Below are 56,883 nucleotides of genomic sequence, written 5' to 3'. Positions count from 1 at the left end.
CCGACCGCGAGACCGAGATCCTGCGGCTGATGGCCAGCGGTTTCTCCAACAAGGAGATCGCCAATTCACTGGGCGTGGCCGAGGGCACGATCAAGAACCACGTGTCCAACATCCTGTCCAAGCTGGGCGTCCGCGACCGCACCCGCGCGGTATTGAAGGCCTTCGAGCTGCAACTGGTCTGAGACCGCGCCAGGGCCACCGGCGAGCCGTTGCCGGTGGTCTTTGTGCAATATCCTGAATATGCGCCGGATCCCTTGTGCCACAAGGGCTGCGCGCCGAGAAACGGCCCATTCGGCCGAATCCGGCAAAGAAATATTCCCGAACCGCTACGTGCTGACACGCGCGATACGTTATCGTTCCGCTCCTTGTCTATGCAAAACCGCTGCCGGCATGGAAACCGGTGCGCCAATCCTGATCTACAACACCCGCGAAGCCTGCTAGGATTGGCGCTTCGCTTCAATCAACCCGGCCGTGGGATCGGCCCCGGAGACTTCTGAATGACCCGTATTATCGAGTTCCTGATCGCCTTGGGGATCGTGGCTGGCCTGTTCGTCATCATTGGCGTATGTCTGCCGGGCGAGCGCCATATTTCCGAAAGCATCGAGACCAACCGCAAGATGACGATCGTGTTCGACACGGTCAACAGCCTGCGCCGCTTCAAGGACTGGAACCCGCTCGTACTGCGCGATCCCGCCGTTGAACTGAAGCTCTCCGGCCCTGCTGCCGGCGTTGGCGCACGTCTGGATTATTCTTCCAAGGAAAGCTCGTTGGGCCAGGGCAGCTGGGAGATCACCGAGTCGGAGAAGAACAAGCTGGTGTCCATCGCCATCGAGGACCCGACCAAGGGCCACGACAAGAAGACCAGCTTCACCCTGGAGCCGACCGGCAAGGGTGGCCGCAACGTCAAGATCACCCAGGACTACAGCATCAAGTACGGCTTCAACCTGTTTGGCCGTTACGCGGGTCTGTATGTCAGCCGTCACGTCGGTGACGACCTGAAGCTGGGTCTGTCGCGCATGGCCAACATGCTGGCCACCGTGCCCAACATCGACTACCGCACCGCCGAAGCCCCGCTGACCGATCTGGCCATCGTGGACGTCCCGGTTGAAGACCTGCTGGTGGTCACCGCCGGCAACGTCGATCGCGGCCAAGAGACCATCACCAAGTCCATCAAGGACAACCAGGAGTGGATCAAGCGCGTGATGGAGGCCAATGACCTCGAAGCCGCCGGTCCGTTCCGCATCATCACCACCGATTTCGGCGCCGAGAAGTACGCCTTCGACGTGGCCCAGCCGGTCAAGAAGAAGGGCACCCAGGGTGCTGCTGCTGATGCCCTGACCGTCAAGATCGACGCCGGTGCCCCGGTGAAGTACGTGCACGTCGCTCCGCACCGTTCGGCCCACGCGGCCTACACCGGCCACATGGCTGGCCTGGACATCGCCCGCAACGCCCTGCGTGCGTGGTCAGTGACCAACGGCAACGAAGTGATCGACCGTCCGTACGAGTCCTGGAAGGACGGCGTGGACAAGTCGTTCACGCCGGAAGGCACGTACGACATCTACTGGGCCGTCAAGTAATCCGACGGTCACCGGTGATGTAACGCACGACGAAAAACGCGCCGCTCCTTGCGGCGCGTTTTTTTTTGCTCCGCCCGCGGAGCATTCATCGAAGGATGCCCGCATGCTCAACCTGGAACGACGCGCACGCAAACCCTCCCTGCTGGCCTGCTTCGGCGGCCTGCTGGCCGCCACCGCCGTGGGCCTGTCGGCCTACGCCTCACATGGCATCGCCGACCCGTTGGCACAGTCGCACGTGACCACCGCCGCGCTGTACGCGTTCGGCCACGGGGTGGCCCTGGCGGTGCTCGGGCCCACCCAGCAGAACAGCCTCGGCAAGCTGGCGCTGTATGTGCTGCTGATCGGCACGCTGCTGTTCTCCGGCAGTCTGGTGGCCGGGGCGTTGTGGAAGCTCAGTACGCAGTTGGCGCCGGTCGGCGGCACCGCACTGATGCTGGGCTGGCTGGCGTACGGCCTGAACGCGCTGCGCCGCTGACATGCCACGCTTCGCTCGCGGCTTCGACGTAGCGGAGGCACACGCCTGGCTGAGCCGGCGCGACCGCCGCCTGGGCACGTGGATGAAACGGCTGGGTCCGATTGATGCCCAGCCCGGCTGGGCCAAGCGCTTCGACCCGGTCGATGCGCTGGCGCGCGCGATCCTGTTCCAGCAGCTCAGCGGCAAGGCGGCCTCGACCATCGTAGGGCGGGTAGAGGTGGCCATTGGCAGCCAGCGCCTGCATGCCGATACGCTGGGCCGCATCGACGACGCCGCGTTGCGCATCTGCGGGGTGTCGGGCAACAAGGCACTGGCGCTGCGCGACCTGGCCCGGCGCGAAGCCGACGGCCAGATTCCCGACCTGCGCCGGATGTCGGTGATGGGGCACGACGCGATCATCGACGCGCTGGTGCCGATCCGCGGCATCGGCCGCTGGACCGTGGAGATGATGCTGATGTTCCGCCTGGGCCGCCCGGACATCCTGCCCATCGACGACCTGGGCATCCGCAAGGGCGCCCAGCGCGTGGACAAGGCCGAGACCATGCCCACCCCGAAGGAACTGCAGGCGCGCGGCGAGAAGTGGGGCCCGTACCGCACCTACGCCAGCCTGTACCTGTGGCGCATCGCCGATTTCAGCGCGGACGCCAAAGAAGCAACCAACCGCTCGCAGGACTAGACCAACCGGTAGTGCCGGGCTCTGCCCGGCAACGCAACCTCGTAGCGCCGGGCGCTGCCCGGCAACGCAACCCCGTAGCGCCGGGCGCTGCCCGGCAACGCAACCTCGTAGTGCCGGGCGCTGCCCGGCAACGCAACCTCGTAGTGCCGGGCGCTGCCCGGCAACGCCACGCCAGCAAAAAAGCAGCCGGGCAGAGCCCGGCTCTACGCGGCAACGCCATGCCAGGCCAAGAGCAGCCGGGCAGAGCCCGGCTCTACGCGGCCATGCCAGCCCAGCGCAGCCGGGCATACGACTCAGCCCACCGGGCTTCAAGCACGCCAGCACCAATGCCAAGGCTCGTAAACGATGCCGTGCGGGTTGTCGCGCGGGTAGCTCAGCTGGAAGCCGAACCGCCCCGCGTTGTCCTGCAGCCACGCAAACGCGGCGGTGTGTTCGAAACTCTCTTCGGCCGGCGGTTCGTCGGGGGTGCCGATATCCAGCGCGAAACCGCTGTGGTGTTCGCTGTAGCCGGGGGCGGCATTGACCTGCAGGATGTCGGCCACGGCCAGCCCGCGCGCGCGCTTGCGCTCGAAAATGCCCAGCTGATAGGCATGGCTGCGGTAACCGGAGATCGCATCCAGCGCGACGCCCTCGGCGGCGGCCGCCAACCGCAGCCGCTGCCAGCCGCGTGCGGCAGATCGGCGCAACCACAGCGGCCGCCGGTAGCGATCAAACCCGGCCAGGTGCAGTTGCGCCGGCTCGGCCTCCAGCGCCAGCCCGGTAGCGGCTTCATAGCCGTCTGCATCAATGTCCAGCTGCGCCAGCCGTTGCTGCAGGCCGCTCAGTGGCAGCAGCGTGCTGTCGGCCACCGCGCGGCGGCCAGAGGCCAGCGCCTGCTGGTCCAGCGCGTCGAGCGCGGCTTCAATGCCGTCCTCGCGCATCAGGCGCGGCACCAGGGGCAGCACGCCGTGCGCGGTGGCAACGGCCAGGTAGCGGCCATCGCGCTTGCGCCGCAATACCCAGCGCGCCTGGGCCAGCGCGCGCGCGTCGGCGTTGCTGCGTGCACGCAGCAGGCCGCCGGGCCACAGTTCGATGTCGGCGGTGTTGATCAGCAGGGCAGGGGGGCGGCGCATGCGACCAGCTTAGTGCGTGCGCCCAGGCGCGGCCAGCGCCTGCAGGGCCGCCAGCAGCTCGCGGGGCTTTTCCGGGCTGAGCACCAGCACGCTGCCATCGCGCAGCGGCAGATACAGCACGCGGCTGGCATCGGTGAGCAGGCAGAACGCCTTGCGCCGGTCACGCATGCGGTAGTGCCCGGACAGGAAGCCAGGCATGCCGTAGCCGTTGGTCTTCACCATCGGCTTGAGGCTGCCATGCTCGGCCAGGTCCACCACCCGGGCCTGGTCCAGCTGCAGGGCGTCCACCGCCACCCGCTTGCGATAGAACGTGGACACCACCTCCAGTTCGCGACCCTGCAGGTGGATGCGGCGGCGGAAGAACGCCGCGCTCAGCACCGCCGTGAGCACCGCCAGGAACGGCAGCGTCAGGCCCAGTTCGTGCGGGGTGCGTTGGGCCGACTGCAGCGTGGTGGCCACGATCACCGCCGCCACGGCCAGCATCGGCACCCACAGCCACAGCAGGCGCCAGACAGGCGCCGGGGCCACGGCAAAGGCGGCGTCGGTCGCGCGCGCCACACTCATGGCTGCGCCGCTATCCACGCGGCGACATCGTCGATCAGCGCCGGCAGCACGTGGCCCGGCCGGCTGTACTCCTGCAGCGACCCCGGTCCTTCGCCGGCGATGCCGAGGTGGTTCAACGGCGGGTAGTGCTTGAAGCTGACCTGGCGCTGGCGGGCCAGGCCGCGCTGCCACAGCTGCCAATCGGTCTCCACCACCTGGAAGTCACGGCCGCCCTGCAGCAACAGCATCGGCAGCGTCGACGCCCGGGCATCGGCGACCGGATCGATCGCCTCGAATGTGCGCCAGTAGTGGGCCGGCATGCGCAGCGGCAGGTCGGCCGGGGCCACGTCGGCATCACTGCGGGCCGCGGCGATCTGGCGGTCCAGCGTGTCCAGGAACACGTGTTCGTCGGCGCTGATCTGGCCGTCCAGCCCGAGCAGATAGCGGTTCTGTTCGGGCAGCAGGGTCAGCAGCGACCGGGCCGGTGCCGCCCACAGGATCAGCCCGGCCACCTTGCCCGATTGCGCGGCGATGCGCGGCGCCAGCATCCCGCCCTGGCTGTGCCCCATGACGTAGACATGGCGCGGATCGATCCCGCGCTGGGCGGCCAGCGTCGCTACGGCGGCGACGGCGTCGTGGGTGGTCTCATCGTCCACGGTGTAGCGGTTGCCGCTGAAATCCTGCGGCCGCACGCGGCTGCGCTTTTCGTAGCGCAGTACCGCGATGCCCTGGGCGGCCAGGCCGCGCGCCACGTCCAGGAACGGGCGGTTGGCACCGATGGTTTCATCCCGGTCCTGTGGTCCGGAGCCGTGTACCAGCACCACCGCGCGCACCGGGTCGTCGCCCTGCGGCCGGGCCAGCGTGCCGGGCAGGGTGCCCGTGGCGGTCACCACGTCCAGCGGCACTTCGGTGTAGGGGGCATCGGCCGGTACCGGTGGCGCGGCGGCAGGCTCGGCGGGCTTGAAAAACAGCCCGGCGATACGGCCCTGGTCGTCTACCACCACGGTGGCCGCAATGGTGCCGGCGGCAAACTGCAGCGGTTGCGTCACCACGTCGGGGCGGTGACTTGTGGAGATGACCTCCGCTGCGCCGCGGCCACGGGGTTCGCCGAACGATTGCCACAGGGCCAGCAAGCCGGGCGCGGGGGCGGCTTTGGCCATTTCCGGGGTGAACATCGCCACGGCGGCGGCACCGTCACCGGCTTGCAGATGGTCGAGCAGCCGGGTAGCCACCTCCTGGGGTGGCGTGGCGGCCGAGGCGGCAAAGGCCAGCGTGGACAACAGCAGTGCAGCACCGCGCCAAAGCAGGGCGACCACCTCAGGCCTCCTTCTTGAACATCAGCACCGCCACGCCCATCGGCTGGGTCTGCAGCACGTTCACCAGCTCCCAGCCGAGTTGGCCGTGGCGGTTGAGTTCGGTCTGCAGCTCATCGGACTTCACCCCGGTCCACGACGGCTTTACTTCGACAGTCAGGTAGCTCCAGCGCTTGCTCATTCCTTGCTCTCCTTGCTCGACTCGGGTTTGGGAAGGCGTCCAGCCTTGCGCAGTGCATCGCGCAGGACGTACTCGATCTGCGCGTTGGCGCTGCGCAGTTCGTCATCGGCCCAGCGCTGCAACGCCGCCAGGATGTCGGCGTTGATCCGCAGCGGGTAGGCTTTCTTCTCGCTCATGGCTCAGTACAACGAGCCGGCGTTGACCACGGGCTGGGTGCCGCGGTCCGAGCACAGCACCACCAGCAGGTTGCTGACCATGTGCGCCTTGCGCTCTTCATCCAGCTGCACCACGCCGTTCTTCTGCAGCTCGGCCAGCGCCATTTCCACCATGCCCACTGCGCCGGCGACGATCCGCGTGCGCGCGGCGATCACCGCGTTGGCCTGCTGGCGCTGCAACATCGCCTGCGCGATTTCCGGTGCGTAGGCCAGGTGGCTGATGCGCGCATCGATGACCTGCACACCGGCATCGGCCAGGCGCTCGGCCAGTTCGTCCTTGAGGTGCTGGGAGATCTCGGCGGCGTGGCTGCGCAGCGACAGCTGGCCTTCCTCGTGCTGGTCATAGGGATAGCTGGTGGCCATCGCCCGCAGCGCCGATTCGGACTGGATGTGCACGAAGCTCTCGTAGTCATCCACGTTGTAGACCGCCTCGGAGGCGTCCACTACCTGCCAGACGATCACCGCGGCGATTTCGATCGGGCTGCCGTCCAGTTCGTTGACCTTGAGCTTGCCGCTTTCGAAGTTGCGCACGCGCTGGCTGACCTTCTTCTTGCTGAAGAACGGGTTGTTCCAGCGCAGGCCGTTGTCCTTGACCGTGCCCACGTACTTGCCGAACAGGCTCAGCACCACCGCCTGGTTGGGCTGCACCGTGTACAGGCCGGTCAGGCTGAGCATGGCCACGATCGCCAGCGCGACGCCGCCCAACATCAGGCCGGGCGACACCGGAAGCGTGCGCGCGCCTGCGATGAACAGCCACGCGGACAGCCCCAGCAGGACCAGTACCCCGAGCAGGAACGGCAGGCCGGACAGGGAACGGGTGGGCATCTCTTTCATGGCGGGGCGTCCTTGGGTGGTTGACTGAAACGATATCAAATTGATATCAGGTTGCAAGTGCCCGGTTTCGCCCGCGAGGAAGCCTTAAAATGCGCTCCCACCCTGTTGCCCGGAATACCGCCATGTCCACGCTCGGCACGCCGTTGTCTCCCTCCGCCACCCGCGTCCTGCTGCTGGGCTCCGGTGAACTGGGCAAGGAGGTCGCCATCGAGCTGCAGCGCCTGGGCGTGGAGGTGATTGCCGCCGACCGCTATGCCGATGCGCCGGCCATGCAGGTGGCGCACCGCTCGCACGTGATCGACATGCTGGACGCGATGGCGCTGCGCGCGCTGATCGCCCTGGAGCAGCCCCACCTGGTGGTGCCGGAGATCGAAGCCATCCACACCGAAACCCTGGTCCAGCTGGAGCAGGAAAGTGGCCTGCGGGTGATTCCGACCGCGCGCGCCGCCCGCCTCACGATGGACCGCGAAGGCATCCGCCGGCTGGCCGCTGAAACCCTGGGCCTGCCCACCTCGCCGTATCGGTTCGTGGATACCGAAGCGGAGTACCGCGCCGCGGTGGCCGCGATCGGCCTGCCGTGCGTGGTCAAGCCGGTGATGTCGTCCTCGGGCAAGGGCCAGAGCACGCTGCGCAGCGAGGCCGACATCGCCCCGGCCTGGGAGTACGCGCAGACCGGCGGCCGTGCCGGTGCCGGGCGCTGCATCGTGGAAGGCTTCATCGACTTCGAGTACGAAATCACCCTGCTGACCGTGCGGCATGCGGGCGGGACGTCGTTCTGCGCACCGATCGGGCACTGGCAGAAGGACGGCGACTACCGCGAAAGCTGGCAGCCGCAGCCGATGTCGCCGCGTGCGCTGGCGCGTGCCGAGGAAATCTCGCAGGCGATCACCGACGACCTCGGTGGCTGGGGCCTGTTCGGCGTGGAGCTGTTCGTGAAGGGCGACGAGGTGTGGTTCAGCGAAGTGTCGCCGCGCCCGCATGACACCGGGCTGGTGACGCTGGCATCGCAGGAGCTGAGCGAATTTGCCCTGCATGCACGCGCGATCCTGGGCCTGCCGATCCCGCTGATCCGCCAGAACGGTCCGTCGGCCTCGTGCGCGATGCTGGCCCACGGCGAAGGCGTGCCGTTCTTCAGCAACGTGGCCGAAGCGCTGGTGCAGCCGGATTCGGCGCTGCGCCTGTTCGGCAAGCCGAGCGTGCATGGGCACCGCCGCGTGGGCGTGACCCTGGCGCGTGGCGAAGACATCGATACCGCGCGGAAGATCGCGCGTGAGGCGGCCGAAGCGATCGGGATCGAATTGCGGTGATGGACCGGGGCGACGATCAACCGTCGCCGTCCACCAACCCCGGCGCGACGACCAACGGTCGTCGCCTACCGCGGGGGATTGATTACCGGTAGGTACCGACCGTTGGTCGGTACGCTTTCGTGGGTCGGTACGCTGCGATCAACGCACGTCCACCCACACCAGATGGTGGTCGCTGCCATCGGCGATCTTCGCTTCCGGGGTTTCGTTGGCCGGCCAGAAAACGCCGCTGCCGATGTAGTTGAAGCCGACCGAGGGCAGGACGTAGTCCAGCCGCATCGTGCCCGACTTCGGGCCGAAATCACCGGTGGCATGGAACGGCGCGCCCTTGCGGACGATGCCCTTCTCCGCATACGCCAGGCTGGTCTGCTCGGCGCCGACGCTGCGCGGGGTGGGGTAGCGCAGGACGCGGGGGTTTTCGATCAGTTCGACGATCGCGTCGTGGCGGCCATCGCCATCGACCGGGTCGTTGTTGAGGTCGCCGAGGATCACGAAGCGCGCGTCCTGCGGGAGGCCGCCGCAGTGGCCACGGTCATCGCACAGCCACGAGGTGTCGCGGTCCTTGAGGTAGTCCTGCCACAGCCGTAGTTCGTCGTGGTTGCGCGCCGCGTTGCGCTTCTCCGGGCCGTCGAACACCGGCGGGGTGGGGTGGGACACCAGCGCATGCACCACGCCGTTGGGCGTGGTCACCGGGACGTCCCAATGCGACTTGGACGACAGCCGCAGCTGCGACCAGACATGGTCGTTGTAGAAGGATTTGCCGGTGCGCGGGTCGATCGGGCGCAGCGCGCCGGGCATCGTGCTCCACTTCAGCAGCTGGAAGCTGCGCACCTTGGCCTCGTCGATCGGGTAGCGCGACAGCACCAGCATGCCGTACTGGCCCGGGTGCAGTCCGTAGCCCCAGGCGTCGTTGCCACGGGCGCGGCCATCGCCGCCGATCTGGCCGTTGTTGTCCAGGTCCAGCCCGCTCTGCACGCCGGTGTTGACCGGCGCCAAGTAGCGGTAGGCGTAGTGCAGCGGCTTGCCGCCGCCGGGCTGGGCGGTTTCCAGGTAGCGCTGCTGGAACAGGTCGGCGGCGCGGTGCGCGTCGTCGTAGTCGAACTCGTTGAGCAGCACCAGGTCCGGGCGGACCTGCTGCAGCACCGCGGCGATCTTGCGGGCGTGCTCGCTGTCGCCTTCCAGCTCGGCGATCAGCCCGCCGGTCTCGTCGCTGTACAGCGAGGTGTTGTAGGTGGCAATCCGCAGCGGTTCGGTGGCGGCTTCCTGCATGGCGGTCTTGGCGGGTGTCTGGGCGCAGGCGCTGCACAGCAGGGCCAGGGCAAGGATCAGGGGATGGGCTTTCATGCGCCTATTCTGCACCGGCGCGCATTGCATTGCTGGGTCAGTCAGCGCCCTTCCCGGGCGTCGTCGAATTCGTGCCAGCGGCGCCCGTCGTAGGCTTCCAGCGGACGGAAGCGGCGCTTGTAATCCATCTTGCGGTGGTCGCGGATCCAGTAGCCCAGGTACAGGTGGGGCAGCTGCTCGCGACGGGCCCAGGCAATCTGTTGCAGGATCGCGAACGTGCCCAAGCTGCGGTGCGCATGCTCGGGGTCGAAGAAGGTGTACACCGCCGACAGCCCCTGCGGGGTGACATCGGTGACCGCCACGCCCAGCAGATCGCCGCGCCTGCCGGGCTGGCCGGGCGCGCGCAGTTCCATGAAGCGGCCCTGTGCCCATTGCCCGATCAGGAACTGGTCGAACTCGTGCGGGCCGTGCCCGTCCATGCCGCCCTGCGCGTGGCGGTGGGTGAGGTAGCGGTGGTAGAGCGCGAACTGCTCTTCGGTCTGCTCGGCCGCCACGATCCGCACCTCCAGGTCCGCGTTGCGGGCCAGGCAGCGGCGCTGGCTGCGGTCCGGGGCGAAGCGGGCCACCGGAATGCGCACCGACACGCAGGCGTGGCAGTTGGCGCAGTGCGGCCGGTACACCAGGTCGCCGGAGCGCCGGAAACCCCAGCTCAGCGCCATCGGGTACAGCGTGCCCAGTCGCGCATCGTGCGGGTCCAGCACTAGGTCGCGCGCGGCCCGTTCCGGCCAGTATCCACAGGGGTGGTCACCGGTCTGGAACAGTCGCAGCTCGTCGTCGCGGTCGCCATGCATTGCCATGCCCACAGCATAGCGCCGGGGCGTCGCAGGCGGCGCGACTGTCCGCCAGATGAACATGACCGGCACGGCTGTCAACGGCGCCGGCGGCCACGCGTTGTTGTAGGCGTGGGTGCCGATGCACCGCACGCCGATTTCCCCTACCGGAGTGACCCATGCGCAATCGCAAACCCCTTCTGCTGCTGGCCCTGCTGCTGTCCACCGGCGCCGCCGGCCTGGCCATGGCTGCTGATGTTCCGCCCCCGGCCGGTGCGCCGCCGCGCGCCAAGCTGGACACCAATGGCGATGGCGTCATCGACCGTGCCGAAGCCGCCAAGGCGCCGCGTCTGGCCGCGCAGTTCGACACGCTGGACAAGAACAAGGACGGCAAGCTCTCGCGCGACGAACTGCCGCGTTGGCACGGCAAGCGGCATGGCCGCGGCCCGGGTGGCCGTGGCGAGATGATGGCCAAGCTGGACACCAACAAGGACGGCCGCATCAGCCGCGAGGAAGCCAAGGCCGATCCGCGCCTGGTCGCGCGCTTCGATCAGATGGACGTCAACAAGGACGGCTACCTGGACAAGGCCGACCGCGAGCTGGGCCGGAAGCAGCACCGCGATGCGTGGTTCGCTGCCGCCGACACCAACAAGGACGGGCAGCTGAGCAAGGCCGAGTTCGACGCGGCCAAGGGCCCGATGGGTGGCCCGCGTGGCGGCCACCGCGATGGCAAGCCGCCGATGCCGCCGAAGGCGCCGGCGGCCAAGTAAGCCCCCGCCGTACTACGCACGGGCGCCGGTCATCGACCGGCGCCCGTTTTTCGTTCAGAGCCGCCCGGTGCGCACCAGGCTGTACAGCACCAGTGCGGCCACGCCCAGGGTGACCAGCACGATCGCCCAGCGGCCATACATCAGCTGATAGGCCCAGCTTGGCCCGTTGCGGCCGTGGCGCGCCGCATCGCGCGCCAGCATGGGCGCCATCACCTTCTGCAGCGGGTACAGGCACTGGTAGTTGACCGCGGCCATGCCAAGCGCCATCGCCGACAACAGCATCCAGACCGGCGCTTCCAGCACGCTCAGCATCAACACCGACAGGCACATCACCATCGCGGTGACGCTGCTGAGCACCACGAACCGGCGGATCTGTTCGCGTTCGCCGGACGATTCGGCATACGACAGCAGGTAGCGCCCGCCGAGATAGCTGCCCAGCATGCCGCCGACCAGGCCGCCGATGGCCGCCCCCAGGCTCAGCATCTCGCCCGGTGCCGCATTCTGGCTGAACGCCGCGCTGAGCGAGCCCAGGGCCGTGCCGCCGGAGACCGTGGCCCCGCCCAGGCCGAGCTTGCCGGTGCCCAGCCCGGTGCCGAGCAGGATCGCGGCACTGGCGGTGCCGGGCGCGGCGATCATCAGCGCCGAGGCCAGGGTGGTGGCGAACGCGGCGCTGGGAGCGCTGCTGCGCGCGAAATCGCCGAAACGGCGCAGCATCTCTTCGCGCACGCTGGCACGGGCGCGCGACAGGCGCTTGCGCACGGCGGCATCGCTGAGCCCCAGCAGGTCGGCCACCTGCTGCGAACGCTGGCCCTCGCGGTAGTACAGCAGCAGGGTTTCGCGGGCGTCTTCGGGCAGCGCCGAAATGATCTCTTCGGCCGCCAGTTCCTCTTCCACCCGCTGCAGACGCTCCGGTGCGGTCGGGCCGGGGTCGGCGGCCATGCTGATCGCGATCTCGGCCGCTTCGCCGGACAGCGGGCGGCCGCGGTTGGCGCGCAGCCAGTCGCGGGCCAGGTTGCGGGTGATCTGGCGCAGCCACGGCAGGAAACTGGACGGATTGCTCAGCTGGTTGAGCTGCTGCCAGGCCTTGATGAAGGCCTCCTGCGCGATGTCCTCGCTGGCCTGCACGTCGCGGGTGATCGCCAGGGCGATCGCGGTGACGGTGTTCTGGCAGGCCAGCACGATGCGCCCGTACGACTGGGTGCAGCCGGAGGCGGCCGCGGGCAGTTCGCGTTCCAGGGTGGCGGTCAGCAGGGGCGTCATGGCGGAATTTCCGGAGGTGATCCGAGTATGACGATGGCCGCGAAAGAATGTGACGGGGTAGGGCCGGTTGCCTGTGACCGGTAGTGCCGGCCGCTGGCCGGCTCTGCATGGGGCCGGCCGTACGGGCAGCCGGGCAGAGCCCGGCTCTACGGGGATCGGGCTGTGCGGGAAGCCGGGCAGAGCCCGGCTCTACGTGGGCGGCCGGGCAGCGCCCGGCATTGCCGGTTACTTCGCCGGTTGGATCCGTACCCGCACTTCCTCTTCTTCCGGGGGCGCGGGCTGGGCCGGGGCTGCGGCCGGGGCCTGCTGTACGGCGGGGGTCGGGGCCACCGGTGGGGCGTTGCGGTGGCGCATCACCACCACCATCGCCACGGCGGCAATCACCAGCAGCAGGCCGATGCGGATGCGCCAGGCCCAGTTGCGGCGCGGGGCTACCTCGCCCACCTGGTCGCGGAAGGCGAACTCGGCGGTGGGGTGGTCGCGCCGCGTGGTTTCCAGCAGGCGCGCGTCGCGCAGGATCTCGCGCGCACGCGGCTGGTCATTGGCATGCACCACCCACAGCGTGGGATGGGTGGTGGCCTTGCTGGTATCCAGATAGCTGAACTGGCTGCCGCGCTTGCTGTGGTACGAACGGCCGTTGGTGATGCGCACCTCGATGCCGGCATCGCGCAGCAGCTGGGCCACGCCTTCCACGGTTTCCACGCGCTGGCTGTTGAAAATCTGTCTCATGTCAGTCCTTGGCCGGAACGGCGGCCGCCGCGGCGCTGTCGGGTACCACGCGGATCAGGCCTTCCTGCGCGGTGCTTGCGACCAGCAGACCATCGCGGGTGAAGAACTGGCCACGGGCCAGTCCGCGTGAATCCTGCGCGCTGGGGCTGTCCAGCGAGTACAGCAGCCAGTCGTCGGCGCGGAACGGGCGGTGGAACCAGATCGCGTGGTCCAGCGAGGCCATCTGTACGTGCGGCTGGTAGTAGCTGATGCCGTGCGGGAAGGTCGCCGTGCCCAGCAGGTGGAAGTCCGAGGCATAGGCCAGCAGCGCCTGGTGCAGCTCCGGCGCATCGCCCACTTTTTCATTCAGGCGCAGCCAGACCTGGTGGTAGGGCGGGCGCTTGGGCGGGTTGAGTTCGTCGCGCGGGTACACGTGGCGGAACTCGAACGGGCCGCCGCGCGACAGCCAGCGCTGCACCTTGATCGGCAGGCGTTCGAGCACCTCCGGCGGCAGCGGGCGGTTGGGTTCGATGTCTTCCGGCTGCGGCACTTCGGGCATCTTGTGCTGGTGCTCAGCGCCCTGTTCGGCCTGCTGGAAGGAGGCCGCGCAGAAGAAGATCACCTTGCCGTGCTGGATCGCGGTGACCCGGCGCACCGAAAAACTGCCGCCGTCGCGGGTGCGGTCCACGTCATAGACGATGGGGTGGTCGATGTTGCCCGCGCGCAGGAAGTAGGCATGCAGCGAATGCACGTGGCGACCGTTGTCCACGGTGGCCTGCGCGGCCGACAGCGCCTGGCCCAGCACCTGGCCGCCAAACACGTACTTGGTCCCGATGTCGCGGCTCTGGCCGCGGAACAGGTTGTCTTCCAGGCGCTCGAGCGTGAGCAGGTCGATCAGCTCGGAGACGACGGGTTCGTGCGTGTCGGACAAGGGAAGCAACCTGGGGTGGGCGAACGCAAATTATAGGGTAGTGCCGGCCGCTGGCCGCATGACGGCAACGCATTCGCGCTGCCGCCCCCACGGTTCGCCTTGCAAACCGCGGGCCCCTCTCATTGCCCTCCAAACCCCCGCCGCTTCGCGGCCGCCCCCTGACTCAGGGGGGGCACTCCAGCCATATCATGCAGTGCCGGACCGGGAGGTGCCTGGTTGCCGGCCAGCGGCCGGCACTACCGGCGTTTGCCGGGCTTCAGGCCTTGCCGAGTCTGGCCGCCAGCTGCTGCAGTGCCTGCTGGGCGTCCGGGGCGTACCAGGCCTCGACGAAGCGGTCGAGCTGGATCAGGTCGGCGTGCAGGGCTTCGTGCAGGTCGGCGCGGGCGATGGCGCGGGTCAGCAGCATCGGCTGGCGGGGCAGCTTGAGCAGGCGCTGCAGCCACGCCACCGCGCGCGGCACCACCTGGGCGGCGTCGGCCAGTTCGTCCACCAGCCCGATTTCCAGCGCACGCTCAGCCGGCACCATCTCCCCGCCCACCAGCAGCTGGGTGGCGCGGTGATGGCCGACCACGCGGCGCATCAGGCGCTGAATGCCTTCGGGGGCCACCAGCCCCACCTGGACCTCGTTCAGGCCGATTACGGTTGGCTGGGCCGGGTCCGGGCTGCGCGCCAGGATCCTGTAATCGCAGCACAGCGCCAGCACGCAGCCGCCGGCCGGCGCATGCCCGGTCAGCGCGGCCACCACCGGTACCCGGCATTCGGCCAGGGTGCGCACTGCGCCGAAGAAGGCCTGCCAGCTGTCGAGCAGCTTGTACCTGTCCTCGCCATGGCCGAGCAGGTGCGGCACGTCCATGCCGGCGCTGAAGATGCGCGCGCTGCCCGACAGCACGATGCCGTGCGCGTCATCGGCCATGGCCTGGTTGATCGCGTGGATCAGGTGGCGGCACAACTCGGTGTCCAGCGCGTTGACCGGCGGCCGCGCCAGCCGCAGTTCGCGGATGGGGCCATGGTTGATCACCTCGATGAGCGTCGTCATGCTGCAGTCTCGTTGCGGACAGGGAACGAAGCCGATGATAACCAAACCATTCGTGTGCGTATTGTTGGGACTGTGTGCGATCGCAGCATCGGCGCCGACAGTGGCCGCAGAACCTTCCTGTGTGTCACTGCGCGACGGCTGGCTGCGGTTGCCGCCGGCCGCGATGCCGATGGCCGCCGGTTACGGGCGGATCCGCAACGACTGCCGCGAGGCGGTCGTGGTGATCGCTGCCGGCAGCAAGGCGTTCGGCGATGTGTCCCTGCACGAAACCACGCTGGTCGACGGGGTCAGCCGGATGCGCGCGGTGGACCGATTGCCGATCGCGGCCGGTGCGACCGTCGAGCTGAAGCCGGGGAGCTTGCACCTGATGCTCATGCAGCCGGAGGTGCCGCTGAAGGAGGGGGCACAGCTGCCGCTGCGGCTGAGCCTGGAAGACGGGCGCAAGGTGGATGGACAGCTGCAGGTGCGCGGCGCGCGTTGAGCGCGTGTTGGCCGGCAGGCGCGCGCTCAGCTCCAGTCGTAGGAGAACAACACGGTGCGACTGTCCGGTTCGTACAGCATCACGATGGCATCGGCACCCGCGGCGCACCAGTTGTAACCGGCCACCTCGGCGACCGCGAAGAACGGTTTGCCATCACGGGTGATGCGCACGTTCTCGGCATCGTCAGGTCGGTCGCGGTCATACATCGCCGGATCCAGTGCGATCTCGAATGCCGGCGGGATCTCGGCGGTTTCGGTCCAGTTGCCGCCGGAAATCTGCCCGCCGAGCCTGTCCAGATACGCCTGTTCGCCCGGCTCGCCATCGCCATAGCGCATGTAGCTGGCCAGGGAGCCGTGGGTCTGGAAATAGGCGTGTGCCTTGGCATGACTGTCGCGCATCTCGGCGATGTGCTCGACCGCGTCGCTGTCCTGCTCCTGGTCGCCGACGAAGTAGCCCGCGTTGCCAAGGAAGCGCATGCGGTTGTCGGTGGTCAGTTCGAATGCGATCCAGTTGGTGCCGGTGAACGCGTTGTGGTGCTCTTCGGTGTCTTCGCCGATGCAGCCTTCATACGGCTCTATCGGGCACAGCATCGTGGCCACGGTGCCGGCCAGTTCCGGACGCAGGATGCCCAGGTCGATGCCGATCAGCGGCAGCAGGTGTTGGGCCAGCCACGGTTGTTCCTGGGAAAAAACGTCGGCGGGGAACGGCGTCATTCCGGGAAGAAGTGTGCGGATGTCGGTCTGGTGGAACATGGCATTCCTTTGAATGAATGGCGGTAGTGCCGGCCGCTGGCCGGCATCCATGCACATCCTTCCGGCGTCATGGGGGTGCCGGCCAGCGGCCGGCACTACCCTCAGGTGGACGCGGTGCGGATCGCGTCGGGCAGCGGCGCGCTCTTGCCGGTCTGCGTGTCCATCCACACCACCACCACGTTGCCGTCCGAGTACAGCCTGGCGTCGTCGTTCTGGTCCACGATGCGATGGCCGATCGTCACGCTGCTGTTGCCCAGCCGCTCCACGAACAGTTCCACCACGATGTCATTGGGCCACACGATCGGCAGGCGGTAGTTGACGTTGGTGGCCGCCACTACCGGGGCGATGCGGTCGGTCATCGACACCCCGTCCACGCCCAGCATCCAGCGCACGCGCGCCTCTTCCAGGTAGGAGATGTACTTGGCGTTGTTGACGTGGCCCATGCTGTCCATGTCGCGCCAGCGCACGCTGATCGGTACGCGGGCCAGGATCTTGTGTTCGCTGCTCATCAGGCGTCCTTCTTCTTGCTGGCGGTGCTGGTCTTGCTGGCCTTGCCGGTGCTCTTTGCCGCGGCCGCCTTCTTGGCCGGCTTCTCCGGCTTGACCTTGCGGGGCGGGCGCGCATCGGGCTTGTTGGCCATCGCGGCGGGCTGCTGCGGGCGGGCGCTGATCGAGGGCAGCATCTTGGCCAGGAACTGGCCGGTGTACGAGGTCGGGCAGGCCGCCACGTCTTCCGGCGTACCGGTGACCAGGATGGTGCCACCGCGGTGGCCGCCTTCCGGACCCAGATCGACGATCCAGTCGGCGGTCTTGATCACGTCCAGGTTGTGCTCGATCACCACCACCGTGTTGCCTTCGTCGCGCAGCTTGTGCAGCACGCCGAGCAGCGCTTCGATGTCGTGGAAATGCAGGCCGGTGGTCGGCTCATCCAGGATGTACAGCGTGCGGCCGGTATCGCGCCGCGACAGTTCCTTGGACAGCTTCACGCGCTGGGCTTCACCACCGGACAGCGTGGTCGCGCTCTGGCCCAGCTTGATGTAGCTCAGGCCCACGTCGACCAGCGTTTCCAGCTTGCGCGCGATGCTCGGCACCGGCTCGAACAGCTTCAGCGCATCTTCGACGGTCATCTGCAGCACGTCGTTGATGTTGAAGCCCTTGTACAGGATCTCCAGCGTTTCGCGGTTGTAGCGCTTGCCATGGCACACGTCGCAGGGCACGTACACGTCCGGCAGGAAGTGCATTTCCACCTTGATCAGGCCATCGCCCTGGCACGCTTCGCAGCGGCCACCGCGCACGTTGAAGCTGAAGCGCCCCGGCGAATAGCCGCGCGCACGCGCTTCGGGCACCTGTGCGTACAGCTCGCGCAGCGGCGTGAACAGACCGGTGTAGGTGGCCGGGTTCGAGCGCGGGGTGCGGCCGATCGGCGACTGGTCGATGTCCACCACCTTGTCGAACAGGTCCAGCCCGTCCACTTCCTTGTACGGCGCGATCGGGTGCGAGGCGCCGTTGATCTCGTTGGCGGCCAGCGAGAACAGGGTGTCGTTGATCAGGGTCGACTTGCCCGAGCCGGACACGCCGGTGATGCAGGTCAGCAGGCCCGACGGAATGTCCAGGTCCACGCCCTTGAGGTTGTTGCCGCTGGCACCGCGCAGGTGCAGCGTCATCTTCGGGTTCGGCTTGTGCCGGCGCGCCGGAATCTCGATGGCACGCTTGCCCGACAGGTACTGACCGGTCAGCGAACGCGGCGCATCCAGGATGTCCTGCAGGGTGCCCTGGCCGACGATCTCGCCGCCATGCACGCCCGCGCCCGGACCGATGTCCAGCACGTAATCAGCCAGCCGGATCGCGTCTTCGTCGTGCTCGACCACGATCACCGTGTTGCCCAGGTCGCGCAGGCGGGTGAGGGTGCCGAGCAGGCGTTCGTTGTCGCGCTGGTGCAGGCCGATGGACGGCTCATCGAGCACGTACATCACCCCGACCAGGCCGGCGCCGATCTGGCTGGCCAGGCGGATGCGCTGGGCTTCGCCACCGGACAGGGTGTCGGCCTTGCGCTCCAGGGTGAGGTAATCCAGGCCCACATCGACCAGGAATCCGAGGCGCTCGCCGATCTCCTTGACGATCTTGCCGGCAATCTCGCCGCGCCAGCCGGGCAGGGTCATGCCGCTGAAGAACTTCAGCGCTTCATCAATCGGCAGCACCACCAGTTCCGGCAGTGCACGGTCGGCCACGAACACGTTGCGCGCGGCCTTGTTCAAGCGCTGGCCCTGGCACTCGGGGCAGTTGCGCTCGCTGATGTACTTGGCCAGTTCTTCGCGCACCGCCGCCGATTCGGTTTCCTTGTAGCGGCGTTCCAGGTTCGGAATGATGCCCTCGAAGCGGTGCTTGCGCTGGGTGCGGCCACCGGCTTCAGTGAAGTAGGTGAAGGTGATGGTCTCTTCGCCGCTGCCGTACAGCACCGCCTGGCGCACGTCCTCGGGCAGGGTCTGCCAGGCCGCATCGACGTCGAACTTGTAGTGCTTGGCCAGCGAAGCGATCAGCTGGAAGTAGTACGCGTTGCGGCGGTCCCAGCCGCGCACGGCACCGGCCGACAGCGACAGCTCCGGGTGTACCACCACGCGCGAGGGGTCGAAGAACTCGGCCATGCCCAGCCCGTCGCAGCCCGGGCAGGCGCCGACCGGCGAGTTGAACGAGAACAGGCGCGGTTCAAGCTCCGGCAGCGAGTAGTCGCAGACCGGGCAGCTGTACTTGGACGAGAACAGGTGGGCCGGCGCGTCTTCGACGTCCAGCGACTGCACCGAGACCATGCCGTCGCCCAGCTTCAGCGCGGTTTCAAAGCTCTCGGCCAGGCGCTGCTTGATGTCTTCGCGCGGGCGGAAGCGGTCGATCACCGCCTCGATGGTGTGCTTCTGGCGTAGTGCCAGCGGCGGCACCGCGTCGATTTCATGCAGGATGCCGTCCACGCGCACGCGCACGAAGCCCTGCGCGCGCAGCTGGTCGAACACCTGGGCGTGCTCGCCCTTGCGCTCGCGGATCACCGGGGCCAGCAGCATGTAGCGCTGCTCGGCATCCAGGCTGAGCACGTGGTCGACCATCTGGCTGACCGTCTGCGCCTCCAGCGGGTAGCCGTGGTCGGGGCAGCGCGGGCTGCCGACGCGGGCGTACAGCAGGCGCAGGTAGTCGTAGATCTCGGTGATGGTGCCCACGGTGGAACGCGGGTTGTGCGAGGTCGACTTCTGCTCGATCGAGATCGCCGGGGACAGGCCCTCGATGTGGTCCAGGTCCGGCTTTTCCATCACGCTGAGGAACTGGCGGGCATAGGCCGACAGCGATTCCACGTAGCGGCGCTGGCCTTCCGCGTAGATGGTGTCGAACGCCAACGAGGACTTGCCCGAGCCGGACAGGCCGGTGATGACAATCAGCTTGTCGCGCGGCAGGTCGAGATCGATGTTCTTGAGATTGTGCGTCCGCGCGCCGCGGATGCGGATGAAATCCATCGCCATGGGGGATCCGTTGTGGGGCTCTGGCCCGGAGGGCCGGCAAGCGGGTGGGGCAAGCGGAGACGGCAATCGGTCAGCCTACCGAGCTTGGGATTTGGGGGCAATCGCGCACATTGCCAGCCCCGGGTCTCACCGCCTGAGACCTGCCGGGGCGTTACCTGAACAGGATTCAGCCCCAGACAGGGCAAGGCGGGGGGTGACTTGACCCGACCCACTACCAGTCATTAAAATCCCGCTTCTGTCTGCCCTCGATGGCAGCAGTCCATAGACCACAATAACTACAGAGGAAGTCTGGTCATGTACGCAGTACTGGTAACCGGCGGTAAGCAATACCGCGTGGCGCAGGGCGAAACGCTCCGCGTCGAAAAACTCGAAGTCGAAGTCGGCAACGAGATCACGTTCGACACCATCCTGATGCTGGGTGACAGCGATGGCATCAAGCTGGGCGACGCTCTGAGCGGCGCTTCGGTCACTGCCAAGGTCGTGTCCCAGGGTCGTGCTGACAAGGTCCGGATCATCAAGTTCCGTCGCCGTAAGCACCACATGAAGCGCCAGGGTCACCGTCAGTACTACACCGAAATCGAGATCACCGGCATTGCCGGTGGCAGCAAGTAATAAGGAGAACCAGTCATGGCACATAAAAAAGGCGTAGGCTCTTCGCGCAACGGTCGCGACTCCAACCCGAAGTACCTCGGCGTCAAGATCTTCGGTGGCCAGGCCATCGATGCCGGCAACATCATCGTGCGTCAGCGCGGCACCCAGTTCCACCCGGGTAGCGGCGTTGGCCTCGGCCGTGACCACACCCTGTTCGCGCTCGTCGACGGCAAGGTGGAGTTCTCGGTCAAGGGCCCGAAGAAGCGTCGTACCGTCAGCGTCGTCGCCGAAGCCTGATCTTCGCGATACGCAGGCGCCCACGCCTAGCGCGTGGGGCCGCTGACGAAAGCCCCGCTTCGGCGGGGTTTTTGTTTTTTGTTTTTGTTCGAACATGGGCGGGGATCCTTCCCGCCACCGTCCACGGATCGTACCGGGGACGTTAGACTCTGCGGTCGGGTGCATCCGCTGCCCGCCGCCTCCAGTTGGCATCCAGAATCATGAAACTTGTAGACGAAGCAGAAATCCAGGTCACCGCCGGCAATGGCGGCAACGGCTGCGTCGGTTTCCGTCGCGAGAAGTTCATTCCGCTGGGCGGCCCGGACGGTGGCGATGGTGGCAATGGCGGCAACGTCTGGATCCGCGCCGACGCCAACCTGAACACCCTGGTCGACTTCCGCCACGAGCGCATCTTCAAGGCGCAGCGCGGTGAGAACGGCATGGGCCGCCAGGCCTACGGCAAGGGCGGCGAAGACCTGGTCATCACCGTGCCGGTTGGCACCGTGGTCATGAACGTGGCCACCGATGAAATCATCGGCGACCTGACCCAGCACGACGACCGCCTGCTGGTAGCCAAGGGCGGCCGCGGCGGCCTGGGCAACATGCATTTCAAGAGCTCCACCAACCGTTCGCCGCGCCAGGCGCTGCCGGGCGAAGAGGGTGAAGAGCGCCTGCTCAAGCTGGAGCTGAAGCTGCTGGCCGACGTGGGCCTGCTGGGCTTCCCCAATGCCGGCAAGAGCACCCTGATCCGCGCGGTGTCTGCCGCCACCCCGAAGGTGGCCGATTACCCGTTCACCACGCTGTACCCGAACCTGGGTGTGGTGCGCGTTGAGAATTACCGCAGCTTCGTCATCGCCGACATTCCCGGCCTGATCGAAGGTGCCGCCGACGGTGCCGGCCTGGGCGCGCAGTTCCTGCGCCACCTGCAGCGCACCCGCCTGCTGCTGCACCTGGTGGACATCTCCCCGATGGAAGGTGGCGTGGAAGGTGTCTCGCCGATCGAGCAGGTCCGTGCGATCGAGCGCGAGCTGGAAAAGCACGATCCGGAGCTGCTGGACAAGCCGCGTTGGCTGGTGCTGAACAAGGCCGACCTGATGTTCGAGGACGAGGCCAAGGCCGCCGCCGAGAAGATCGTCGCCGAGCTGGGCTGGACCCAGCCGTGGTACCTGGTCTCGGCGCTGGGCCGTGAAGGCACCTGGCCGATCATGACCAACATCATGGCCTTCTTCGATCGCCAGAAGGAAGACGAGGCGCAAGCGCGCGATGCGTACTGAGCGCCTCCGCGCGCCCCTGAACAACCCGGCTGCGGCCGGGTTTTTCTGTGGTGCGCCCGCACCGCGTGTGCAGGGCCTCGTCTTGCGGACGCTGCGTTTGAATGGCCTCGTAGAGCCGGGCTCTGCCCGGCTGGCGTCCGACGTTCACGATATTGCCGCGCAGGGCAGCCGGGCAGAGCCCGGCTCTACGGTTCTGCGGGCAACAAAAAACCCGGCCGGGGCCGGGTCTTTTTCTGCGGTTGGGTCGAAGCCACGCGGGGCGTGGCTCTACGACACCCGCAGCGCCGTATCAGGCGGCCTTGATGGCCTTGATGCGCGCGGTCAGGCGGCTCTTGTGGCGAGCAGCCTTGTTCTTGTGGATCAGACCACGCGAGCTGAAACGGTCGAGGATCGGCTGGGCAACAGCAAAGGCTGCCTCGGCGCCGGCGGCGTCATTGGCATCCAGAGCCTTGATCACCTTCTTGACAGCGGTGCGCAGCATCGAACGCTGAGCCGTATTGCGCGCGTTGCGCACGACGGTCTGCTTGGCGCGCTTCTTGGCGGACTTGATATTGGCCACAGTGGTGGTTTCCTGAAAAATCGGTGTAATGGGAACAGCAAGCTGGAAAGTATGATGGCTCGAAAAATGTACGTCAAGTCAATTGTCAAGAGGGAACACGGGTGAGTTCACCAAGGATGTTGCGGGGTCTGCTGTCTTTCAGCAGCATGACCATGATTTCGCGGGTGTTGGGGCTGGTTCGCGACCAGGTCATCACCACCACGTTCGGCACCAATGCGGTGACCGATGCCTTCTGGGTGGCCTTCCGGGTGCCCAACTTCCTGCGCCGGCTGTTCGCGGAGGGCTCCTTCGCCACCGCCTTCGTGCCGGTGTTCACGGAAGTGAAGGAAACCCGCCCCCATGCCGAGCTGCGCGAGTTGATGTCGCGGGTGGCCGGCACCCTGGGCGGCGTGTTGATGCTGGTCACCGCGCTGGCGCTGATCTTCGCGCCGCAGCTGGCGACCCTGTTCTCCAGCGGGGTGGACACCGACCCGGCCAAGCACGGCCTGCTGGTCGACCTGTTCCGGCTGACCTTCCCGTTCCTGCTGTTCGTGTCGTTGACCGCGCTGGCGGGCGGCGCCCTGAACAGCTTCCAGCGCTTTGCGATGCCGGCGCTGACCCCGGTCATCCTCAACCTGTGCATGATCGCCGGCGCGGTGTGGCTGGCCCCGCGGCTGGGCGGCACCCCGGAGAAGCAGATCCTGGCCCTGGGCTGGGCGGTGCTGGCAGCGGGCCTGCTGCAGCTGCTGTTCCAGCTGCCCTCGCTGAAGGGCATCAACCTGCTGACCCTGCCGCGCTGGGGCTGGCGGCATCCGGGCGTGCGCAAGGTGCTCACCCTGATGGTGCCGACCCTGTTCGGCTCCTCGGTGGCCCAGATCAATCTGCTGCTGGATACGGTGATCGCGGCCAAGCTGACCGACGGCTCGCAGTCCTGGCTGTCGCTGGCCGACCGCTTCCTGGAGCTGCCGCTCGGTGTGTTCGGCGTCGCGCTGGGCACGGTGATCCTGCCGGCGCTGGCCCGCCATCACGTCAGCACCGACAAGGCCGGCTTCTCCAGCGCGCTGGACTGGGGCCTGCGCACGACCCTGCTGATCTCGGTGCCGGCCATGCTGGGCCTGGTGCTGCTGGCCGAGCCGCTGATCGCCACGCTGTTCCAGTACAAGGAATTCACCGCCTTCGACACCCGCATGACCGCGCTGTCGGTGTACGGCCTGAGCTTCGGGCTGCCGGCGTTCGCGCTGCTCAAGGTGGTACTGCCGGCGTTCTACGCGCGCCAGGACACCCGCACCCCGGTCCGGGCCGGTATCGCCGCGCTGGTGGCCAACATGGTCTTCAACTTCATCCTGCTGGCCGTGCTGTACCAGGTGATGGTGCCGGATGAACTGAAATCGCAGGGCGTGTGGGTCGCGCTGGGCAAGCAGCCGGGCCTGCATCTGGCGCTGGGCATCGCCAGCGCGCTGTCCAGTTACCTGAACCTTGGCCTGCTCTGGTACTGGCTCGGCAAGACCGATGTGTACCAGCGCAAGCCGGGCTGGGGCGGCTATGTGACCCGTTTGGCCCTGGCCTGCGTGGCCATGGTGGCGGTGCTGCTGGGCCTGCTGCACGGGATGTCCGGCTTCACCGAGATGGACAAGTGGCACCGGATGGGCAACCTCGCGCTGCTGGTCGGCGGCGGCGGCCTGACCTACCTGGTGGCCCTGGTGGCGATGGGGTTCCGCCCGCGGCACCTGCGCGAGCATTGATCCGTGGACACCCCGGCTATACTTCATGGCTATCCCTTGCACTCTATCGGCCCTGGTGGGCCGGATTCCCAGTTGATGAGCAGGTTGTTCAGAAGCATTGAAGGCGGGCAGTTGTTCCCGCACGGAAGCGTGGTCTGCATCGGCGCATTCGACGGCCTGCACCTCGGCCATCGTGCGTTGGTGCGGCATGCGGTGGCGCGTGCGCGCGCGTTGGGCGTGGCCGCCGTGGCGGTGGCGTTCGAACCGTTGCCGCGCGAGTACTTCGCCCAGGGCGAGCCGCCGCCGCGGCTGACCCTGGCCCGCGACAAAGTGGCCATGCTCAACGAACTGGGTGTGGATGCGGTGGGCCTGCTGCGCTTCGATGCGCGCATGGCCGCCATGCAGCCCGAAGACTTCGTCCAGCAGCTGCTGGTGCAGCGCCTGAGTGCGCGTGAAGTCTGGATCGGCCCGGAGTTCTGCTTCGGCAACCGCCGTCGCGGCGACCTGGCGCTGCTGCAGGCCATGGGCGCGGAGCAGGGCTTTACGGCGGGCGAAATCGACCCGGTGGACCTGCACGGCGAGCGCATTTCCAGCACCCGCATCCGCCAGCTGCTGCGCGAAGGCAACTTCACCCACGCCAACGATCTGCTGGGCCGCCCGTACTCGATCGGCGGCCGGGTGGTGCGTGGGCGCCAGCTGGGCCGTACGCTGGGCTTCCCGACGGCGAACCTGCGCTTCCCCAAGACCCCGGCGTTGTCGGGCATCTACGCTACGTGGGTGCACGGCGTGTTCGACCAGCCGTGGCCGTCGGTGTCCAGCTTCGGCACCCGTCCCACCGTGGACGGCGTGGAGCCGCTGCTGGAAGCCCACCTGTTCGATTTCCAAGGCGACCTGTACGGTCGTCATATTGAAGTGGAATTCGTCGCCAAGCTGCGCGATGAAGAGAAGTTCCAAGATCTGGCTGCGTTGACCGACCAGATGCACCGTGACGCCGAACAGGCGCGTCACATCCTTTCCGAACACAGATTGCGAGCCACTGCGTGAGCCAGGACTACAAAGCCACCCTTCATCTGCCGGCAACCGAATTCCCGATGCGCGGCGACCTGCCCAAGCGCGAGCCGGGCATTCTGTCGCGCTGGGAAGACGAGGGCCTGTACGCCCGCCTGCGCGAGAACGCGCAGGGTCGCCCGCTGTTCGTGCTGCACGACGGCCCGCCCTACGCCAACGGCCAGATCCACCTGGGCCATGCGGTCAACAAGATCCTCAAGGACATCATCGTCAAGTCGCGCTACCTGGCCGGCTTCGATGCGCCCTACGTGCCGGGCTGGGATTGCCACGGCCTGCCGATCGAGATCGCGGTCGAGAAGAAGTGGGGCAAGGTCGGGGTCAAGCTGGATGCCGCGCAGTTCCGCCAGAAGTGCCGCGAGTTCGCCGAAGAGCAGATCGAGCTGCAGCGCCGCGACTTCAAGCGCCTGGGCGTGATCGGCGATTGGGACAACCCGTACAAGACGCTGAGCTTCGATTTCGAGGCCAACGAAATCCGCGCGCTGTCCAAGGTGTTCGCCAACGGCCACATCGTGCGCGGCGCCAAGCCGGTGCATTGGTGCTTCGACTGCGGCTCGGCCCTGGCGGAAGCGGAAATCGAATACCAGGACAAGACCTCGCCGGCAATCGACGTGGCCTACGCCGCGCGTGATGGCGCGCAGCTGGCCGCGCGCTTCGGCGCGACCGTGCCGGCCGATGTCGAGGTGGCCGTGCCGATCTGGACGACCACCCCGTGGACGCTGCCGGCCTCGCTGGCGGTGTCCCTCGGTGCGGAGATCGAGTACGTGCTGGCCGAAGGCCCGGCCCACAACGGCAAGCGCCGTTGGCTGGTGCTGGCGGCCGCGCTGGCCGAGCGTTCGCTGCAGCGCTACGGCGTCGATGGGCTGGTCGTGCACGGCCACGCCACCGGTGCGGCGCTGGAAAACCTGCTGCTGGCCCACCCGTTCTATCCCACCCGCGACATCCCGCTGCTCAACGGCGAGCACGTCTCGGCCGAAGACGGTACCGGTGCGGTGCACACCGCTCCGGGCCATGGCCAGGAAGACTTCGTGGTCAGCCAGCAGTACGGGCTGATGGAGCAGTACAACGCAGGCCAGATCAACCCGGTCGACGGCCGCGGCGTGTACCTGCCCTCGACCCCGCCGGCCGGCGATGTCGAGCTGGCCGGTGTGCACCTGTGGAAGGCGCAGCCGCTGATCGTGGACGTGCTGCGCGCCTCTGGTGCGCTGCTGGCCGACGTCGAGATCGTGCACAGCTACCCGCACTGCTGGCGTCACAAGACCCCGGTGGTGTTCCGCGCCACCCCGCAGTGGTTCATCTCGATGGACAAGGCCAACCTGCGCAGCGATGCGATGGCCGCCATCGACAACGTCGGCTGGTTCCCGAGCTGGGGCAAGGCGCGCATCGGCGGCATGGTCGAAGGGCGCCCGGACTGGTGCATCAGCCGCCAGCGCACCTGGGGCGTGCCGATCGCGATGTTCACCCACCGCGAAACCGGCGAGCCGCACCCGCGCACCGTTGAACTGATGCAGCAGGTGGCCGACCGCGTGGAGCAGGGCGGCATCGACGTCTGGTATTCGCTGGACAGCGCCGAGCTGCTCGGTGACGACGCCGCGCAGTACGAGAAGGTCACCGACATCCTGGATGTGTGGTTCGATTCCGGCGTCACCCACGAAGGCGTGCTGCTGGCACGTGGCTTCGGCAAGCCGGCCGACCTGTACCTGGAAGGGTCGGACCAGCACCGCGGCTGGTTCCAGTCCTCGCTGCTGACCGGCGTGGCCATCGACAAGCATGCCCCGTACAAGCAGTGCCTCACCCATGGCTTCACCGTGGATGAGAAGGGCCGCAAGATGTCCAAGTCGCTGGGCAACGGCATCGAGCCGCAGGACATCATGAAGACGCTGGGTGCGGACATCCTGCGCCTGTGGATCGCCTCGGCCGACTACAGCAATGAAATGTCGCTGTCGCAGGAGATCCTCAAGCGCAATGCCGACGCCTACCGGCGCCTGCGCAACACCGCGCGCTTCCTGCTGGGCAACCTGGACGGCTTCGATCCGGCCCGGCACCTGGTGGCGCCGGCCGACATGGTCGCGCTGGACCGCTGGATCGTGCATCGCGCCTTCGAGGTGCAGGAGAAGATCAAGGCCGCCTACACCAGCTACACCATGGCCGAGATCGTCCAGCTGCTGCTGAACTTCTGCAGCGTCGACCTGGGTTCGCTGTACCTGGACGTCACCAAGGACCGGCTGTACACCATGCCGGTGGACTCGCGCGGCCGCCGCTCGGCGCAGAGCGCGATGTACCACATCGCCGAAGCGTTCACCCGCTGGATCGCCCCGATCCTGAGCTTCACCGCCGACGAGCTGTGGGGCTACCTGCCGGGCGAACGCAAGGACAACGTGCTGTTTGCCACCTGGTACGAAGGTTTGGCGCCGCTGCCGGCCGACGCGCCGCTCACCGCCGCCGATTTCGACCAGCTGCTGGCCCTGCGCGAGCAGGTGTCCAAGGTGCTCGAGCCGATGCGTGCCAACGGTGCCATCGGTGCGGCGCTGGAAGCGGAGATCACCGTGGCCGCCGACGCGGACACCGCCGCCCGCTGGCAGCCGCTGGCTGACGAACTGCGCTTCCTGCTGATCAGTGGCGATGTGCAGGTGCGCCCGGCGACCACCGATGAGGTGTTTGTCAGTGCGCAGCCGACCGAAAAAACCAAGTGCGTGCGCTGTTGGCATTACCGTGCCGATGTAGGCACGGTGGCGGGCCATCCGGAACTGTGCGGTCGCTGCGTGACCAACATCGACGGTGCCGGCGAAGATCGGCGGTGGTTCTGATGAGCGCCGTCCGTCCGCGTCCCAATGCGTTGGTGTGGTTGCTGCTGTCGGTGGCGATCATCGGTCTGGACCAGTGGAGCAAGGCCTGGGTGCTGTCCAGCCTGCCCGAGTACCAGCCGGTGGTGGTCATCGAGGGCTTCTGGAACTGGTTCCGCACCTATAACACCGGTGCGGCGTTCAGCTTCCTGAGCGATGCCGGTGGCTGGCAGTTGTGGTTCTTCACCGCGCTGGCGGTGGGCATCAGCGGCCTGATGGCGTTCTGGCTGTCGCGCACCGCCCGCGCCCATTGGCGCAGTGCGGTGCCTTATGCGCTGGTCATCGGCGGGGCGATCGGCAACGTCATCGACCGGCTGATGCACGGCCACGTGGTGGACTTCATCCAGTGGCATATCGGCGACCATTACTGGCCCTCGTTCAACATCGCCGACGCGGCGATCGTGGTCGGGGCGGTCGGGATCGCTGTGTTTGGCCTGTTCGACGGCAAGTCCGAGAAAAAAGCGGGATAATTCCCTCCTGTTTCCTGCAATCAACCGGCCGCGTGCCGGCCGGAGTATCTGACCGATGGACGTGTTGCTCGCCAATCCGCGTGGTTTCTGTGCCGGTGTCGATCGTGCGATCGAGATCGTCAAGCGCGCGATCGAGACCCTTGGGGCGCCGATCTACGTGCGCCACGAGGTCGTGCACAACCGTTTCGTGGTGGATGACCTGAAGGCGCGCGGCGCGATCTTCGTCGAGGAGCTCGACGAAGTGCCCGACGACAACACGGTCATCTTCAGCGCCCACGGCGTCTCCCAGGCCGTGCGCCAGGAAGCCGAGCGCCGTGGCCTGAAGGTGTTCGATGCGACCTGCCCGCTGGTCACCAAGGTGCACCTGGAAGTGGCGCGGCATTGCCGCGCCGGCCGCGACGTGGTGCTGATCGGCCACGCCGGCCACCCGGAAGTGGAAGGCACCATGGGCCAGTGGAACCGCGAGCGCGGCACCGGCCGCATCTACCTGGTGGAAGACGTCGAAGACGTGGCCACGCTGGAAATCGAGCAGCCGGAAAACTTCGCCTATACCACCCAGACCACGCTGTCGGTGGACGACACGCGCGGCATCATCGAGGCCATGCGTGCGCGCTTCCCGGCGATGCAGGGGCCGAAGAACGACGACATCTGCTACGCCACCCAGAACCGCCAGGACGCCGTGCGCGACCTGGCCCAGCGCTGCGACCTGGTGCTGGTGGTGGGCTCGCCCAACAGCTCCAACTCCAACCGCCTCAGTGAACTGGCGCGCCGTGAAGGCGTGGAGTCGTACCTGATCGACGGCGCCCACGAGATCGACCCGGCGTGGGTGGTGGGCAAGAAGCACATCGGCCTGACCGCCGGCGCATCGGCACCGCAGGTGCTCGTGGACGGCGTGATCGCACGCTTGAAGGAGCTCGGTGCCACCGGCATCGGCGAACTCGACGGCGAACCGGAATCGATGGTGTTTGCGCTGCCCAAGGAACTGCGGCTGCGGTTGATCAGCTGACGCGGCGCAGCCAAGCATGGCGTGGCGCTACCCACGCGCGACGCCCGTGCTTTGCATAGTCTGGCCGCTGCCCCACGCATGACCTTTGGCCATGGGGCAGGGCAGTGACGAGGGCTAGGATCGGCTCTATCACCGCCGGAGCATTGCCGATGAACATGCGTACCACCGTCCTGTCCGTGCTGCTGGCACTCACCGCCACCGGCGTACAGGCGCAGACGCCGCCCCCGCAGGATGTTGCCTGGCCGGGTGTGCTCCGCATCGAGGTGGACGCGCGCGACATCGGCCGGCGCATCTTCAAGGTCAAGGCGACCATTCCGGCCAAGCCCGGCCCGCTCACCCTGCTGTATCCGCAGTGGCTGCCCGGTGCGCATTCGCCCAGTGGCCCGATCGACAAGGTGGCCGGGCTGGTGGTCACCGCCAACGGCAAGCCGCTGCAATGGACGCGCGATCAGTACGACGTGTACGCCTTCAAGGTGAATGTGCCCGACGGTGCCAGCGAAGTGGTGGCCGAGTTCAAGTTCCTGTCCTCGCAGGGCGGCAGCCAGGGCCGGGTGGTGATGACCCCGGAAATGCTCAACCTGCAGTGGAACGCCAACTCGCTGTATCCGGCCGGCGTGATCACCCGCAACCTGCAGGCGCAGGCCAGCGTGACCCTGCCCAAGGGCTGGAACTACGCCACTGCGCTGGAAACCGAGCGCCGCGACGGCGATACCGTGGTGTTCAAGCCGATCAGCTACGATCACCTGGTCGATTCGCCGCTGTTTGCCGGCCGCTACTACCAGCAGTTCGACCTGGATCCGGGTGCCAAGGTGCCGGTGCGCCTGAACGTGTTTGCCGACGATGCCAAATCGCTGGTCGCCAAGCCCGAACAGCTGCAGGCGCACCGCGCGCTGGTGCAGCAGATCTACAAGCTGTACGGCGCACGCCACTTTGATCATTACGACTTCCTGCTGGCGCTGACCAGCAAGCTTGGCGGCATCGGCCTGGAGCACCAGCGCTCCAGCGAGAACAGCGCCGAACCGGGCTATTTCACCGAGTGGGACAAGAACTGGCTGGGCCGCGACCTGCTGCCGCACGAGTTCAACCACTCCTGGAATGGCAAGTACCGGCGCGGTGCGGATCTGTCCACGCCCAACTTCAACGTGCCGATGGGCGACAGCCTGCTGTGGCTGTATGAAGGCCAGACCCAGTTCTGGGGCCAGGTGCTGGCCGCGCGCTCGGGGTTGTGGAGCGTGCAGCAGACCCGCGAAACCCTGGCCAACGTGGCGGCCACCTACGATCGCGGCCGACCGGGCCTGGCGTGGCGCGCGCTGCAGGACACCACCAACGATCCCACCATCGCCCAGCGTCGCGCGCTGGCCTTCCGCAATTACCAGCTGAGCGAGGACTACTACTCCGGTGGCCAGATGGTGTGGCTGGAAGTGGAAGGCAAGCTGCGCGCGCTGACCGGCAACAAGCGCAGCCTCGACGATTTCGCCAAGGCGTTCTTCGGCGTGAACGATGGCGACTGGAACGTCCATCCCTACACCTTCGATGACGTGGTGCGCACCTTGAACGGGATCGCGCCGTTTGACTGGGCCAGCTTCCTGCGCGAGCGCTTGGACGGGCATGGATCGCTGACCGGCGGGTTGGAGGCGGCCGGCTGGAAACTGGTCTACACCGATACCCCGAGCGATGCGGTCAAGGCGCAGGAAACCCGCGCCGCCGGTATAAACCTGACCTACTCGCTCGGCGTCAGCGTGGCCAACAGCGGGGCGCTGACCGACGTGCTGTGGGACAGCCCGGCGTTCAACGCCGGCCTGGCGCCGGGCATGACGGTGTTGGCCGTCAACGGGCGCGTGTTCAAGGGCGATGTACTGAAAGACGCAGTGACGGCCGCCAAGACCGACAAGGCGCCGATCACCCTGCTGGTGCGCAGTTTCGACCGCATCGACACGGTGAGCCTGGACTACCACGGTGGCCTGCTGTACCCGTCGCTGCAGCGCATCGCCGGCAAGCCTGATCGCCTGGCCGAGCTGTGGAGAGCCCGATGACCTCGCGCGGCCGCGATCTACTCATCGTGGCCGTGGCCATCGCGGCCATTGTCGGCGCGGGCCTGGACGGCGATGGACGTTGGGTGCACTGGTTGGCCAAACCACTGGCGACCTTGTTGATCGCTTCGATCGCATGGCAGGCCGGTGGGGTCGGCCGCGTGTCGGCCACCTCTATAACGTTGCCCCCATCCGGCTACCGCCGTGCTGTGCTGGCCGGTATGGGCCTTTCCTGCCTCGGCGACATCGCGCTGATGCTGCCGATGGACGCCTTCGTGCCGGGCCTGGTGGCGTTCCTGCTGGCGCATGTCTGCTACATCGTCGCGTTCCGCGCCGGCATCCACGCCGGGCGCGGACTGGGCGTGGCGGTCGTGCTGCTGGGCGCGTTCGCCGCGGGCAACCTGATCGCGTTGTGGCCGCACCTGCCGGCCGACATGCGCGTGCCGGTCCTGGCCTACGTGGTGGTGCTGGCGGTCATGGCGATCCTCGCGCTGGCCCGGCATTGGCGCGCGCCGGCACCGCACGGCATCGATCGGCGCAGCACGGCGTGGGCGGCGGGCGGCGCGGTGTTGTTCGTGGCCAGCGATTGCCTGCTGGCCTGGGACCGTTTCGGCGGTGGGTTGCCGATGGCCAGCCTGCTGGTGTTGAGTACGTATTACGCCGCGCAATACGGCATTGCGCGGTCGGTTCCGGGCGCACACGGCACGCGCGGAAGTTGATCGCCGCTGCGCCGCAGCTCAGTCTGCGGCGCCCACATCCTGTGCACTGACGCACGTACGTCGCGGCGGACACAGCCGGTCCAGCAGCGCCAAGGTCACCCCGTTACTCCAGCCGAAGCCATCCTGCAGCGGGTACTCACCGCCACCGCCGCCGCCGGCCGAGCCGTCCACCACGTACTTCTCCACCAACTTGCCTTCGCTGTCGTACACGGCCTGCACGGTGTGCAGGAAGCGCGTGCCGATGCGACGCGCCAGTGTGTTCTCGCCATAGCGCTGCAGCCCATCCACGGCGATCCACTGCAGCGGCGCCCAGCCGTTGGGCGCGTCCCACTGCTGCCCGGTGCGCTCCGTGGTGGTGAGCAGGCCGCCCTGGCGCAGCAACTGCGCATCCACCGCCGCTGCCGTCTGCCGGGCCTGCGCGCGGGTGGCCACCTGCAGCCAGAGCGGAAACAGGGCCGCTGCCGTGAGGGCAGGGCGGGTTTGACCGCGCTCGATATCGCGATCCACATACCAGCCTTGGGTAGCGTCCCAGAGCAGCGTATTGATCGCCTTCTGGCGCGCCTGCGCCCGCTGCTCGTAATCGCGTGCAGCAGCGCGGTCACCGGCCGCCTTGCTCGCGCGGGCCACGGTTTTTTCCAGATGGAACAGCAGGCTGTTCAAGTCCACCGGCACGATGGCAGTGATGTGGATGCTGCCCAGCGCGGCCGGATCGGCCAGCCAGCGGGAGCTGAAATCCCAGCCCGACTCCGCCCCCGCGCGGAGATCACGATAGATCTGCGATGGCGCGCGCTGTGGCGCCTGCGCCGCAGTGGCCAGATCGTCGGTCCACGATTCTGTGCGCGGCACCGCACGTGCATCCCAGTAGCGGTTGAGCAGTTGGCCGTCGGCCAGACGCACCACGCGCTCGCTGGCTGCACCCGGTGGCAGGCCGTCGGCACCGCGCATCCAGAACGCATGCTCGGTACGCAGTTGTGGCAGGTAGCGGCGGTAGGCGTCATCGCCTTCGTGGGTGGCCAGTAGATCCACCATCACGCTGAAGAACGGCGGCTGCGAGCGGCTCAGGTAGTAGCTGCGGTTGCCGTTGGGGATGTGCCCGTACTGGTCCAGCTGCCAGGCGAAGTTGTCGACCATGTCGCGCACCTGCTGCCAGCGCCCGCTGGACGCCAGCCCGAGCATCGTGAAGTAGCTGTCCCAGTAGTAGACCTCGCGGAAACGCCCGCCCGGCACCACGTAGGGCTTGGGCAGCGGCAGCAGTGAGCCGTGCGGGTCGACAGTGCGGGTGGTGCGGGTCAGCACCGGCCACAGGCCATCGATGTGGGCCCGCAGGCTTTCGCCGGCCGGCGGCACGTAGGCGGCCGTATCGCCGGGTACCGTGAACTGGGCGGCGACGAAGGCGGGCAGGGTGTAGCCCGGCTGCGTCTGGGCCTGCTGCCAGTGATCGAGCAGCGCATGGGCGTCCTGGCGCGGGATGGCGTCGGCGAAGGTCTTCTGGTCCTTGAACAGGTGAGCACCCTGGACCTGCTGGAACAGCGGCTGCCATTGCTGGTCGGGTGGCTGGGGCGCTTGGCGGGCGGGTTCGGCGGCGGCGCTGCCGGTGCAGAGCAGGGCGGCCAGCATGAGGCCGGTCAGTCGGGAACGGGCGGGCATCGGGGGCTTCCAAGCGGGACAGGGCCACTGTAGGCGGCCTTGCGTCAACGCCTGGTGGGGTGGGGCGTGTGTGCGTGCCCCTTGATGGCGGGCCGGGGCGGTGCCAATTGACCGCTTGGGGGCCTCCACCGTAGAATTACCTGCTCAGCCGGAATAGCTCAGTTGGTAGAGCGGCGCATTCGTAATGCGTAGGTCGTAGGTTCGATTCCTATTTCCGGCACCAGATACAGCAGAAAGCCCCGGCCTTGGTCGGGGCTTTTTGTTTGGGGCGATACGGCCGTTGGTAGCGCCGGCCGCTGGCCGGCAACCCGGTAGTGCCAGCCCATGGCTGGCAGCCCAGAATTTCCGAGCCGCGCGACTCGCCCCAGCGGCTTCCCAGGCGCTTAGGTCCTGGCACCGTTCCTGACCTCGAAACCGCAACCGGCCATTGCTGTGCTATGAATACCCGGCCTTGCTTCAAGGCTCTTTCAGGGATTGGAAGGATGGGGAGTTTCGGGGGAACTGCAAGCGGTGTGTTGACCCGCTTCAGAGGATTTGAAGATCGAATTCGGAAGTTGGGGGCATTAGGTGCCTGGCTGAGCTGCGTGCTGTTGCTGGGTGTGGCTGCTGTGCCGACCGCAAGCGCACAAACGGTCACCTACATTCACACCGATGCACTGGGCTCCGTTGTGGCCGAGAGCGATGCCAACGGCAACGTGACCAAACGCTATGACTACGAACCTTACGGGGCAGTCGTAGGTGGTCAGGTCGCGGATGGGCCGGGATACACCGGGCACGTAAGCGACTCGGCCACTGGCCTGAGCTACATGCAGCAGCGCTACATGGATCCGAAGTTGGGGATGTTCCTGTCGGTGGATCCGGTGACTGCGTATGAGCAGCCTGTGGAGCAGTTCAATCGGTACCGGTATGCAAACGGGAATCCGTACAAGTTCACGGACCCGGATGGGCGGAATGCCACGATGGTGGCGCCGTTGGTTCTCGTACCCATCGTCGTTGGTGTTACTTACTACGCCACTACGACGCCAGCGCAGCGAGCTGAGACTGCGAAGGCGATCGATAGGGGCGTCAAACGCCTGTTCCAAAATGCAGAGGTCGGTGACCCAAGTGGTGGGGGCGCTGATGCAGGCAAACCAAAGGTGCCAGCGTTGCCTAACGGCTTGGTTGGAGACCAAAGTAGCCCGCTCGCCGGACCTAACAAGGCAGGTACAAGAAACACAAGTGGAAATTTGACACCTGAGAATGGTGGGACAGGCAACTACGACGATGACCTCAAGACACTTGCCGGAGATACGAGGCCTGCAGTGAAGGGAGACAGCGCTCCGCCAGGAGCTAAAATCGGAGAGAACGGCGTATTCGGTCGCGACACCAACAGTTCAGGTGGGAAGAGCATAGACATTCCCGCTAACGGAAATAAACCACATGAAACCCTTCACTACGATTGATTCTCTAGCTGATGGATCGCTCTACCTTCCAGCGCAGCTTAAGGGGCTGGATTCTTTCGATCAACTTGATTTGTTGCGTGGGGCGGAAGTAACGCGTTGCTGCATTCCTGCTGCTCAGCGCTCGGATCTTGCGTGGTGGGCCTGTCTGGAGTTCAGTTCTGGGTACTCACTTGAAATTACTTCATCCAGCACCCTGGTTCGTGGCTGGGATGAGTATGGGACGATCAATCTTGCTTTGGCACCAAGTGCCGTCAGCGATGGGGATCAGGTTGGCCTCTCAGAACCGGTGGGCTTTGTGGTAGGCCAGATCAGCATCCTCCGGTGGCAACGTGATGGCATCCTTGTCGATGCGGGAATAGAGTTCCGTTCAAAGGATGGCGGAGAGGTATTCAGTGCAGTAGCTGTCGACATTCCCGGTGCCTTTTCGATGTCGTTTCCTGGAGGAGCCCCCAAAAATTGGCAGTTCCCTGCGGACGAGTACGCGCGGGTAGATGTATGAATGCGTAGGTCGTGGGTTCGATTCCTATTTCCGGCACCAGATACGGCAGAAAGCCCCGGCCTTTGTCGGGGCTTTTTGTTTGTGGCGATACGGCCGTTGGTAGCGCCGGCCGCTGGCCGGCGCCCAGTAGTGCCAGCCCATGGCTGGCAGCCCAGAATTTCCGAGCCGCGCGACCCACTCGCCCCAGCGGCTTCCCAGGCGCTTAGGTCCTGGCACCGTTCCTGACCTGGAAATCGCAACCGGCCATTCCTGTGCTATGACTACCCGGCCTTGCTTGAAGGCTCTTTCAGGGATTGGAAGGATGCGCAAGTCAGGGGGAGCTGTACGCGGTGTGTCGACCCGCTTCAGGGAAATTGAAGGTCGAATTCGGAAGCTGGGAGCATTAGGCGCCTGGCTGTGCTGCGTGCTGCTGATCGGCCCTGGCCTGTCGCCAGCCGCAACTGCCCAGACGACGGTCACGTACATCCACACTGACGCACTGGGCTCCGTTGTGGCTGAGAGCTATGCCAGTGGCAACGTAATCAAGCGCTATGACTACGAGCCGTATGGAGCGGTGGTTGGTGGCCAAGTTGAAGATGGCCCGGGGTACACAGGGCATGTGAGCGATGCGGCAACTGGGCTGAGCTACATGCAGCAGCGGTACATGGATCCGCAGTTGGGGGTGTTCCTGTCTGTGGACCCGGTGACACCACACGACAATCCTGGATCGTCCTTCAACCGATACAAATACGCTGCAAACAATCCTTACCGGTTTAATGACCCTGACGGTCGTCAGGAGCGTGCAGCCGAGCGACACGCTGATTCGGTAGCAAGCGATCCTGCCGCGTACAACACATTTGGTCCCGCGGCCCTTGTGTTGACCTACGCGATAATTCGAGCAACTCCCGTCGTTGGTCCTGCTGACGCCTCGTTGATGACAGGCGCGATCGACATCCAATATGAGAACGCAGGTAAGCAAGGTGTTGATCCATATTCAGGAAAGACCCTGCCCAATTCAAAGTCGCATTTTCCAATCAAGTAGAGTGAGATACGTCACATGAACGAGCATCGATCAGACACTTTTCAACATCTCAAGGGCAAGTATGTAACGTTGACCGTCGAGGATGAGCAGCTTCAGGTTGGAACCGATGATGGATGGTCGCTTCATATTTATAACGGATACACGCTCTCCTGCGGCGAGCGGGTGGGCGCACTGACAGATGCGTCGCTCCGATTGAAGTTGGTCGATTGCCTGGTCGATGACGTCAAAATGATCATGGTGTTTTCGGGCGATAAATTTCTCACCGTCGACTTGACAGACGACGGATACTCCGGGCCGGAAGCCATGCAGCTGAACGGGCCCGACGGCAGCATCGTTATCTGGAGCTGAGCCTGTTTATTCATATAATGATTAATGGCGCATGTCTGAAGATAATGAAATGGCAAGGACTAACTCATCCCAGCCGCATGCGGTGTCAGTGCACTTGCCCGTGCGTGGCCTCGGATATCTCATTGACCGCGACCGTGAGCTGCTACATGTAGCAGCGGTACATGGATCCGAACTTGGGCGTGTTCCTGTCGGTGGATCCGGTCACGGCGTATGAGCAGCCTTTAAGGAAGTTCAATCGATACCTGTACGCGAACGGGAATCCTTACAGGCTCAAAGACCCTGACGGTCGCATCGTCGAGGCCGTATGGACTGTTGCCAACATCGCGATGGGTGCGACCAGCGCCTATTCGAACTTCAGTCAAGGCAATGTAGGTGCCAGCATCGTCGATTCTATTGGTGTAGCGATAGATGCAACTGCGGCGGCCCTGCCATTCGTTCCCGGCGGAGCTGGAATGGCGATCAAGGCAGCGAGAGGACTTGAGAAGGCTGTTGAAGATGCACGTACGGCAGAAGAAGCGGGAGACGGCTTCGACTCCGCGAGACGTGGTGTTTGAGAGCGCTGGGATGAATGATCCCAGCAAGGTTGCCTTCTCAAAGGCTGATGAGAAGACCGATACAGTTGTGGAATTCAAGGGGGAGGGTGGGGCGAAGATTGGATACGATGGACCACATGCCAGTCCGTGACCTCACCATGACACCCAGCATGTAAGCTGGCAGTCTGCGGGAAAGAGAGGCGACGGTGGTGCACAGCGGGGAAATATCCCATATTCCGGAGATCGCCATCCATCAAGGCCGGATAGGAAAGAGCAATGAGCACGAAAGATAGTGGTGCTGTGGCGGCATCTAAACAAGTTTGCTCTCTTGGGTATGGCAGTGTTTCAGTAGCATCTGATGCGGATGTGCTGCTTCGAAGGCTGGTCGAGATACATGGGATTGATTCAACCAGGCACTATTGGTGGGAGTCTTTGGAGACGTCCCGTTTCGTTCGCTACAGCACATCAGGCCATGGTTGGAGGGAGCAGATTGCGGTGTTTCTGGCTGACATGGAAGATCCCGTATTTCTTGCCATCACCGATGATGAGCCACCGCCGTGGCCGGTGTTGAGAATTGAGCATGGTTCGGAAGTTGCAACTTTGCTCAGCGAAATGCACTTTTTTGAGTATTTCGTATTCTCGCAAGACTGCGCGCGAGTCTTCTTTGATACACACCATAACGTTTTGATCTCCTCGCCATAAGGGTAGTGGTCGTAGGTTCGGTCCCTATTTCCGGCACCAGATACAGCAGAAAGCGCCGGCCTTGGTCGGGGCTTCATGTTTGGTATCGCTTGCGGGTGGTGCCGGCCGATGGCCGGCCACCTCAGGTCCGTTCGACGCACCCCGGACTGACATCGCCACCACGACCCGATCCGGCTTCGCTGGCGCATAGCGCCAAGAGCGCTGCTCCCGTCAGGATGGCGTGATTGGCCTCAATGGCACCGTTGGATTCCTGGCCGATCGTTCCTGTGCTATCAATACCAAGCCTTGCTTCAAGGCTCTTTCAGGGATCGGAAGGATGCGCAGGTTCGGGGGAGCTGCAGGCAGTGTGTCGACCCGCTCCAGGGGAGTTGAAGATCGAGTTCGGAAGCTGGGTGCGGTAGGCGCTTGGCTATGCTTTGTGCTGTCGCTGGGTCTGGCTGCGGTCCCGACCGCAAGCGCGCAAACGGTCACCTACATCCATACCGATGCCTTGGGCTCAGTTGTGGCTGAGAGTGATGCCAACGGCAACGTGACCAAGCGCTATGAATACGAACCCTACGGTGCCGTTGTAGGTGATCAGGTCACGGATGGGCCGGGGTACACAGGGCATGTGAGCGACTCGGCCACCGGGCTGAGCTACATGCAGCAGCGGTACATGGATCCGCAACTGGGAACGTTCCTCTCGGTGGATCCGGTGACGGCAGATGGTGGCGATTGGAGACACTTCAATCGGTACGCGTACGCGTACAACAATCCTTACCGCTTCACGGATCCGGATGGACGTTGCCCTGTCTGTCCCGTTCCCGTGGTCATCTTTTTCGTAATGGCATTAACGCACTCGGACCCTGCCAATGCTCCCGCCCAAGGCGAACAAATTCAAAGTGGATCTGTGGGAGATGCCATTGCAGATGCCGTGCCCGGTGGACGAATTCTCTCTCCCCTGAAGGGTGCCGTTGGATCGGCGGAAAGACTTAGCCAGCGTGCGTCGACCAGAGAGGCCAAGCGACAGGGAAAAATTCCAACGAGCCAGCAACCTGTGAGTCAAACAAATGGACGGGCGCGTGACGGTACACAAGTTGGCCGTCAACAAAGCTACGAAGTCGCGAAGCCTGGTGGGGAGGTTGAGACGAAGTCGGTACAAGTATCTCGAGACATCAGGGGAGAGCATGCGGGGATGCCACAGATTGAGGTGGGTACAGTGAAAGCTAACGGGCAGATGGACAGCGCAGGACGGCCAAGAATTCAAAATGAGGGAAAAATTCGAGTGGACTATAAGCGGAGAGGAGAGTAGCCATGTCGGAGGAAAGGACTCGCAGGGCTAAGGCGGTAAGGCTGAATGCCATACTTCAGCGGGAAAACGTAGAGAAGCGGGACAGGTATGCTCCTCGTTTGGTCAGGTCGGTCAATGAGTGCATGGGTACTAGTCTCAACCTGGCGGATTTCTGCAATATCCCTGGAGTCGCTAATGTTGAATGGCCCTCCAACCTGCACGACGCTCCAGGGCTTGTCGCGGCATCTGTTGATCGAGAGAGTGCCCGCAGAATAATGGACTGCATTAGTAACAATATTGGTCCCGTTGACGGTGTAATCTCTTTTCATGAGAAGGATTTCCTTGGAGGTGCGCCGGTCCGAGGGGTGCGCGTGGCGGGGCTGCTTCCGCTTTCAGCGCAGACTGAGGATTCTGTTGTTCTATCTCTCGATGCTCCAAGGGGAGTAATACTGGTTGACTGCTATTTGGTTGCCTGTTCGCCCGAGTTCAGTGTCGTTGTACAAGGCGATGATCTGGTAGCGAAACTTCACGCTTGCTTTGGTTCTGGATAGGTTGTTTCTCTGGTTAAGTTGGTTGCTTGTTTTATCTATCTTTGTCCGCGGTCTGTCGCCACTTACGGACCGTCCGGACTATGTCATCCGCCCTCAGGGACACCTGAGCAGCAGGTGGCAAAGCGTACAGCTCAGCCAGATCATCAAGCCAAAACTGCAGATGGGTACGCTCCTGCCAGGGTGGACAAGAGCTCTTCAAATCCTGATGCAATCGCTGGATGCGAGCAGCGCCTTATTGAAAGTAATGGTGGGGCTCAGTCCCAAGGATGGACATCAGCCAACAATATCAATGCAAGCTCTCCCAGTAATCCAAGACACGACGCCCGAATGGAGGCGTGCAAGAGTGAGTTCGGTGAGGGGCCGCTGACGGACAGATTGCTTGCTCGGCGTCTCTGCTGCTAGTTGCGGATGGTTGTTGTCCGCGCGGATGGGGCGCGTTGGCTTGATAAGTTGGCTTCATTCCAACTTATAGGAAAGTGTCCAATGGCCTCGCTGATCGAGGCTGCCCCGATGTCTTCGGAAAAATTTGGATGGTAGTAGCACAGTAGGCTCTGATGGGTTACGTTCCGCTGTTGCCGGTGCGGGAACCGCATGATGGGTAGTGGAAATGACACCTTCATTCAAACTGGGAAGTTGAACCTACGGGAGTAGTTGACGTTGAACGGATTCAACTTGAAGTTTGTCGTGGGCGCACTTGTACTGGGAACGCTGGCTTCATCCTACGGCCTGCACGCACAGGAGCGGAGGGTCTGGGAGGAGTACGGAAGCCGGGTAGGGCGTGCCACGCAGCCGACACAGGTAGGGAGTGCTGCGTTCGGGGAAGAGGTTGACACGTATATGGGTGGCATATCCTTCAAGATGACGGATGTGGATCTCCCGGGGAACAACGACTTGCCCGTCAGGTTCGAGCGGTCCTTCCGGGTGAGAAACAACCCCATCCCAGGTGTGTTCTACCGCAGCTTCGCGATGGCGGACTGGGAGGTGCAGCTGCCTTCGTTGTCGGCCGACTTTGCACCGAACTGGGAAGTTTCGCTTCTGGAAGAGCCCAACCGGCGCTGCTCAGTGCCGAACGTCTCTGACGCACGGCCCCTCCCGATCCGGGTGGGCACCGAATACGTCAGGCCGGATGAGTACTGGGATGGCGTCAACCTGCAGATTCCCGAAGGCGGCGGGGAGTTGCTCTACATCGCCGGGAACGTGCCTGTTCCGGGCGATGCGGCCACCTACTACTGGACCGCCGGCGACAATATCCGCATTTCCTGCCTGCCTTCGCTGGCCAATGGCAGTGGCGAGGGCTTTCTGGCGGTGGCGCCGAACGGGAACCGGTATCGGTTCGACTGGATGGCACAGGACGTCGAGCCTTCGCTCGTGTCGCAGACAGCAGAGTCGGTGTCCAATATCTCCCACACCGTCGAGCGCCGCATTCCGCGTAGCAGGAATTCCATCTACCCAACGCGCGTAGAGGACAAATACGGGAACTGGGTCGCCTACACATATGCAAATACGTGGAACCAAGTCGTCAAGCTGACCCGCATCGAGAGCAGCGATGGTCGGTGGATTGCGGTGCGGTATGACACGTCGGGAAACATCAGCCAGGTCGAAGCTAACGGACGGGTCTGGAACTACGGCTACGTCAGTGACAGCGGAAAGCGCTCCTTGAGCAGCGTTCGTCTGCCGGACCAGACGCAATGGCAGATCGATCTGCGCGGACTGGGGAGGGCGCACATCGCGTACGCAGTGGTAGAGCCGGGCGATCAGGTCACGCGCAACTGCACGCGCCAGGGAACGTTGATGGAGCCCAGCCAGTTCTCGGGAAGCATGGTGCACCCTTCCGGGCTTCTCGCACAGTTCACGGTGGGCATCGTGCTGCATGGACGCAGCAATGTTCCGCTGTACTGCAAGAACGTGACGCGGCCATTCAACGACCGCAGTGACGACATTGCGTGGATTCCTCCGGCCCACCACGGCCTTTCCCTGCTTCGCAAAGAGCTGAGCGGTGTGGGCATTGCGCCGATGCTGTGGACCTATGAGTACTCCACGGGGAGCAGCTACAAATATCTGAGCACTGACAGCAAGTTTCCGATCTGCCCGCCCGAGGTGCTCGACTGCACCGCGCCGCTCTGCACGTCCGACGATTGTGCGGGAGCGAAGGGTACAACCATCACGGCTCCGGACGGCTCCTCCGTTCAGTATCGCTATGGAAACTCCTATCGCTACAACGAAGGAAAGTTGCTGGGCACCGTTCACAAGGGCAGCAACGGGGAAACGTTGCGCAGTGAGCAGCTGCGCTACGACTTCAGCCTGGCCGACGGGGTCTATCCCGCGCGATGGGGCGTCAGTCCCCGGTACCGGCAAGCAGGATTTCCCTCGGAGCTGCACCGGCCGCTGGTGTCCAAGACCATTACCCAGGACGGCGTCAACTTCGCCCTCAGCGTCCAACAGTTCGACTCGTTGGCGCGCCCGGTCATTGTTCGCAAGCAAAGTAGCGTGCCTGGGGCTGCGGCGCGCAGCGAGTCGACGCAGTACCATGACAATGTAGGGAAATGGGTGATGGGTCAGGCTAAAAGCCTGTCTGTGAATGGTGTGCTGGCCTATGAAACGCAGTACAACGCCCAGGCTGCGCCGGAAGTTCAAAAGGAGTTCGGGCGTGTCGCGCAGACGATTGGCTATGGACCGGACGGTACGGTCAGCTCGGTGCGTGACGGTAATGGAAACCTGACCGCCCTCGGTGCCTGGAAGCTCGGCGTGCCGCAGCGCGTCACGTTTGCAGATGGGGCATCCGTGTCCGCTGTTGTGGATGACAACGGTTGGATCACCCAGGCGGTCGACGAAGGTGGCTACGCCACGAGCTATCAGTACGATGTCATGGGCAGGATTGTGCGCACCGCCTATGCGGCAGGTGACTCGGTGGCGTGGAATCCTGTCGTGCAGACCTTCGAACGGGTTGCAGGTGCGGAGTACGGACTGCCCGCCGGGCACTGGCGGCACACGGTAGAGACAGGGGCTGCGCGCAAGATCAGCTATCTCGACGCGATGTGGCGTCCCCTTCTGGTTCGCGAGTTTGACGCCAATAACGTTGCAGCGACGGAGCGGTTCAGCGGCATCGAGTATGACCACGAGGGTCGCAAGCTGTTTGCGTCGTATCCCTCCACGTCGAGCAATTCCGATGTGGGTGTCTGGACGCGTTACGACGCTCTGGGTCGGGTGACGGGCGTATCGCAGAACAGTGAGTTGGGCCTGCTGACCACCACCACGGTCTATGCGTCTGATGGTGAGGGGGCCTACTCCAAGGTCACACGCGCCGATGGCCGATCGGTGCTTACTCGCTTCCAGGCATTCGACGAACCCGCGTACGAATCTGCCCTGGTGGTATCCGAGCCGGAGGGCGTCGTCACCCGGATTGCCCGCGACGTCTTCGCTCGCCCGCTGACGATTTCAAGAGGCAGCGCGGACGGTACCACCCAGCTGACCCGCAGCTACGCCTACGATGCCCAGGGCCGGCTGTGTCGCCAGATCGAACCAGAAACCGGGGCAACCCTGACCGGCTATGACGGCGCTGGCAATGTCACATGGTCGGCAGCCGGCCTGGCAGCCAATAGCGCGTGCAGTGCCAGCGGTGACGGGGCGGGTACGGCCGCCGTCCGGGTCACCCGCACATATGACTCACGCAACAGGTTGAGAACGCTGGTCTTCCCTGACGGGAATGGCGACCAGCTCTGGCGTTACACGAGCGCTGGGAAGCCGGACCAGATCGTGACCAAGGCTGCGGGTTCACCCGACGTGATAAATGTCTATGCCTACAACCGTCGCGGGCTGCTGACAGGGGAATCGGGCGGCGAGCTGGGGGCACACAACTGGTCGGTGGGCTATGCATACGACAGCAACGCCACATTGTCTGGTGTGCGCTACCCCAGCGGCCTGTTCGTGGACTACGCACCAAACGCACTGGGCCAGGCAACACGTGCGGGGACCTATGCGCAAGCGGTCAGCTATCACCCCAATGGTGGGATGAAGGGCTTCGCGTACGGAAACGGTATTCAGCACACCATGCAACAGAACGCGCGCCAACTTCCCGCGCGCGTGCAGGACGGGGCAGTGCTGGACAATGGTTACACCTACGACAGCGCCGGCAACGTCATGGCTATACAGGACGGACACGATGCGACCCGAACCCGGACGATGCAGTACGACGGCCTTGACCGACTGGTACGGGCGGTCTCTCCCTCCTTCGGTGGCGATGGTATCGCCAGGTTTTCCTACGATGCCATCGACAACCTTCGGTCCTCGCATCTCGGAGGCAAACGTCAGTTCAACTATCTGTATGACGTCAGCAATCGCCTCACCAACATCCGGGATGACGCGGGGGCAACCACTATTGGGCTGTCCTATGACGCAAAGGGCAACCTGAAGAGCAAGAACGGAATGCAGTTTGCCTTCGACCATGGCAATCGCCTGCGGCAGGTAGCGGGCGTGGAGTCCTACCGCTATGACGGGCATGGCCGTCGCGTGGCCAATATTCGTCCCGGCGGTGCTTCACGTCTTTCCTTCTATGGCTTTGACGGAGTGCTGAGGCGGCAGCAGGATGCGGCGGGGAAGGGGGACGAGTACGTCTACCTCAACGGCAGCCTGGTTGCCCAGGTCGAGACAGGAGAAGTGATGTCCAGCCCTGTATTGACGCTGCCGTCCTTCAGTCCTGGCGGCGCCTACGCCGTCGCATGGACCAGCGTTGCATCAGCAAGTACTTATGAACTCCAGATGCGAGTGGGGGGCGGTGCCTGGAGCGCGCTCTACTCGGGTGCCGCGACGGCCTGGAATGCCACGGGACATAGCTCTGGAACCTATTCTTATCGGGTCCGCTCATGCAAGAACGGTGCTTGCGGCGAATGGAGTGCCGAGGCAAGCGTGCGCGTTCAGCTTCCGCCCTCCGGCGTACCAACGGCCAGTGTGCCCGCACTTTCCACCGACGGTCGTTTTACGGTCAGTTGGACGCAGGCCAATGGCGCGACGGATTACCGCCTGGAGGAGAACGTCAACGGCGGTGGTTGGTCCACTATCGCCACTACATCGGCCGCCTCGCACGCACTGGCAGGGAAATCAGCCGGTAGCTATGCCTACCGGGTGGCTGGATGTGCAGGGGGAGCCTGCGGTACCGCCAGTTCTGTTGTCACGGTGCTGGTGGCGTTTCCACCAAGCGGCGTGCCGGTGCTCAGTGCTCCTCCGCGAAGCCCAAATGGCGCCTACGTGGTTCAATGGGCTGCGGTGGCAGGTGCCAACCGCTACGTGCTTGAAGAAAGTGCCAACGGCGCAGGTTGGCAACAGGTGCACGCAGGAGCAGCGGCATCGCTCGCTGTCAGCGGAAAGATGGCGGGCACCTACAGTTACCGGGCATCGGCATGTAGCGCGGGGGGCTGTGGCAACGTAAGTGCCACGGTGGTGGTGGTGGTGCTGTACCCGCCTTCCGGGGCTGCCACGATCAGCGTTCCTTCGTTCTCGCCCGATGGCAGCTACACCGTCAGTTGGACGAGCGTGGCGACAGCTGGCAGCTATCTGCTTGAGGAGAGCGTCAATGGGGGTGCCTGGACCCCGGCACCTGAAAGTGGCGGTGTCGTCCGGACCTACTCAGGAAGGGCTATCGGGCAGTACAGCTACCGGGTGCGGGCAGCAAACGTATCCGGGATTGGGCCCTATTCGTCGGTCGTGTCAATCAATGTGCTGCGACGTCCATCGCCGCCCCAGCTCAGTGGCCCAACCTACAACGGTGAGAACGGCTATGTGATCAGCTGGAACGCAGGCGACGGCGGCGGATCGCACTCTTATCGGGTGGAGCTCTCCGCCAATGGAGGAGCGTGGGGGCAGGTGGCCATCGCTGACACGCTGTGGCACGTGATCAATCGCCCTGACACGGGTTCGTATGGAATACGCATCCAGGCATGCAATCTGGCTGGATGTAGCGACTACTCCAACGTGGTGGGGCTCAATATTGCGCCTGAGCCTATCCCGGCAACGCCATCGATCACCTATTCCGTGAAGACGCAGCGAAAGGTGGGGGCGACGCTGCAGGTCAGTTGTTCGGTGCGTTGGACGGTATCGCAGGGTACGACACGCTACGAGTTGGTATCGGTGCCCACGAGCCAGATCCAATATTCGGGTCCGTTGAACGACCTGACGCGGTCCGGCAGTTACTACTGTGCCTCTTCGCATGTCGTAAGGGCCTGCAACGCGACGGGTTGTTCGGCCAACTCTGTTCCGTTCCGGCAGGAGACAGTGAATATTGCGCAGTAAGTGTCACGACGTGGAGAGCTTGCCGACAGTGCACCGTCGGCAGTGCTCGCCGGTGCAGTGGAGCCTTTGGGTGGGCGCTGTAAATCGCAGATCGGCGAATGCGGGATCTGCGACCTCCCTTAAGAACTGACGAGGCGCCAGACTTTAAGGTCACGCGCTTAATGGCCTGAACAACCGGGCTCACGATTGAAGCGAGATTGACGGTGCGTCGAAACGGAGAGCATCTCATGGGCGTCAGAAAGCTGTTGGCTGTAGCTGCACTGGTGATATGTGCCACATCGTGCAGAACCCACCTCCCCGCTGTTCAGGGCGAAACAACGCTCCACGGGGTCATGACGGTGTACGTCGGTGGGCATGGATTGGGCTCACTCCAGACGCAGTCGGGCGAGTGCGTTGATCTCGCTCTACCCAAGAACGTCCTGCACAGATCTGATACGTGGGATGGAAAGGCCGTGGTACTCACCGGGACCATGGATTCTCGGCCGCGGTCTTTGAATCTACTGTGGTACGACATCAGAGACAGGCGCATTGAAGGCGGTGGATGCTCCGACGACGTCCTGTATGTTCAGACCATCGAGGCACTGCGGTGACAAGGGGGCGATCTTCAATAGCCATCTATCCAAGCGCCGATGGCGGCGCGCTGTTTTGCCTCGCTCCTGAGGTTTGGTGACGAACGCAACAGGCGTATGGCAATGCCGATGCCGCCAGGAAACGGGCATGACCTTCATCAGCGACGCACGTTCGGACACCGCCTGGTCATACGAGTACGAAGGCGATGGCCGGTTGTGCATGGTGTGGGTGGGGGATGACGGAAAGGTCGAGATCGATCCGCCCGGGAACTGAGGCCTGCGCCACCAGTGCCGTTGATGGTCGAGACCGATCAGCCTACGCCGCCATGCTCACCCGGTTACGCCCAGCTGTCTTCGCCTGGTACAACGCCTCATCCGCACGCGCCACCAGGTCCTCCAGCAGCGTCGCATCGCAGCCCGGCAGCGCTTCGCCCACCGCACCGCCCACGCTCACTGACACCGCAATGCGGGTGCCGCCCACGGTGATCGGCTCGGCGGCAATCGCATTGCGCAGGCGCTCGGCGGCGGCGGGTACTTCATCGATCACAGGCGCCGACAGCAGTGCAATGAACTCCTCACCGCCGAACCTCGCGAACAGGTCGCGGTCGCGCAGCGCGTCGCGGCAGCGCCGGGCCACTATCTTGAGCACTTCATCGCCCACCGGGTGGCCGTGCGTGTCGTTGATCGCCTTGAAATGATCCACGTCGACCATGAGCACCGCCACCGAATGTCCGCTGGCTTCGCGGGCGGCGATGATCTGTGCGGAACGCTCCTCGAAATGACGTCGGTTGGGAACGCCGGTCAACGGGTCCGACGACGCCAGACGGCGCAGTTCGGCGGCCATCAGCAGGTCGGCGGTGACGTCGGTGAACAGCCAGATGCGGCCGTGCTCGCCATTGCCGCGCACCGGGTGGGTGTCCACCTCGAAGGTGCGTTCGCCGAACGTCCAGTTCAACGTGGCGGCGAAGTTGACGTTGCCCATCTGCGCGGCATACGCCTGCTCCAGCTCGGCGTGATTGTCGCTGCGCAGGCGCAGCGCCCGCATCGGGCCGGCCAGGTCGGCGGCGCGGAGGTTGCCTGCGGCACAGCCCAGTAGTGCGGCAGCATGTTCGTTGATCACCGCGCCCACGCCATCGCCGTCGATCAGCACGATGCCGGCCGGCACGCTTTCCACCAGATCGATGAACTGATTGTGCGCGATGAGCTGGCGGGTGGCTTCGCGTCGCGCGGAGAGAAGTCCGGCCACGCTGCTGGACAGCAATGGCAGCTGGGCCGTGATCCCCTCGGCAGGCGCCTGGTGTTTCCAGAGCAGCAACAGGCCGCTGTGCGGGCTGTCGGCCGACGGGGCCGGCACATACAGCAGGTGGGTGGGGGCACCCTGCAGGGCATGCAGGATGGCCGTCGGCAGGCGGAAGCCGGCCGCGTCCACGGGTTGGCCCTGCCAGGCGCGCTCGAGAATGCCGCTGCGCGCCAGGTTGAACCCGGACAGTGGCAACGCGGGCGATCCGGTCGACCACGTCGAACGGCCCTGCGCATCCAGTTCAACGGCCAGGGCCAGGTCTGCGTGGGTGGTGAGCCGGGCGAAGCTGCACAGCGCCGCGAGTGCCTCGCTGCTGGGCGCGCTCAAGACACCGTCCCGAGCAATCGCCGTTCCAGGATTCGGGTCACCTCGTCGGCGGCGGTCATATGGGGCAGGTGCCCGGACGCATCGATGATGTCCAGTGTTGCCCCGTCGATCGTATCGGCCAGCCACTGGGCCACCTCGACCGGAACCGCCATGTCCACCGCGGTCTGGATCACGTGCACCGGCATGGACAACTGCGGCGCCAGCGTGCGCATGTCCGAGGTGAAAATGGTGCGCGAGGTGTTGAGCGCGATGTCCGGCTGCATCTGGAACAGCGTACGCGAGAAGTCCGCGAGAACGCGGTTGTCCTCGACGCCCACCACCATGGGCGCGAACCCGGCCACCCAGGCCTGGTAATTGGCCTGCATGCTCTCGAACAGGTTATCCAGGTCCTGCGGCTTGAAGCCGCCGGTGTAGCCGTCATCGTCGAGGTAGCGCGGCGAAGCGCCGATGGTCACGACGCGTTCGAACAGTTCCGGGCGTGCAACCGCGGCGGCCGCCCCGATCATGCCGCTCATCGAGTGCCCGACATACGTAAATCGGTGCAGGTCGAGCTCGTCGACGATATCGAGCAGATCGTCGGCATAGCCGAACATCGCGCCATGCCGGTCGAAATCGTAGGTGTCCGCGCCGTTGGGACCGCAGCCGGCGAGATCAAACGAGATCACGTCGAACCGTTGGTCGAACCAGGGCCGCAATGCCGTCCACGCGGTCTGGTCGGTGCCGAAGCCGTGGGAAAGGATGACGACGTCGTTGCCCTGACCGCTGCGGCGGCCGTTGAAGCGCTCAAAACTGCCCAAGTACGTTTACCCATGGCGTTTCCCAAGGGGCGAATACTAGGGCAGGTGGGCAGCCGGGTCCATGGTGGGGGCCGGTATCTGCCGCGTGTTTCCGTGTGTCATCGCAGCGCGGTATGGTGGGGCTGAAATTCCCGGAGAGCCCGTCATGCGAACTGCCGTCTTCAGCGCCCGGCCCTACGACCGCCGCTTCCTCGAGGAGGCCACCCAGCGTGCCGATGCGGCCCGCCCGGTGGAGTTCCTTTACTTCGACGCCACCCTCGACGTGCATACCGCAGCGTTGGCGCAGGACTGCGAGGCGGTCTGCGTCTTCGTCAACGACCGTCTGGACGCGCCGGTGCTGCAGGCCCTCCACGCCCTGGGCGTGCGCGCGCTCCTGCTGCGCTGCGCCGGCTTCAACAACGTGGACCTCGCCATGGCCGGGCAGCTGGGCTTCTTCGTGGCGCGGGTGCCGGCGTATTCGCCCGAGGCGGTGGCCGAGCACGCATTGGCGCTGGTCATGACGCTCAACCGGCACACCCACCGTGCCTACAACCGGGTACGCGAAGGCAACTTCATGCTCGACGGGCTGCTCGGGCGCACGCTCTACGGCAAGACGGTGGGCATCGTGGGCACCGGCAAGATCGGCCTGGCCACGGCGCGCATCTTCAAGGGGATGGGCTGCACCGTGCTCGGCCACGATCCGTACCCGTCGTCCGCGTTCGATGCGATCGGTACCTTCGTCGCGCTTGACGAGCTGCTGGCGCGCGCGGACATCGTGTCACTGCATTGCCCGCTGACCCCGGACACCCACCACCTGATCAACGCCACCTCGCTGGCGCGGATGAAGCCCGGCGCGATGCTGGTCAACACCTCGCGCGGTGGGCTGGTCGATACGCACGCGGTGATCGGTGCGCTCAAGGCGCGGCAGCTGGGGCACCTGGCCATCGACGTGTACGAGCAGGAAAGCGCGCTGTTCTTCCAGGACCGCTCCGGGGAGATCATCGATGACGACGCCTTCCAGCGCCTGATGACCTTCCCCAATGTGCTGGTCACCGGGCACCAGGGCTTCTTCACCGTGGAGGCGCTGCAGGAAATTTCCGAGATCACCCTGCGCAACCTGGGGGATTTCGCCGCTGGCCGGCCGTGTCCCAATGCGGTGCCGCTGCCCTGATCCACGCGTGATGCTGTTCTCCGTCCTTTCCCACCGCAGGGGCTGACCATGTGGCATCAGAACTACGATCCGCTCGGCAATGCGAATCTCTCGGCGCTGTTGGCCGCGCTGCCGGTGCTGGTGTTCCTGCTGGCGCTCACCGTGCTTCGCCTCAAGGGCCTCACCGCCGCGCTGCTGGCGGTGCTGGTCTCGGCACTGGTGTCGTCGCTGGTGTTCGGCATGCCGCTGGACACCCTGCTGGGGGCGGCGTTGCTCGGCATCGCCAACGGCGTATTCCCGATCAGCTTCATCGTGCTGATGGCGGTCTGGCTGTACAAACTGGCCATCCGCAGCGGTAAGTTCGAGGTGATCCGCGGCAGCATCGCGACCATTTCCGAGGACCAGCGCATCCAGGTGCTGCTGATCGCGTTCTGTTTTGGCGGCTTCCTCGAAGGCGCCGCCGGTTTCGGCGTGCCGATCGCGATCTGCGCCGCGCTGCTGGTTGAACTCGGCTTCCGCCCGTTGAAGGCGGCCATGCTGTGCCTGGTCGCCAACGGCGCGGCCGGTGCCTACGGCGCGATCGGCATTCCGGTGCTGGTGGGCGCGCAGCAGGGTGGGGTGGGGCTGGGCGAGATGTCGCAGATGCTGATCCCGCTGGTTCAGCTCTGCGCGCTGCTGCTGCCGGCGGTGCTGGTGCTGCTGCTGGACGGCTGGCGCGGGGTGCGCGAGACCTGGCCGGTGCTGCTGGTGGTCGGCGGCGTGTTCAGTGGCAGCCAGACGCTTGTGCTGTACCTGCTGGGGCCCGAACTGGTGGATATCATCGGGCCGCTGGCCGCGATGGGCAGCCTGGCCGCCTTCATGCAGGTCTGGCGCCCGCGCCGGATCTACCGCGAGGCGCAGGCGCCGCCGGTGTCCAGCCAGCGCTGGACGCTGCGGCAGGTGCTGCTGGCCTGGTCGCCGTTCTACATTCTTACCGCCACCATCCTGGTCTGGAGCCTGCCGGCGTTCAAGGCGTTGTTCGCCGCCGATGGCGCGCTCGGGTCCACGGTGCTGCACCTGCCGGTCAGCCTGCTCCACCAGCGCGTGCAGGAATTGCCGCCGCTGGTGGCCGCCGCGCACACGCTGCCGGCGGTCTGGACCGTGGGCTGGCTCAACGCCTCGGGCACCGCGATCCTGATCGCCGCGCTGCTTACGGTGGTGCTGTCGCCGAAGCTGGGCCTGCGCGCGGCCGGCGAGGAGCTGGCCCAGTCCGGCCGGGAGATGTGGAAGCCGCTGGCCACCGTGGCACTGGTGATGGCCGTGGCCTACATCACCAATTACTCGGGGGCCTCGTCCACGATCGGGCTGGCGCTGGCCCAGGCCGGCGGGGTGTTCCCGGCGCTGGCGCCGGTGATCGGCTGGACCGGCGTGTTCATCACCGGCTCGGTGGTCAACAGCAACACCCTGTTCGCCCACCTGCAGGCGGTCACTGCTGCGCAGATCGGGGTCAGCCCGGCGCTGCTGGTGGCCGCCAACACCGCCGGCGGGGTGATGGCCAAGCTGGTGTCGCCGCAGTCGATCGCCATCGCGGCCGCAGCAGTGAAGCTGGTGGGTCAGGAATCGGCGATCATGCGCACCAGCCTGGCGGTGAGCCTGGCGCTGCTCGGCTATGTCTGCCTGTGCACGCTGCTGCTGTCGTGGCTGCTCGGGTGACGGGCAGGGCATTCATGTCTATACATGAACGTGTTGGCGTGCTGAATCGGGCGTATTGGCCGCACTGCGACAACGTGTCGCAGCCAAAACGGGGCTTTCCTGCGCTGGATCATTGTCAATGCCTTTCTTAAATGATGCATGACGGCCTAAAATTAGAGGGCTGACATGATCGTCCCCTGTGCCTGTCCCCCTGGACCGGCACAACCGGCCTTTGGCCGGGACGGGGCGCGCTTGAGCTGGCATTCCCTACGCAATTGGATCGACCGATGATTCCGTTGAAACCCCTTGGACGCTATTTGCGTCCGGGCCTGCTGTTCGCGTTGTCCGTGTTCCTGACGGGCTGCAACTCGGCCATCCTCAACCCCAAGGGCCAGATCGGCCACGATGAGAAGACGCTGCTGATCACGGCTACCGTGCTGATGCTGCTGGTCGTCGTGCCGGTCATCATCATGACCCTGACCTTCGCCTGGAAGTACCGCGCGACCAACACCAAGGCCCGTTATGAGCCGAAGTGGTCGCACTCCACCGCGATCGAAGTGGTGGTGTGGTCGATCCCGTGCATGATCGTGCTGGTGCTGGCCGTGCTGACCTGGCGTTCCTCGCACGCGCTGGACCCGTACCGTCCGCTGGAGTCGGACAAGAAGCCGGTGGTGATCGAAGCCATCTCGCTCGACTGGAAGTGGCTGTTCATCTATCCGGAAGAGAAGATCGCCACGGTCAACGAGATCACGTTCCCGGTCGATACCCCGCTGAACTTCAAGATCACGTCCGATTCGGTGATGAATGCCTTCTTCATCCCGCACCTGGGCAGCATGATCTACTCGATGACGGCCATGGAGACCAAACTCCACCTGATCGCCAACGAGACCGGTGAGTTCCCGGGCATGTCCTCGCACTACAGCGGCGCGGGCTTCAGCAAGATGCATTTCAGCGCCCATTCGGTGACGGATGCGCAGTACCAGCAGTGGCTGGCCAAGGTCCGCGCCGACGCGGCGACCCTGGACAAGACCGCGTTCAATGCGCTGGTGGCCGAAAAGAACCACGACTGGCACCCGGTGACGTACTTCGGTACCGCCGAAGCCGGCCTGTTCGACTGGGTCATCGCCAAGCACATGGGCGACAACCAGCACTACGGCATGAAGCACGACCACAACGCGATGGGCCATGACGGCGCCGCGGGCGAAAGCCACGCCGGCCACGACATGCCTGCCGCTGCAGGTCCTGCCCCGGCGGACGTGCACGCCGACGACACGCACGCGGCGCACGCCGCGGGTGCTGACGCCGAGCACGCCGAACACACTGCAGACGAGCATGCCGCCGCCGGTCACACCGGCCACGCAGGCTCGGGAGAATAAGCATGAATCTGTTGGGTAAACTGACATTTGCCGACATCCCGCACGATCCGATCATCATCACCACGTTGATCGGTGCTGGTATCGGTGGCCTGCTGGTGCTGGCCCTGATCACCAAGTTCAAGCTGTGGGGCTATCTCTGGAAAGAGTGGTTCACCTCGGTGGACCACAAGAAGATCGGCGTGATGTACCTGGTCATCGCCTTCGTCATGCTGCTGCGCGGCTTCGCCGACGCGATCATGATGCGTGTCCAGCAGGCCATGGCCGCCGGCGGTAACGAAGGCATCCTGCCCCCGCATCACTACGACCAGATCTTCACCGCCCACGGCGTGATCATGATCTTCTTCGTGGCGATGCCGCTGATCACCGGCCTGATGAACGTTGTCGTGCCGCTGCAGATCGGCGCACGCGACGTGGCCTTCCCGTTCGTCAACTCGCTCAGCTTCTGGCTGTTCGTGGCGGGCGCGGGCCTGGTGATGATCTCGCTGGGCGTCGGTGAGTTCGCGCAGACCGGTTGGCTGGCCTTCCCGCCGTTGTCGGGCAAGGAATACAGTCCAGGGGTAGGTGTCGATTACTACATCTGGGGCCTGCAGGTAGCAGGCCTGGGGACCACGCTGAGCGGTATCAACTTCTTCATCACCATCTTGAAGATGCGTACCCCGGGCATGAAGCTGATGCACATGCCGGTGTTCACCTGGACCGCGCTGGTCACCAACGTACTGATCATCGCCGCCTTCCCGGTGCTGACCGTCACCCTGGTGCTGTTGACCCTGGACCGTTACCTGGGCACGCACTTCTTCACCAATGACGGTGGCGGCAACGCCATGCTGTACATCAACCTGATCTGGATCTGGGGTCACCCGGAAGTCTATATCCTGGTGCTGCCGGCCTTCGGCGTGTTCTCCGAGGTCATCGCCACGTTCTCGCGCAAGGCGCTGTTCGGCTACAAGGGCATGGTCTACGCCACCGCCTGCATCGGCGTTCTGTCGTTCATCGTGTGGCTGCACCACTTCTTCACCATGGGCTCGGGTGCCAACGTCAATGCCTTCTTCGGCATAACGACGATGATCATCTCCATTCCCACCGGCGTGAAGATCTTCAACTGGCTGTTCACCATGTTCCGCGGTCGCGTGCAGTTCACCACGCCCGTGCTGTGGACCATCGGCTTCATGGTCACCTTCACCATCGGCGGCATGACCGGCGTGATGCTGGCGATTCCGGCCATCGATTTCGTGCTGCACAACAGCCTGTTCCTGATCGCCCACTTCCACAACGTCATCATCGGCGGCGTGGTGTTCGGCATGTTTGCCGGTATCACCTACTGGTGGCCGAAGATGTTCGGCTTCCGCCTCAACGAAACCTGGGGCAAGCGCGCGTTCTGGTGCTGGTTCATCGGCTTCTACGTGGCCTTCATGCCGCTGTACATCCTGGGCTTCATGGGCATGACCCGCCGCATGCAGAGCTACCCGAACCCGGAATACCAGCCGCTGCTGGTGATTGCGATGTTCGGTGCGTTCATCATCGGCGCCGGCATCCTGTGCCAGGTGATCCAGATCGCCGTGTCGATCCGCGACCGCAAGAAGACCGCCGACCTGACCGGCGACCCGTGGGACGCACGTACGCTGGAGTGGGAAACCTCTTCGCCGCCGTCGTTCTACAACTTCGGCTCGCTGCCGCGCGTCACCGAACTGGACGAGTTCTGGGAGCGCAAGCAGCGTGGTGAAGCGTGGGAGCGCCCGGCCAAGTACACCGACATCCACATGCCGCGCAACACCGGCACGGGCGTGGTGATCGGTGCCTTCAGCCTGGTCCTGGGCTTTGCGATGATCTGGCACATCTGGTGGCTGGCCATCGTCGGCATCGTCGGCATGATCGGTACCTTCATCTGGCGCACCTTCGACAAGGACACGGACTACTACGTGCCCGCCGCCGAAGTGGAGCGCATCGAAAATGAGCACCGTCGCCACCTGGTGGCGCAGGGCCTGGTGAAAGCGGAGCTGAAGGCATGAGCAGCACTACCTCCAACGCCATGAACCATGGGCACGCCGCGCACGCGGCGGCCCACGGCCATGATGACCACGAGCACCACGACACCGGCGGCAATACCGTCTTCGGTTTCTGGGTGTACCTGATGAGCGACTGCCTCATCTTCGCCAGCCTGTTTGCCACCTACATCGTGTTGTCCGGTGGCACCAACGGTGGCCCGGGCCCGAAGGATCTGTTCGACCTGACCTTCGTTGCCTGGGAAACCACGCTGCTGCTGGTCTCTTCGCTGACCTTCGGCCTGGGCATGATTGCCCTGCACAAGCACAAGGTGGGCCAGATGTACCTCTGGCTGGGCCTGACCTGGCTGTTGGGCTTCGGCTTCATGGTCATGGAAGTGTGGGAGTTCAACCACCTCATCCATGAGGGCTTCGGTCCGGACCACAGTGCGTTCCTGTCGGCGTTCTTCGCGCTGGTGGGCACCCACGGCCTGCACGTCAGTGCCGGTCTGCTGTGGCTGCTGATCATGTTCATCCAGATCAAGCAGAACGGCCTGACCCCGACCAACAAGACCCGTATGGCGTGCCTGAGCCTGTTCTGGCACTTCCTGGACCTGATCTGGATCGGCGTGTTCTCCGTCGTCTACCTGAAGGGAGCGCTGTAATGTCCGCACACGACAACCACGCACACGACCATGGTGCCGGCGGCGAAAGCCACGGCAGCGTCAAGTCGTACCTGGTCGGCTTCGCGCTGGCCGCGATCCTGACGATCATCCCGTTCTGGCTGGTGATGCACGGCAACCTGCCGACCTTCACCACCGGCGTGATCATCGTGATCGCCGCGGTGCTGCAGATCCTGGTGCACCTGGTGTTCTTCCTGCACTTGAACCGCTCGTCGGAGCAGCGCTGGAACGTCAGCGCGGCGGCCTTCACCGTGGTGGTGATCGGCATCATCGTCGCCGGCTCGCTGTGGGTCATGCACAACATGAACGTGCACATGATGCACTGACGTCCTCGCGACGTTGCTGCATGCAGAAAGGCCGCCTTCGGGCGGCCTTTCTGCGTCTGGCACCCGCCGAGGTAGGGCCGGTTCCCAAACGAGTGCCGATATCCGTTCCGCGCCCGA

At 65.0% G+C, this 56,883-nt stretch carries 51 protein-coding genes, 1 tRNA gene and 1 pseudogene (1 of these 53 only partly in view); 34 read left to right on the top strand and 19 right to left on the bottom strand.

Annotated elements, in window-relative coordinates:
• The 4 genes from AC6CHL_RS18000 to AC6CHL_RS17985 form a co-directional block, all read left to right on the top strand.
• Positions 1 to 182: the 3' portion of a response regulator gene (locus tag AC6CHL_RS18000; RefSeq protein ID WP_038689731.1), read on the top strand. 460 nt of this gene lie to the left of the window's left edge; only the last 182 of its 642 coding nucleotides appear in the window; its start codon lies beyond the left edge, outside the window; it ends in the stop codon at positions 180 to 182.
• Positions 183 to 497: 315 nt separating this feature from the next.
• Positions 498 to 1,577: a polyketide cyclase gene (locus AC6CHL_RS17995; protein WP_038689730.1), complete on the top strand. Its 1,080-nt coding sequence runs from the start codon at positions 498 to 500 to the stop codon at positions 1,575 to 1,577.
• A 103-nt stretch (positions 1,578 to 1,680) separates the two neighbouring features.
• Positions 1,681 to 2,052 (top strand): DUF423 domain-containing protein, encoded by a 372-nt coding sequence (locus tag AC6CHL_RS17990; RefSeq protein WP_038689728.1) that lies wholly within the window; start codon positions 1,681 to 1,683, stop codon positions 2,050 to 2,052.
• Position 2,053: 1 nt separating this feature from the next.
• Positions 2,054 to 2,728: a DNA-3-methyladenine glycosylase family protein gene (locus AC6CHL_RS17985; protein ID WP_498295620.1), complete on the top strand. Its 675-nt coding sequence runs from the start codon at positions 2,054 to 2,056 to the stop codon at positions 2,726 to 2,728.
• A gap of 308 nt (positions 2,729 to 3,036) precedes the next feature.
• Here the strand turns inward: AC6CHL_RS17985 and AC6CHL_RS17980 are convergent, their stop codons facing one another.
• Genes AC6CHL_RS17980 through AC6CHL_RS17955 form a run of 6 tightly spaced genes read right to left on the bottom strand, consistent with a single transcriptional unit; the run spans position 3,037 to position 6,926 of the window.
• Positions 3,037 to 3,840, bottom strand: coding sequence for a M15 family metallopeptidase (locus AC6CHL_RS17980; RefSeq protein WP_498295619.1), 804 nt, complete (start codon positions 3,838 to 3,840; stop codon positions 3,037 to 3,039).
• Between the two features lie 9 nt (positions 3,841 to 3,849).
• On the bottom strand, positions 3,850 to 4,404 hold the full coding sequence (locus AC6CHL_RS17975; protein WP_498295618.1) for a PH domain-containing protein: 555 nt from the start codon (positions 4,402 to 4,404) through the stop codon (positions 3,850 to 3,852).
• Entirely contained in the window at positions 4,401 to 5,699 is a 1,299-nt protein-coding gene (locus tag AC6CHL_RS17970) for an alpha/beta hydrolase (protein WP_498295617.1), read from the bottom strand. Before AC6CHL_RS17970 ends, AC6CHL_RS17975 begins: the two co-directional genes overlap by 4 nt.
• Before the next feature lies 1 nt (position 5,700).
• Positions 5,701 to 5,877 carry a DUF4177 domain-containing protein gene (locus AC6CHL_RS17965; RefSeq protein ID WP_498295615.1) on the bottom strand — a complete coding sequence of 59 codons (177 nt, stop codon included), beginning with the start codon at positions 5,875 to 5,877 and terminating at the stop codon, positions 5,701 to 5,703.
• Positions 5,874 to 6,053 (bottom strand): type II toxin-antitoxin system antitoxin, encoded by a 180-nt coding sequence (locus AC6CHL_RS17960; protein ID WP_038689718.1) that lies wholly within the window; start codon positions 6,051 to 6,053, stop codon positions 5,874 to 5,876. The genes AC6CHL_RS17965 and AC6CHL_RS17960 overlap by 4 nt, the downstream gene beginning before the upstream one ends.
• 3 nt (positions 6,054 to 6,056) lie before the next feature.
• Entirely contained in the window at positions 6,057 to 6,926 is an 870-nt protein-coding gene (locus tag AC6CHL_RS17955) for an SPFH domain-containing protein (protein WP_448133232.1), read from the bottom strand.
• A gap of 122 nt (positions 6,927 to 7,048) precedes the next feature.
• Between AC6CHL_RS17955 and purT the strand changes: the two genes are divergently transcribed.
• A complete protein-coding gene (gene purT, locus AC6CHL_RS17950; RefSeq protein ID WP_038689714.1) occupies positions 7,049 to 8,233 on the top strand; it encodes a formate-dependent phosphoribosylglycinamide formyltransferase in 1,185 nt (394 codons plus the stop codon).
• Positions 8,234 to 8,371: 138 nt separating this feature from the next.
• Here purT and AC6CHL_RS17945 read toward each other — a convergent pair whose 3' ends face one another.
• Together AC6CHL_RS17945 and AC6CHL_RS17940 are read right to left on the bottom strand one after the other, a co-directional pair.
• Entirely contained in the window at positions 8,372 to 9,574 is a 1,203-nt protein-coding gene (locus AC6CHL_RS17945) for an endonuclease/exonuclease/phosphatase family protein (protein WP_498295612.1), read from the bottom strand.
• A gap of 41 nt (positions 9,575 to 9,615) precedes the next feature.
• A complete protein-coding gene (locus AC6CHL_RS17940; RefSeq protein ID WP_463600580.1) occupies positions 9,616 to 10,371 on the bottom strand; it encodes an arginyltransferase in 756 nt (251 codons plus the stop codon).
• A 152-nt stretch (positions 10,372 to 10,523) separates the two neighbouring features.
• On the opposite strand from AC6CHL_RS17940, the gene AC6CHL_RS17935 reads away from it, so the two are divergent.
• Entirely contained in the window at positions 10,524 to 11,114 is a 591-nt protein-coding gene (locus tag AC6CHL_RS17935; RefSeq protein WP_498295610.1) for an EF-hand domain-containing protein, read from the top strand.
• A gap of 54 nt (positions 11,115 to 11,168) precedes the next feature.
• On the opposite strand, the gene AC6CHL_RS17930 is transcribed toward AC6CHL_RS17935, so the two are convergent.
• The 4 genes from AC6CHL_RS17930 to AC6CHL_RS17915 form a co-directional block, all read right to left on the bottom strand.
• Positions 11,169 to 12,374 carry an RNA polymerase sigma factor gene (locus tag AC6CHL_RS17930; RefSeq protein ID WP_038689706.1) on the bottom strand — a complete coding sequence of 402 codons (1,206 nt, stop codon included), beginning with the start codon at positions 12,372 to 12,374 and terminating at the stop codon, positions 11,169 to 11,171.
• Positions 12,375 to 12,599: 225 nt separating this feature from the next.
• On the bottom strand, positions 12,600 to 13,103 hold the full coding sequence (locus tag AC6CHL_RS17925; RefSeq protein WP_463600582.1) for a putative signal transducing protein: 504 nt from the start codon (positions 13,101 to 13,103) through the stop codon (positions 12,600 to 12,602).
• Between the two features lies 1 nt (position 13,104).
• Positions 13,105 to 14,013 (bottom strand): acyl-CoA thioesterase II, encoded by a 909-nt coding sequence (tesB, locus tag AC6CHL_RS17920; RefSeq protein ID WP_038689702.1) that lies wholly within the window; start codon positions 14,011 to 14,013, stop codon positions 13,105 to 13,107.
• A 256-nt stretch (positions 14,014 to 14,269) separates the two neighbouring features.
• Positions 14,270 to 15,049: an enoyl-CoA hydratase/isomerase family protein gene (locus tag AC6CHL_RS17915; protein ID WP_498295609.1), complete on the bottom strand. Its 780-nt coding sequence runs from the start codon at positions 15,047 to 15,049 to the stop codon at positions 14,270 to 14,272.
• A gap of 34 nt (positions 15,050 to 15,083) precedes the next feature.
• Here AC6CHL_RS17915 and AC6CHL_RS17910 point away from each other — a divergent pair, with 34 nt between their 5' ends.
• The gene (locus AC6CHL_RS17910) at positions 15,084 to 15,530 is read left to right on the top strand and encodes a copper chaperone PCu(A)C (RefSeq protein ID WP_498295727.1); all 447 of its coding nucleotides are present in this window, start codon (positions 15,084 to 15,086) and stop codon (positions 15,528 to 15,530) included.
• Between the two features lie 26 nt (positions 15,531 to 15,556).
• Here the strand turns inward: AC6CHL_RS17910 and AC6CHL_RS17905 are convergent, their stop codons facing one another.
• The 3 genes from AC6CHL_RS17905 to uvrA form a co-directional block, all read right to left on the bottom strand.
• On the bottom strand, positions 15,557 to 16,282 hold the full coding sequence (locus AC6CHL_RS17905; RefSeq protein ID WP_038689696.1) for a hypothetical protein: 726 nt from the start codon (positions 16,280 to 16,282) through the stop codon (positions 15,557 to 15,559).
• A 101-nt stretch (positions 16,283 to 16,383) separates the two neighbouring features.
• Positions 16,384 to 16,791 (bottom strand): acyl-CoA thioesterase, encoded by a 408-nt coding sequence (locus tag AC6CHL_RS17900; RefSeq protein ID WP_038689694.1) that lies wholly within the window; start codon positions 16,789 to 16,791, stop codon positions 16,384 to 16,386.
• A complete protein-coding gene (uvrA, locus tag AC6CHL_RS17895; protein ID WP_498295607.1) occupies positions 16,791 to 19,781 on the bottom strand; it encodes an excinuclease ABC subunit UvrA in 2,991 nt (996 codons plus the stop codon). The genes AC6CHL_RS17900 and uvrA overlap by 1 nt, the downstream gene beginning before the upstream one ends.
• A 294-nt stretch (positions 19,782 to 20,075) precedes the next feature.
• Between uvrA and rplU the strand changes: the two genes are divergently transcribed.
• The 3 genes from rplU (at position 20,076) to obgE (ending at position 21,922) form a co-directional block, all read left to right on the top strand.
• A complete protein-coding gene (gene rplU, locus AC6CHL_RS17890; RefSeq protein ID WP_038689690.1) occupies positions 20,076 to 20,393 on the top strand; it encodes a 50S ribosomal protein L21 in 318 nt (105 codons plus the stop codon).
• 15 nt (positions 20,394 to 20,408) lie between these two features.
• Positions 20,409 to 20,669, top strand: coding sequence for a 50S ribosomal protein L27 (gene rpmA, locus AC6CHL_RS17885; RefSeq protein WP_038689688.1), 261 nt, complete (start codon positions 20,409 to 20,411; stop codon positions 20,667 to 20,669).
• A gap of 200 nt (positions 20,670 to 20,869) precedes the next feature.
• Positions 20,870 to 21,922 (top strand): GTPase ObgE, encoded by a 1,053-nt coding sequence (obgE, locus tag AC6CHL_RS17880; RefSeq protein ID WP_038689686.1) that lies wholly within the window; start codon positions 20,870 to 20,872, stop codon positions 21,920 to 21,922.
• 289 nt (positions 21,923 to 22,211) lie between these two features.
• Here obgE and rpsT read toward each other — a convergent pair whose 3' ends face one another.
• Positions 22,212 to 22,481, bottom strand: coding sequence for a 30S ribosomal protein S20 (gene rpsT, locus AC6CHL_RS17875; RefSeq protein ID WP_019184515.1), 270 nt, complete (start codon positions 22,479 to 22,481; stop codon positions 22,212 to 22,214).
• A gap of 116 nt (positions 22,482 to 22,597) precedes the next feature.
• On the opposite strand from rpsT, the gene murJ reads away from it, so the two are divergent.
• The 7 genes from murJ to AC6CHL_RS17840 all read left to right on the top strand — a co-directional run bounded on the left by murJ (position 22,598) and on the right by AC6CHL_RS17840 (position 32,314).
• Complete coding sequence (murJ, locus tag AC6CHL_RS17870) at positions 22,598 to 24,202, top strand: murein biosynthesis integral membrane protein MurJ (RefSeq protein WP_313244696.1); 1,605 nt, start codon at positions 22,598 to 22,600, stop codon at positions 24,200 to 24,202.
• Positions 24,203 to 24,277: 75 nt separating this feature from the next.
• Positions 24,278 to 25,225 carry a bifunctional riboflavin kinase/FAD synthetase gene (locus AC6CHL_RS17865; RefSeq protein ID WP_038689681.1) on the top strand — a complete coding sequence of 316 codons (948 nt, stop codon included), beginning with the start codon at positions 24,278 to 24,280 and terminating at the stop codon, positions 25,223 to 25,225.
• Complete coding sequence (gene ileS, locus AC6CHL_RS17860) at positions 25,222 to 28,053, top strand: isoleucine--tRNA ligase (protein WP_498295603.1); 2,832 nt, start codon at positions 25,222 to 25,224, stop codon at positions 28,051 to 28,053. Before AC6CHL_RS17865 ends, ileS begins: the two co-directional genes overlap by 4 nt.
• Positions 28,053 to 28,559, top strand: coding sequence for a signal peptidase II (gene lspA, locus AC6CHL_RS17855; RefSeq protein WP_128095195.1), 507 nt, complete (start codon positions 28,053 to 28,055; stop codon positions 28,557 to 28,559). Before ileS ends, lspA begins: the two co-directional genes overlap by 1 nt.
• Positions 28,560 to 28,614: 55 nt before the next feature.
• Entirely contained in the window at positions 28,615 to 29,565 is a 951-nt protein-coding gene (ispH, locus tag AC6CHL_RS17850; RefSeq protein ID WP_038689676.1) for a 4-hydroxy-3-methylbut-2-enyl diphosphate reductase, read from the top strand.
• A gap of 149 nt (positions 29,566 to 29,714) precedes the next feature.
• Positions 29,715 to 31,598, top strand: a complete 1,884-nt coding sequence (locus AC6CHL_RS17845) for a M61 family metallopeptidase (RefSeq protein WP_498295601.1) — start codon at positions 29,715 to 29,717, stop codon at positions 31,596 to 31,598.
• On the top strand, positions 31,595 to 32,314 hold the full coding sequence (locus AC6CHL_RS17840) for a lysoplasmalogenase (RefSeq protein ID WP_498295599.1): 720 nt from the start codon (positions 31,595 to 31,597) through the stop codon (positions 32,312 to 32,314). The genes AC6CHL_RS17845 and AC6CHL_RS17840 overlap by 4 nt, the downstream gene beginning before the upstream one ends.
• Before the next feature lie 18 nt (positions 32,315 to 32,332).
• Here AC6CHL_RS17840 and treA read toward each other — a convergent pair whose 3' ends face one another.
• On the bottom strand, positions 32,333 to 33,961 hold the full coding sequence (gene treA / locus AC6CHL_RS17835; RefSeq protein ID WP_498295598.1) for an alpha,alpha-trehalase TreA: 1,629 nt from the start codon (positions 33,959 to 33,961) through the stop codon (positions 32,333 to 32,335).
• A 147-nt stretch (positions 33,962 to 34,108) separates the two neighbouring features.
• Between treA and AC6CHL_RS17830 the strand changes: the two genes are divergently transcribed.
• The 11 genes and pseudogenes from AC6CHL_RS17830 to AC6CHL_RS17780 all read left to right on the top strand — a co-directional run bounded on the left by AC6CHL_RS17830 (position 34,109) and on the right by AC6CHL_RS17780 (position 47,452).
• A tRNA-Thr gene (locus AC6CHL_RS17830) sits at positions 34,109 to 34,184 on the top strand.
• Between the two features lie 289 nt (positions 34,185 to 34,473).
• Entirely contained in the window at positions 34,474 to 35,403 is a 930-nt protein-coding gene (locus AC6CHL_RS17825) for an RHS repeat-associated core domain-containing protein (RefSeq protein ID WP_463600595.1), read from the top strand.
• Complete coding sequence (locus AC6CHL_RS17820; protein ID WP_463600596.1) at positions 35,381 to 35,902, top strand: hypothetical protein; 522 nt, start codon at positions 35,381 to 35,383, stop codon at positions 35,900 to 35,902. The genes AC6CHL_RS17825 and AC6CHL_RS17820 overlap by 23 nt, the downstream gene beginning before the upstream one ends.
• 301 nt (positions 35,903 to 36,203) lie before the next feature.
• Positions 36,204 to 36,923 carry an RHS repeat domain-containing protein gene (locus AC6CHL_RS17815; RefSeq protein WP_498295596.1) on the top strand — a complete coding sequence of 240 codons (720 nt, stop codon included), beginning with the start codon at positions 36,204 to 36,206 and terminating at the stop codon, positions 36,921 to 36,923.
• 15 nt (positions 36,924 to 36,938) lie between these two features.
• Positions 36,939 to 37,271, top strand: coding sequence for a hypothetical protein (locus AC6CHL_RS17810; RefSeq protein WP_498295594.1), 333 nt, complete (start codon positions 36,939 to 36,941; stop codon positions 37,269 to 37,271).
• Positions 37,272 to 37,432: 161 nt separating this feature from the next.
• Complete coding sequence (locus AC6CHL_RS17805) at positions 37,433 to 37,825, top strand: RHS repeat-associated core domain-containing protein (protein ID WP_498295592.1); 393 nt, start codon at positions 37,433 to 37,435, stop codon at positions 37,823 to 37,825.
• Positions 37,767 to 38,084: pseudogene (locus AC6CHL_RS17800) on the top strand (polymorphic toxin type 47 domain-containing protein). The gene AC6CHL_RS17805 and the pseudogene AC6CHL_RS17800 overlap by 59 nt, the downstream one beginning before the upstream one ends.
• Complete coding sequence (locus tag AC6CHL_RS17795) at positions 38,081 to 38,506, top strand: hypothetical protein (RefSeq protein ID WP_498295590.1); 426 nt, start codon at positions 38,081 to 38,083, stop codon at positions 38,504 to 38,506. Before AC6CHL_RS17800 ends, AC6CHL_RS17795 begins: the two are co-directional and overlap by 4 nt.
• A 316-nt stretch (positions 38,507 to 38,822) precedes the next feature.
• A complete protein-coding gene (locus AC6CHL_RS17790) occupies positions 38,823 to 39,797 on the top strand; it encodes an RHS repeat-associated core domain-containing protein (protein ID WP_463602065.1) in 975 nt (324 codons plus the stop codon).
• Between the two features lie 1,202 nt (positions 39,798 to 40,999).
• Entirely contained in the window at positions 41,000 to 46,609 is a 5,610-nt protein-coding gene (locus AC6CHL_RS17785; RefSeq protein ID WP_498295588.1) for an RHS repeat protein, read from the top strand.
• A gap of 717 nt (positions 46,610 to 47,326) precedes the next feature.
• Complete coding sequence (locus AC6CHL_RS17780; RefSeq protein ID WP_498295586.1) at positions 47,327 to 47,452, top strand: hypothetical protein; 126 nt, start codon at positions 47,327 to 47,329, stop codon at positions 47,450 to 47,452.
• A 42-nt stretch (positions 47,453 to 47,494) separates the two neighbouring features.
• Here AC6CHL_RS17780 and AC6CHL_RS17775 read toward each other — a convergent pair whose 3' ends face one another.
• Together AC6CHL_RS17775 and AC6CHL_RS17770 are read right to left on the bottom strand one after the other, a co-directional pair.
• Positions 47,495 to 48,805, bottom strand: coding sequence for a GGDEF domain-containing protein (locus tag AC6CHL_RS17775; RefSeq protein WP_498295584.1), 1,311 nt, complete (start codon positions 48,803 to 48,805; stop codon positions 47,495 to 47,497).
• Positions 48,802 to 49,602, bottom strand: coding sequence for an alpha/beta fold hydrolase (locus AC6CHL_RS17770; RefSeq protein WP_498295582.1), 801 nt, complete (start codon positions 49,600 to 49,602; stop codon positions 48,802 to 48,804). The genes AC6CHL_RS17775 and AC6CHL_RS17770 overlap by 4 nt, the downstream gene beginning before the upstream one ends.
• Before the next feature lie 145 nt (positions 49,603 to 49,747).
• Between AC6CHL_RS17770 and AC6CHL_RS17765 the strand changes: the two genes are divergently transcribed.
• From AC6CHL_RS17765 to cyoD, 6 genes are all read left to right on the top strand, one after another.
• The gene (locus tag AC6CHL_RS17765) at positions 49,748 to 50,752 is read left to right on the top strand and encodes a 2-hydroxyacid dehydrogenase (RefSeq protein ID WP_498295580.1); all 1,005 of its coding nucleotides are present in this window, start codon (positions 49,748 to 49,750) and stop codon (positions 50,750 to 50,752) included.
• Positions 50,753 to 50,800: 48 nt separating this feature from the next.
• Positions 50,801 to 52,423 carry a lactate permease LctP family transporter gene (locus AC6CHL_RS17760; RefSeq protein WP_498295578.1) on the top strand — a complete coding sequence of 541 codons (1,623 nt, stop codon included), beginning with the start codon at positions 50,801 to 50,803 and terminating at the stop codon, positions 52,421 to 52,423.
• A 266-nt stretch (positions 52,424 to 52,689) separates the two neighbouring features.
• Entirely contained in the window at positions 52,690 to 53,778 is a 1,089-nt protein-coding gene (gene cyoA, locus AC6CHL_RS17755; protein ID WP_447592560.1) for a ubiquinol oxidase subunit II, read from the top strand.
• 8 nt (positions 53,779 to 53,786) lie between these two features.
• Positions 53,787 to 55,784: a cytochrome o ubiquinol oxidase subunit I gene (gene cyoB, locus AC6CHL_RS17750; protein ID WP_038692409.1), complete on the top strand. Its 1,998-nt coding sequence runs from the start codon at positions 53,787 to 53,789 to the stop codon at positions 55,782 to 55,784.
• Entirely contained in the window at positions 55,781 to 56,422 is a 642-nt protein-coding gene (cyoC, locus tag AC6CHL_RS17745) for a cytochrome o ubiquinol oxidase subunit III (protein WP_038689650.1), read from the top strand. Before cyoB ends, cyoC begins: the two co-directional genes overlap by 4 nt.
• Positions 56,422 to 56,766, top strand: a complete 345-nt coding sequence (cyoD, locus tag AC6CHL_RS17740) for a cytochrome o ubiquinol oxidase subunit IV (RefSeq protein WP_038689648.1) — start codon at positions 56,422 to 56,424, stop codon at positions 56,764 to 56,766. The genes cyoC and cyoD overlap by 1 nt, the downstream gene beginning before the upstream one ends.
• Positions 56,767 to 56,883: the final 117 nt, after the last annotated feature.

The organism is Stenotrophomonas sp. GQ19, assembly GCF_059758695.1.
This window is presented reverse-complemented; position numbering and strand designations above follow the sequence as displayed.

Coding starts and splice junctions, on each gene's coding strand:
- lspA (WP_128095195.1), top strand. CDS start 28,053: ATGAGCGCCGTCCGTCCGCGTCCCAATGCGTTGGTGTGGTTGCTGCTG.
- AC6CHL_RS17760 (WP_498295578.1), top strand. CDS start 50,801: ATGTGGCATCAGAACTACGATCCGCTCGGCAATGCGAATCTCTCGGCG.
- murJ (WP_313244696.1), top strand. CDS start 22,598: ATGTTGCGGGGTCTGCTGTCTTTCAGCAGCATGACCATGATTTCGCGG.
- cyoD (WP_038689648.1), top strand. CDS start 56,422: ATGTCCGCACACGACAACCACGCACACGACCATGGTGCCGGCGGCGAA.
- AC6CHL_RS17980 (WP_498295619.1), bottom strand. CDS start 3,840: ATGCGCCGCCCCCCTGCCCTGCTGATCAACACCGCCGACATCGAACTG.
- AC6CHL_RS17865 (WP_038689681.1), top strand. CDS start 24,278: ATGAGCAGGTTGTTCAGAAGCATTGAAGGCGGGCAGTTGTTCCCGCAC.
- AC6CHL_RS17960 (WP_038689718.1), bottom strand. CDS start 6,053: ATGAGCGAGAAGAAAGCCTACCCGCTGCGGATCAACGCCGACATCCTG.
- AC6CHL_RS17765 (WP_498295580.1), top strand. CDS start 49,748: ATGCGAACTGCCGTCTTCAGCGCCCGGCCCTACGACCGCCGCTTCCTC.
- AC6CHL_RS17995 (WP_038689730.1), top strand. CDS start 498: ATGACCCGTATTATCGAGTTCCTGATCGCCTTGGGGATCGTGGCTGGC.
- AC6CHL_RS17820 (WP_463600596.1), top strand. CDS start 35,381: ATGAAACCCTTCACTACGATTGATTCTCTAGCTGATGGATCGCTCTAC.
- AC6CHL_RS17815 (WP_498295596.1), top strand. CDS start 36,204: ATGCGCAAGTCAGGGGGAGCTGTACGCGGTGTGTCGACCCGCTTCAGG.
- uvrA (WP_498295607.1), bottom strand. CDS start 19,781: ATGGCGATGGATTTCATCCGCATCCGCGGCGCGCGGACGCACAATCTC.
- cyoA (WP_447592560.1), top strand. CDS start 52,690: ATGATTCCGTTGAAACCCCTTGGACGCTATTTGCGTCCGGGCCTGCTG.
- AC6CHL_RS17990 (WP_038689728.1), top strand. CDS start 1,681: ATGCTCAACCTGGAACGACGCGCACGCAAACCCTCCCTGCTGGCCTGC.
- AC6CHL_RS17910 (WP_498295727.1), top strand. CDS start 15,084: ATGATAACCAAACCATTCGTGTGCGTATTGTTGGGACTGTGTGCGATC.
- AC6CHL_RS17805 (WP_498295592.1), top strand. CDS start 37,433: ATGGATCCGAACTTGGGCGTGTTCCTGTCGGTGGATCCGGTCACGGCG.
- AC6CHL_RS17795 (WP_498295590.1), top strand. CDS start 38,081: ATGAGCACGAAAGATAGTGGTGCTGTGGCGGCATCTAAACAAGTTTGC.
- AC6CHL_RS17955 (WP_448133232.1), bottom strand. CDS start 6,926: ATGAAAGAGATGCCCACCCGTTCCCTGTCCGGCCTGCCGTTCCTGCTC.
- AC6CHL_RS17845 (WP_498295601.1), top strand. CDS start 29,715: ATGAACATGCGTACCACCGTCCTGTCCGTGCTGCTGGCACTCACCGCC.
- AC6CHL_RS17965 (WP_498295615.1), bottom strand. CDS start 5,877: ATGAGCAAGCGCTGGAGCTACCTGACTGTCGAAGTAAAGCCGTCGTGG.
- AC6CHL_RS17780 (WP_498295586.1), top strand. CDS start 47,327: ATGACCTTCATCAGCGACGCACGTTCGGACACCGCCTGGTCATACGAG.
- AC6CHL_RS17810 (WP_498295594.1), top strand. CDS start 36,939: ATGAACGAGCATCGATCAGACACTTTTCAACATCTCAAGGGCAAGTAT.
- obgE (WP_038689686.1), top strand. CDS start 20,870: ATGAAACTTGTAGACGAAGCAGAAATCCAGGTCACCGCCGGCAATGGC.
- AC6CHL_RS17915 (WP_498295609.1), bottom strand. CDS start 15,049: ATGACGACGCTCATCGAGGTGATCAACCATGGCCCCATCCGCGAACTG.
- AC6CHL_RS17985 (WP_498295620.1), top strand. CDS start 2,054: ATGCCACGCTTCGCTCGCGGCTTCGACGTAGCGGAGGCACACGCCTGG.
- treA (WP_498295598.1), bottom strand. CDS start 33,961: ATGCCCGCCCGTTCCCGACTGACCGGCCTCATGCTGGCCGCCCTGCTC.
- AC6CHL_RS17975 (WP_498295618.1), bottom strand. CDS start 4,404: ATGAGTGTGGCGCGCGCGACCGACGCCGCCTTTGCCGTGGCCCCGGCG.
- rplU (WP_038689690.1), top strand. CDS start 20,076: ATGTACGCAGTACTGGTAACCGGCGGTAAGCAATACCGCGTGGCGCAG.
- AC6CHL_RS17940 (WP_463600580.1), bottom strand. CDS start 10,371: ATGGCAATGCATGGCGACCGCGACGACGAGCTGCGACTGTTCCAGACC.
- cyoC (WP_038689650.1), top strand. CDS start 55,781: ATGAGCAGCACTACCTCCAACGCCATGAACCATGGGCACGCCGCGCAC.
- AC6CHL_RS17790 (WP_463602065.1), top strand. CDS start 38,823: ATGCGCAGGTTCGGGGGAGCTGCAGGCAGTGTGTCGACCCGCTCCAGG.
- AC6CHL_RS17905 (WP_038689696.1), bottom strand. CDS start 16,282: ATGTTCCACCAGACCGACATCCGCACACTTCTTCCCGGAATGACGCCG.
- AC6CHL_RS17900 (WP_038689694.1), bottom strand. CDS start 16,791: ATGAGCAGCGAACACAAGATCCTGGCCCGCGTACCGATCAGCGTGCGC.
- rpmA (WP_038689688.1), top strand. CDS start 20,409: ATGGCACATAAAAAAGGCGTAGGCTCTTCGCGCAACGGTCGCGACTCC.
- AC6CHL_RS17945 (WP_498295612.1), bottom strand. CDS start 9,574: ATGAAAGCCCATCCCCTGATCCTTGCCCTGGCCCTGCTGTGCAGCGCC.
- AC6CHL_RS17935 (WP_498295610.1), top strand. CDS start 10,524: ATGCGCAATCGCAAACCCCTTCTGCTGCTGGCCCTGCTGCTGTCCACC.
- AC6CHL_RS17925 (WP_463600582.1), bottom strand. CDS start 13,103: ATGAGACAGATTTTCAACAGCCAGCGCGTGGAAACCGTGGAAGGCGTG.
- AC6CHL_RS17840 (WP_498295599.1), top strand. CDS start 31,595: ATGACCTCGCGCGGCCGCGATCTACTCATCGTGGCCGTGGCCATCGCG.
- AC6CHL_RS17930 (WP_038689706.1), bottom strand. CDS start 12,374: ATGACGCCCCTGCTGACCGCCACCCTGGAACGCGAACTGCCCGCGGCC.
- ispH (WP_038689676.1), top strand. CDS start 28,615: ATGGACGTGTTGCTCGCCAATCCGCGTGGTTTCTGTGCCGGTGTCGAT.
- purT (WP_038689714.1), top strand. CDS start 7,049: ATGTCCACGCTCGGCACGCCGTTGTCTCCCTCCGCCACCCGCGTCCTG.